48 protein-coding genes, 1 tRNA gene, 1 pseudogene and 1 riboswitch (1 of these 51 only partly in view) are annotated in these 57,671 nt (G+C 71.6%); of the genes and pseudogenes, 36 read left to right on the top strand and 14 right to left on the bottom strand.

The genetic code is table 11. The annotated features are described in order from the left end of the window. The 5 genes from ACQP2P_RS44930 to ACQP2P_RS44910 form a co-directional block, all read left to right on the top strand. Nucleotides 1–633: the end of an immune inhibitor A domain-containing protein gene (locus ACQP2P_RS44930; RefSeq protein WP_433611662.1), read on the top strand. Its footprint begins 1,731 nt before the window's first position; only the last 633 of its 2,364 coding nucleotides appear in the window; the start codon falls outside the window, past its left edge; it ends in the stop codon at nt 631–633. A gap of 194 nt (nt 634–827) precedes the next feature. Next, nucleotides 828–1,052, top strand: coding sequence for a hypothetical protein (locus ACQP2P_RS44925; protein WP_433611660.1), 225 nt, complete (start codon nt 828–830; stop codon nt 1,050–1,052). 34 nt (nt 1,053–1,086) lie between these two features. Next, complete coding sequence (locus ACQP2P_RS44920; protein WP_433611658.1) at nt 1,087–1,677, top strand: DsbA family protein; 591 nt, start codon at nt 1,087–1,089, stop codon at nt 1,675–1,677. Between the two features lie 341 nt (nt 1,678–2,018). After that, a complete protein-coding gene (locus ACQP2P_RS44915) occupies nt 2,019–2,645 on the top strand; it encodes a GOLPH3/VPS74 family protein (protein ID WP_433081515.1) in 627 nt (208 codons plus the stop codon). Between the two features lie 59 nt (nt 2,646–2,704). Further along, complete coding sequence (locus ACQP2P_RS44910) at nt 2,705–4,213, top strand: APC family permease (protein ID WP_433611656.1); 1,509 nt, start codon at nt 2,705–2,707, stop codon at nt 4,211–4,213. Between the two features lie 70 nt (nt 4,214–4,283). On the opposite strand, the gene ACQP2P_RS44905 is transcribed toward ACQP2P_RS44910, so the two are convergent. The 3 genes from ACQP2P_RS44905 to ACQP2P_RS44895 all read right to left on the bottom strand — a co-directional run bounded on the left by ACQP2P_RS44905 (nt 4,284) and on the right by ACQP2P_RS44895 (nt 6,786). Further along, a complete protein-coding gene (locus ACQP2P_RS44905) occupies nt 4,284–4,478 on the bottom strand; it encodes a hypothetical protein (RefSeq protein ID WP_433611654.1) in 195 nt (64 codons plus the stop codon). After that, on the bottom strand, nt 4,475–5,542 hold the full coding sequence (locus tag ACQP2P_RS44900) for a LacI family DNA-binding transcriptional regulator (protein WP_433611652.1): 1,068 nt from the start codon (nt 5,540–5,542) through the stop codon (nt 4,475–4,477). Before ACQP2P_RS44900 ends, ACQP2P_RS44905 begins: the two co-directional genes overlap by 4 nt. Nucleotides 5,543–5,673: 131 nt before the next feature. Next, complete coding sequence (locus ACQP2P_RS44895; protein ID WP_433611650.1) at nt 5,674–6,786, bottom strand: MBL fold metallo-hydrolase; 1,113 nt, start codon at nt 6,784–6,786, stop codon at nt 5,674–5,676. A gap of 269 nt (nt 6,787–7,055) precedes the next feature. Between ACQP2P_RS44895 and ACQP2P_RS44890 the strand changes: the two genes are divergently transcribed. Then, nucleotides 7,056–8,468: a helix-hairpin-helix domain-containing protein gene (locus ACQP2P_RS44890; protein ID WP_433611648.1), complete on the top strand. Its 1,413-nt coding sequence runs from the start codon at nt 7,056–7,058 to the stop codon at nt 8,466–8,468. After that, entirely contained in the window at nt 8,468–9,544 is a 1,077-nt protein-coding gene (locus ACQP2P_RS44885) for an OmpA family protein (RefSeq protein WP_433611646.1), read from the top strand. Before ACQP2P_RS44890 ends, ACQP2P_RS44885 begins: the two co-directional genes overlap by 1 nt. Nucleotides 9,545–9,589: 45 nt before the next feature. Here the strand turns inward: ACQP2P_RS44885 and ACQP2P_RS44880 are convergent, their stop codons facing one another. The 3 genes from ACQP2P_RS44880 to ACQP2P_RS44870 all read right to left on the bottom strand — a co-directional run bounded on the left by ACQP2P_RS44880 (nt 9,590) and on the right by ACQP2P_RS44870 (nt 16,011). Then, a complete protein-coding gene (locus ACQP2P_RS44880) occupies nt 9,590–13,138 on the bottom strand; it encodes a beta strand repeat-containing protein (protein WP_433611644.1) in 3,549 nt (1,182 codons plus the stop codon). A 132-nt stretch (nt 13,139–13,270) separates the two neighbouring features. After that, on the bottom strand, nt 13,271–14,218 hold the full coding sequence (locus tag ACQP2P_RS44875; protein ID WP_433611642.1) for a hypothetical protein: 948 nt from the start codon (nt 14,216–14,218) through the stop codon (nt 13,271–13,273). A gap of 182 nt (nt 14,219–14,400) precedes the next feature. Continuing rightward, nucleotides 14,401–16,011: an alpha/beta hydrolase gene (locus ACQP2P_RS44870; protein ID WP_433611640.1), complete on the bottom strand. Its 1,611-nt coding sequence runs from the start codon at nt 16,009–16,011 to the stop codon at nt 14,401–14,403. 169 nt (nt 16,012–16,180) lie between these two features. Here ACQP2P_RS44870 and ACQP2P_RS44865 point away from each other — a divergent pair, with 169 nt between their 5' ends. Then, on the top strand, nt 16,181–16,942 hold the full coding sequence (locus ACQP2P_RS44865) for an RNA ligase family protein (RefSeq protein ID WP_433611638.1): 762 nt from the start codon (nt 16,181–16,183) through the stop codon (nt 16,940–16,942). Beyond that, complete coding sequence (locus ACQP2P_RS44860) at nt 16,939–17,859, top strand: AAA family ATPase (protein ID WP_433611636.1); 921 nt, start codon at nt 16,939–16,941, stop codon at nt 17,857–17,859. Before ACQP2P_RS44865 ends, ACQP2P_RS44860 begins: the two co-directional genes overlap by 4 nt. Here ACQP2P_RS44860 and ACQP2P_RS44855 read toward each other — a convergent pair. From ACQP2P_RS44855 to ACQP2P_RS44845, 3 genes are all read right to left on the bottom strand, one after another. Continuing rightward, nucleotides 17,856–18,578: a hypothetical protein gene (locus ACQP2P_RS44855; protein WP_433611634.1), complete on the bottom strand. Its 723-nt coding sequence runs from the start codon at nt 18,576–18,578 to the stop codon at nt 17,856–17,858. The two genes, ACQP2P_RS44860 and ACQP2P_RS44855, sit on opposite strands and share 4 nt — an antisense overlap. A gap of 67 nt (nt 18,579–18,645) precedes the next feature. Next, the gene (locus ACQP2P_RS44850) at nt 18,646–18,918 is read right to left on the bottom strand and encodes a hypothetical protein (RefSeq protein WP_433611632.1); all 273 of its coding nucleotides are present in this window, start codon (nt 18,916–18,918) and stop codon (nt 18,646–18,648) included. A gap of 44 nt (nt 18,919–18,962) precedes the next feature. Beyond that, on the bottom strand, nt 18,963–19,268 hold the full coding sequence (locus tag ACQP2P_RS44845; RefSeq protein WP_433611630.1) for a hypothetical protein: 306 nt from the start codon (nt 19,266–19,268) through the stop codon (nt 18,963–18,965). 168 nt (nt 19,269–19,436) lie between these two features. On the opposite strand from ACQP2P_RS44845, the gene ACQP2P_RS44840 reads away from it, so the two are divergent. Continuing rightward, nucleotides 19,437–20,498 carry an App1 family protein gene (locus ACQP2P_RS44840; protein ID WP_433619541.1) on the top strand — a complete coding sequence of 354 codons (1,062 nt, stop codon included), beginning with the start codon at nt 19,437–19,439 and terminating at the stop codon, nt 20,496–20,498. Here ACQP2P_RS44840 and ACQP2P_RS44835 read toward each other — a convergent pair. Both ACQP2P_RS44835 and ACQP2P_RS44830 read right to left on the bottom strand, forming a co-directional pair. After that, the gene (locus tag ACQP2P_RS44835) at nt 20,495–21,457 is read right to left on the bottom strand and encodes an exopolyphosphatase (protein ID WP_433611628.1); all 963 of its coding nucleotides are present in this window, start codon (nt 21,455–21,457) and stop codon (nt 20,495–20,497) included. The genes ACQP2P_RS44840 and ACQP2P_RS44835 overlap by 4 nt on opposite strands. Before the next feature lie 72 nt (nt 21,458–21,529). Further along, a complete protein-coding gene (locus ACQP2P_RS44830; protein WP_433611626.1) occupies nt 21,530–22,552 on the bottom strand; it encodes a coiled-coil domain-containing protein in 1,023 nt (340 codons plus the stop codon). Between the two features lie 9 nt (nt 22,553–22,561). Further along, a riboswitch (cyclic di-AMP (ydaO/yuaA leader) is annotated at nt 22,562–22,710 on the bottom strand. Nucleotides 22,711–22,958: 248 nt separating this feature from the next. Between ACQP2P_RS44830 and ACQP2P_RS44825 the strand changes: the two genes are divergently transcribed. The 22 genes from ACQP2P_RS44825 (at nt 22,959) to ACQP2P_RS44720 (ending at nt 47,720) form a co-directional block, all read left to right on the top strand. After that, complete coding sequence (locus ACQP2P_RS44825; protein WP_433611624.1) at nt 22,959–24,083, top strand: glycoside hydrolase family 19 protein; 1,125 nt, start codon at nt 22,959–22,961, stop codon at nt 24,081–24,083. A 137-nt stretch (nt 24,084–24,220) separates the two neighbouring features. Next, nucleotides 24,221–24,292: transfer RNA gene (locus tag ACQP2P_RS44820), tRNA-Lys, on the top strand. A gap of 173 nt (nt 24,293–24,465) precedes the next feature. Beyond that, a complete protein-coding gene (locus ACQP2P_RS44815; RefSeq protein ID WP_433611622.1) occupies nt 24,466–24,837 on the top strand; it encodes a hypothetical protein in 372 nt (123 codons plus the stop codon). A 365-nt stretch (nt 24,838–25,202) separates the two neighbouring features. After that, nucleotides 25,203–26,606: a GH25 family lysozyme gene (locus tag ACQP2P_RS44810; protein ID WP_433611620.1), complete on the top strand. Its 1,404-nt coding sequence runs from the start codon at nt 25,203–25,205 to the stop codon at nt 26,604–26,606. A 176-nt stretch (nt 26,607–26,782) separates the two neighbouring features. Then, nucleotides 26,783–28,096, top strand: coding sequence for an acyltransferase family protein (locus ACQP2P_RS44805; protein WP_433611618.1), 1,314 nt, complete (start codon nt 26,783–26,785; stop codon nt 28,094–28,096). Between the two features lie 143 nt (nt 28,097–28,239). Then, nucleotides 28,240–28,914: an SGNH/GDSL hydrolase family protein gene (locus ACQP2P_RS44800; RefSeq protein ID WP_433619540.1), complete on the top strand. Its 675-nt coding sequence runs from the start codon at nt 28,240–28,242 to the stop codon at nt 28,912–28,914. A gap of 175 nt (nt 28,915–29,089) precedes the next feature. Beyond that, nucleotides 29,090–30,133, top strand: coding sequence for an SdrD B-like domain-containing protein (locus tag ACQP2P_RS44795; RefSeq protein WP_433611616.1), 1,044 nt, complete (start codon nt 29,090–29,092; stop codon nt 30,131–30,133). Between the two features lie 1,033 nt (nt 30,134–31,166). Continuing rightward, the gene (locus ACQP2P_RS44790) at nt 31,167–32,528 is read left to right on the top strand and encodes a S53 family peptidase (protein WP_433611614.1); all 1,362 of its coding nucleotides are present in this window, start codon (nt 31,167–31,169) and stop codon (nt 32,526–32,528) included. Between the two features lie 140 nt (nt 32,529–32,668). Next, nucleotides 32,669–33,178, top strand: a complete 510-nt coding sequence (locus ACQP2P_RS44785) for a mycothiol transferase (protein WP_433611612.1) — start codon at nt 32,669–32,671, stop codon at nt 33,176–33,178. 93 nt (nt 33,179–33,271) lie between these two features. After that, nucleotides 33,272–34,594: an NAD(P)/FAD-dependent oxidoreductase gene (locus ACQP2P_RS44780; RefSeq protein ID WP_433611610.1), complete on the top strand. Its 1,323-nt coding sequence runs from the start codon at nt 33,272–33,274 to the stop codon at nt 34,592–34,594. A gap of 216 nt (nt 34,595–34,810) precedes the next feature. Continuing rightward, the gene (locus ACQP2P_RS44775) at nt 34,811–35,992 is read left to right on the top strand and encodes a reverse transcriptase family protein (protein WP_433611608.1); all 1,182 of its coding nucleotides are present in this window, start codon (nt 34,811–34,813) and stop codon (nt 35,990–35,992) included. A gap of 21 nt (nt 35,993–36,013) precedes the next feature. Then, the gene (gene cax / locus ACQP2P_RS44770) at nt 36,014–37,081 is read left to right on the top strand and encodes a calcium/proton exchanger (RefSeq protein ID WP_433611606.1); all 1,068 of its coding nucleotides are present in this window, start codon (nt 36,014–36,016) and stop codon (nt 37,079–37,081) included. A gap of 61 nt (nt 37,082–37,142) precedes the next feature. After that, nucleotides 37,143–38,048 carry an expansin EXLX1 family cellulose-binding protein gene (locus tag ACQP2P_RS44765; protein WP_433619538.1) on the top strand — a complete coding sequence of 302 codons (906 nt, stop codon included), beginning with the start codon at nt 37,143–37,145 and terminating at the stop codon, nt 38,046–38,048. A 9-nt stretch (nt 38,049–38,057) separates the two neighbouring features. After that, entirely contained in the window at nt 38,058–38,510 is a 453-nt protein-coding gene (locus ACQP2P_RS44760; protein ID WP_433611604.1) for a MarR family winged helix-turn-helix transcriptional regulator, read from the top strand. A gap of 30 nt (nt 38,511–38,540) precedes the next feature. Next, complete coding sequence (locus ACQP2P_RS44755; RefSeq protein WP_433611602.1) at nt 38,541–40,841, top strand: hypothetical protein; 2,301 nt, start codon at nt 38,541–38,543, stop codon at nt 40,839–40,841. A 510-nt stretch (nt 40,842–41,351) separates the two neighbouring features. Continuing rightward, nucleotides 41,352–42,512, top strand: a complete 1,161-nt coding sequence (locus ACQP2P_RS44750) for a hypothetical protein (RefSeq protein ID WP_433611600.1) — start codon at nt 41,352–41,354, stop codon at nt 42,510–42,512. Continuing rightward, nucleotides 42,509–44,017, top strand: a complete 1,509-nt coding sequence (locus ACQP2P_RS44745; protein ID WP_433611598.1) for an NADH-ubiquinone oxidoreductase-F iron-sulfur binding region domain-containing protein — start codon at nt 42,509–42,511, stop codon at nt 44,015–44,017. The genes ACQP2P_RS44750 and ACQP2P_RS44745 overlap by 4 nt, the downstream gene beginning before the upstream one ends. 4 nt (nt 44,018–44,021) lie before the next feature. Beyond that, complete coding sequence (locus ACQP2P_RS44740) at nt 44,022–44,612, top strand: sigma-70 family RNA polymerase sigma factor (protein ID WP_433611596.1); 591 nt, start codon at nt 44,022–44,024, stop codon at nt 44,610–44,612. A gap of 255 nt (nt 44,613–44,867) precedes the next feature. Beyond that, nucleotides 44,868–45,509 carry a COG4315 family predicted lipoprotein gene (locus tag ACQP2P_RS44735; RefSeq protein WP_433611594.1) on the top strand — a complete coding sequence of 214 codons (642 nt, stop codon included), beginning with the start codon at nt 44,868–44,870 and terminating at the stop codon, nt 45,507–45,509. Continuing rightward, complete coding sequence (locus ACQP2P_RS44730) at nt 45,509–46,420, top strand: DUF4142 domain-containing protein (RefSeq protein WP_433611592.1); 912 nt, start codon at nt 45,509–45,511, stop codon at nt 46,418–46,420. Before ACQP2P_RS44735 ends, ACQP2P_RS44730 begins: the two co-directional genes overlap by 1 nt. 181 nt (nt 46,421–46,601) lie before the next feature. Next, nucleotides 46,602–47,144: a hypothetical protein gene (locus ACQP2P_RS44725; RefSeq protein WP_433611590.1), complete on the top strand. Its 543-nt coding sequence runs from the start codon at nt 46,602–46,604 to the stop codon at nt 47,142–47,144. A gap of 360 nt (nt 47,145–47,504) precedes the next feature. After that, on the top strand, nt 47,505–47,720 hold the full coding sequence (locus ACQP2P_RS44720; protein ID WP_433081438.1) for a hypothetical protein: 216 nt from the start codon (nt 47,505–47,507) through the stop codon (nt 47,718–47,720). A 174-nt stretch (nt 47,721–47,894) separates the two neighbouring features. Here ACQP2P_RS44720 and ACQP2P_RS44715 read toward each other — a convergent pair. The 3 genes and pseudogenes from ACQP2P_RS44715 to ACQP2P_RS44705 form a co-directional block, all read right to left on the bottom strand. Beyond that, a pseudogene (locus ACQP2P_RS44715) lies at nt 47,895–49,132 on the bottom strand (RNA polymerase sigma factor). A gap of 30 nt (nt 49,133–49,162) precedes the next feature. Continuing rightward, nucleotides 49,163–49,807, bottom strand: coding sequence for a LysE family translocator (locus tag ACQP2P_RS44710; RefSeq protein ID WP_433611588.1), 645 nt, complete (start codon nt 49,805–49,807; stop codon nt 49,163–49,165). A 484-nt stretch (nt 49,808–50,291) separates the two neighbouring features. Further along, a complete protein-coding gene (locus ACQP2P_RS44705) occupies nt 50,292–51,734 on the bottom strand; it encodes an MFS transporter (protein WP_433611586.1) in 1,443 nt (480 codons plus the stop codon). A gap of 65 nt (nt 51,735–51,799) precedes the next feature. Between ACQP2P_RS44705 and ACQP2P_RS44700 the strand changes: the two genes are divergently transcribed. The 4 genes from ACQP2P_RS44700 to ACQP2P_RS44685 all read left to right on the top strand — a co-directional run bounded on the left by ACQP2P_RS44700 (nt 51,800) and on the right by ACQP2P_RS44685 (nt 57,505). After that, on the top strand, nt 51,800–53,170 hold the full coding sequence (locus ACQP2P_RS44700; protein WP_433611584.1) for a helix-turn-helix domain-containing protein: 1,371 nt from the start codon (nt 51,800–51,802) through the stop codon (nt 53,168–53,170). Nucleotides 53,171–53,551: 381 nt separating this feature from the next. Continuing rightward, complete coding sequence (locus ACQP2P_RS44695) at nt 53,552–53,965, top strand: VOC family protein (protein WP_433611582.1); 414 nt, start codon at nt 53,552–53,554, stop codon at nt 53,963–53,965. A 14-nt stretch (nt 53,966–53,979) separates the two neighbouring features. Continuing rightward, nucleotides 53,980–55,251, top strand: a complete 1,272-nt coding sequence (locus tag ACQP2P_RS44690; protein ID WP_433611580.1) for an adenosylmethionine--8-amino-7-oxononanoate transaminase — start codon at nt 53,980–53,982, stop codon at nt 55,249–55,251. A 226-nt stretch (nt 55,252–55,477) separates the two neighbouring features. Then, nucleotides 55,478–57,505, top strand: a complete 2,028-nt coding sequence (locus ACQP2P_RS44685; protein WP_433611578.1) for a glycosyl hydrolase family 28-related protein — start codon at nt 55,478–55,480, stop codon at nt 57,503–57,505. Nucleotides 57,506–57,671: the final 166 nt, after the last annotated feature.

Here is a 57,671-nt window from a genome sequence, read left to right as displayed (position 1 = left end):
GCCGACGACATCCGCATCACCAACGGCGCCACCACGGTGTTCGCCGACGGCGCGGAGAACGGGCTCAACGGCTGGACCGCGGTGGGCTTCACGGCGGTGGGCGCGACGCTGACGACGGAGTACGACAACTTCTACATCGCCTCGCACCGCACGTACGAGGCGTTCGACAAGTACATGAAGACCGGCCCGTACAACTTCGGGTTCGCGGACAAGCCGCAGATGGTCGAGCACTTCCCGTACGAGACCGGCCTGCTGGTCACCTACTGGGACACCTCGTACCGCGACAACAACACCAGCCAGCACCACGGTGAGGGCCTGATCCTGCCGATCGACTCGCACCCCGACCTGATGCTCAAGGCCGACGGCAGCCCGTGGCGGCCGCGGGTCCAGGGCTTCGACGCGCCGTTCTCGTTCGCGAAGACGGACTCGTTCACCCTGCACTCGGGCGCGACCAACGCGCCGAGCCGGCTGGGCGGGCAGTGGGGCAACCCGCTGTTCGACGACAGCAAGAGCTACTACCGTGAGGACCCGGCGACCAGCACCTACTACGGCGTGAAGGTTCCGAAGAACGGCGTGAAGATCTTCGCGCTGCTCGAGAACGGCACGTCGATGGCGGTGCTCGTCACCAGCTGAGCGGGAACCGTTCGCACCGGGAGGAGGTCCAAGTGGGCATGAAAGCTCATGTGGGCCTCCTTCTGGCCGTTCTGGTCCTCTCCGGATGCGCGGCCAAAACCGATGAATCCGGACAGACCGCCGCACCGCCTCCCAGCGCCGAGCCCTCGGTCAGCCTTCCGCCGAAGCTGCCCAAGAACACCAGGTCGGAGCCGATGACCGATGACTTCCAGCAGGTCGTGGCCAAGGGCAAAATACGCGTCAGCGGTACTTGCGTCGAGCTGCTCACGGACCAGCTGAACTGGGTGCTCATCGGCCCCGCGGCCGCCCAGGTGCGCGACGGCCAGCAGGTCACGGCGACCGGCGTGCCGGACCCGAACCGCGAGACCGGGTGTACCGGCAGCCCGCTGCTGGTCTCCAGCGTCGCGCCCGCGGGGTGACGTGGCGGGGCCGAGCCTGGCGAACCGTTGAGGAATGACCACCACGCCCTTCCAGGTCACGACCCCCCGGCTGACGATTCCCGTGGGCCCCGATGACCACACCTCCGGTCCGGCGGGCGCCCCCGTGTCCCTGGTCGAGTACGGGGATTTCCAGTGCCCGTACTGCGCCATGGCCCACGCGATCCTGCACGACCTGCTGCGGCTGCGGCGGGAGACCGTGCGGTACACCTTCCGGCACTTCCCGCTGACCAACGTGCACCCCTATGCGGACCTCGCCGCCGAGGTGGCCGAGGCTGCGGCGGTGCGCGGCGCCTTCTGGCCGATGCGCGACTGGCTCTTCGCCAACCAGTCCGGCATCAACCCGCGCCGGCTCATGGTCGGCGTCGAGCGCCTGGGCCTGCCCTCGGCCGAGGTGGGCGACGAGGTCGGCGCCCACCTCTACCTGGACCGGGTCCGCCGCGACCTGGTCGGCGGCGTGCGCAGCGGGGTCGGCGGCACTCCCACGTTCTTCGTCAACGGTGTCCGGCACGACGGCGGCTACTCCGTGGACGACCTGCTCGAGGCGGTCGACCGGGCGGCCGAGGCGACGACTTCGGTGCCGCACCGGGGCGGTCACACGCTGTAGCTCGTCCTCGGTGACGCAGCGCAGCAATTCGGCGGACGGCGAGTTGATCGTCCGCCGATGAGCCTTGCCCCGTGGATTGCACCACAATTCGCTGTGTAATCGGCGGCGGTGAACTCGGAAAATCCGGACATCACCGAGGGTGAAATATTACGTGGGCGACATCCGTCAATTCGGCATTGGTGATCAGCGTTAATCCGATTTTGCGCCTGGACAGTTGCGATCGGTCAATGCGCAGGGCATGCTTTCGCTTCGGGTCGCACGGTCTTTCGGGCCCTAACTGTCCTGATCTCGGGTGTTGGGGGAGCCCGAGGCCGACGATTGGGTGACGGGTACGCGGTCCGATGCTGCTGGCCGATGACTTCTTCCTGATTGCGCACGACGACCGCGACGGCAAGCCTCGGCTGTCCGCCCGCGCGGTGGAGCTCGGGCTGGCCGGAGCCATGCTCGGCGAGCTCGTGCTGGAGCAACGGATCACGGTCGAGGGACCGCGGCTGCGCGTGCTCAGCAGCGAGCCGCCCGCCGATCCGCTCGCGCACACCAACCTGGCGACGATGGTCGCCGAGGTGCAGCACCGCGAGGTGCGCACCTGGCTGCAGTTCTTCGGGTTCTCGGCGGTCGAGGAGGTCGGCACGCGGCTGGCCCGCGTCGGCCTGGTCGAGAAGACCCTCGTGCGGCGCCTCCTGCGGTCGGAGACCCGGTGGCTGCCCACGGACATCAACCTGCCGGCCGGGCGGGTGGTGCGCCTGCGCCGCCTGCTCACCGGATTCGAGCCCATGCGGGTCGCGGACACGACCCTGGCGGGACTCGCGGAGGCGACCGGGCTGACCGGTCACATCCTGTGGGACCGCGACCCCTCGGGCGGCAGAAGGCTTCAACACGCGATCAGCTCCCTGCCGCCGCCGCTGCGCGACCTGATTCTGCAGGTCGAGTCGGCGATCGGCGACGCGGTGCTGTCGCAACGCGGGTGATGGCGCGGCCTCGGACTTTCCTCTTCCCTTCCCCCTCAAAAAAATCCCCTGGAGGACCGATGTCCGCAACGTCGCAGGCGCGACCGAGCGTGGTATCCCAGGCACTGGCCCGCGACCGGCTGGGTGTGCCTTCCGTCATCATGTTCGCCCTGACCGCGGCAGCGCCGCTGATGGTCGTCGGCGCGCTCGTCTCGACCGGCTGGGGCGTGGTCGGCACGACCGGCTTCCCGCTGGCGTTCCTGATCATCGCCGCGATTCTGGCCGTGTTCAGCTTCGGCTACGTCGCGATGTCGCGGCACATCACGAACGCGGGCGCCTTCTACTCCTACATCGCACAGGGGCTGGGCCGGCCGCTGGGCGTCGGCGGGGCCATGGTGGCCCTGCTCGCCTACAACCTGCTGCAGGTGGGGCTGTACGGCGCGTTCGGCGCTTTCCTGTCGCAGTTCCTCGCCGAGAAGGCGAACCTGAACGTCGACTGGTGGATCCTCGCGCTGGTGCTGTGGCTGTTCATCGCGGTCCTCGGCCTGCTGCGCGTCGACGTCAACAGCAAGGTCCTCATGATCCTGCTCGGCGCCGAGCTGATCGTGGTGACGATCTTCGACGTGATCTTCTTCAGCCACCCGGCCGGCGGCTCGCTGAGCGTCGAGCCGTGGACCTGGAGCGCGCTCAAGGACGGCGCGGGCCCGGCGTTCGCGGTCGCGACCACGGCGTTCGTCGGCTTCGAGGCCGCCCCGGTCTTCGCCGAGGAGGCCCGCAGCAAGAACCGGACGGTGGCCCTGGCGACCTTCCTGGGCCTCGGGGTCATGTTCCTGTCGTACTCGCTCACGAGCTGGGCCGCGTCGGCCAGCATGGGCGTGGACCAGACCGTGGCCAAGGCGCAGGAGACGCTCGCGACCGGCGGCCCCTTCTTCCCGACCCTGATCGAGAAGGGCGGCGACTGGGCCGGCGACGTCGGCACGGTCCTGCTCATCACGAGCATCGCGGCGGCGGCGCTGAGCTACCACAACACGACGGCGCGGTACGCCTTCGCGCTGGGCCGTGAGCGGGTGCTCCCGTCGTTCTTCGGCCGCACCCGCGCCCGCTCGGGCGCCCCCATGGCCGGCTCGCTGTTCCAGACGATCATCGCCGCCCTCACCATCGTGCTCTTCGCGGTGGCCGGCTGGGACCCGCTGGTGAACCTGTTCTTCTGGCTGGGCACCTCGGGCGGCGTCGGCGTGCTGCTGCTCGTCGCGGCCACGTCCCTCTCGGTGATCTTCTACTTCGTGCGGGACGGCCGCGGCGAGAGCGCCTGGTCGCGGCTCATCGCCCCGATCCTGGCGACGATCGCGCTCGCCTACGTCATGTGGCAGGTGTTCGACAACTTCGGCCTGCTGCTCGGCATCGCCCCGGACGACCCCAACCCGGCGGTGTGGGCGTTCCCGACGGCCTACGGCGTCGCCGCGGTCATCGGCATCGTCTGGGCGCTCGTCCTGCGCGGGCTCAACCGGCAGGACTACGAGGCGATCGGCCTCGGCGCCCGGGCCAACACCGCGCGCATCGAGTCCGCGGAGTCGGTCGAGGTTCGCTGAAACACCACAGTGGGGAGGCCGGCGGTGGCCGGCCTCCCCACTGTCGTTTCCAAACGCCTACCGCGAGGTGTTACCCGTAGGTGAGCGCCGGCGTGGGCTCGACTCGGTCGGCGGCCGCGCGCAGCTGGCGGGCGGCGAAGCCGCGCACCTTCTTCAGCGTGGCCGACTCGGGCCGGCGGTCGTCGACGACGGGGGCGTTCGGCATCGCCGAGTTTGCCTCCAGGCGGACGGCCTCGAGCGAGACGATCAGGGCGATCGGGGTCATGTGAGCTCCTTGGTGTTCGGGCCGGTGGTCGCCCTGACCACCAGCGATACGGGCAGCGTCAGGCGACGCCGCGCCGGGTCCTCGGGCGGTTCGAGCAGGATCTCGCCCGCGAGCCGCCCGCGCTCGACGCTGGGCTGGCGGATGGTGGTGAGTCCGGCCGGCTCGGCCTCGTCGATGTCGTCGAAGCCGGTGACCGACACGTCCCGGCCGGGGCGCAGGCCCCGGGCGCGCAGCGCGTCGAGCACGCCGAGCGCGAGGACGTCGGAGGTGGTCAGGATCGCCGTGGCCCGGTCGAGCCGGTCCAGCGCGTGCGCCGCGGCCGCCCCGCCCTCGTTGCGGGCGTTGGCCGCCGCGTTGATGAGCAGCACCCGGTCCCACGGCACGCCGGCCGCCACGAGCGCGTCGCGGAAGCCCCGCACCCGCTGCCCGGTGACGTAGTAGCGCAGCCCGTCCGGGTCGGCGTCGACCGGCCCGGTCACGCCGCCGTCGACGATCCAGTGCGCGACGATCGCGATCTGGCGGTGGCCGAGCCGGGCGATGTGCTCGCCCAGCCGGCGCGCGGCCGCCCGCTCGTCGATGCCGACGTAGCCGGCGTCGGGGCCGAACGCGTCCGGGTCCTCGCCGATCACGATCGGCACGCCCCGGGCGCGGATCAGCTCCAGCGCGCCGTGCCAGTCGGGCACGCAGTAGAGGCAGAAGGCGTCGACCGCGGCGTTGCTGACCACCCGCCGGCCGGCCTCCTCGTCCTTGGGCAGGTTCAGCAGCAGCAGCGAGGTCTCCCTGGCCGAGGCCGCCTCGGCCAGGCCGCGCAGGTAGGCCACCGCGTAGGGGTCGGTGAACGCCATCGACAGGTTGTCGGTGAGCAGGACGCCGATCGCGTTGACCTTGCCGCGGCGCAGCGAGCGGGCCGTCGGGTTGGGGCCCGAGTAGCCCAGCCGCTCGGCGGCCGCGAGGATGCGGGACCGCAGTTCGGGGGAGAGCTGATCCGGGCGGCTGTACGCGTTGGAGACGGTGCTCCGCGACACGCCCAGCTCGTCGGCGATCGTCTGCAGCGTGGCCGGCATGCTTCCCCCTTTCTGTATCGATCCAGTCCTTCTATATCGATACAGTACGTCGGTGCGGGCGGCCCGGCCAGGGATTTGTCGGGTCCTGGCATGTGGGCCGTAACACGTGCTCTGAGCTGCTCTTTTAACCGTTACGCAATGGCGCGCCACCAGGGTTCAAGAGCCGGCAACGCGTCGATGTTCACCCGGTCACCCGGCTGCGGCACGACGAGCTCGATGTCCCGGGCCCGGGCCTCCTCGACCAGCCGCTCGACCGGCTCCGACCACGCGTGCAGGGCCAGGTTGAACGTGCACCAGTGCAGCGGGATGAGCACCCGCGCCTGCACGTCGAGGTGCGCGCTCGCCCCGTCCTCGGGCTTCATGTGGATGTCCGGCCAGGCGTCGTTGTACGCACCCACCTGGATCAGCGACGCGTCGAACGGGCCGTGCTGCTCGCCGATCCGCTTGTATCCCTCGAAGTAGCCCGAGTCGCCCGTGTAGAACAGGCTCCGGCGCGCCCCCTTCACGACCCACGACGCCCACAGGGTGCCGTCGCGCGTGAACCGGCGGCCCGAGAAGTGCCGGGCCGCCGTAGCGACGAGGGTGACCCCGCGGACCTCGTGCTGCTCGTCCCAGTCCAGCTCGATCACCCGCTCCGAGGGCACGCCCCAGCGCTCGAGGTGGGCGCCGACGCCGAGCGGCACCAGGAACGGCGCCTGCTGGGTGCGCTGCAGCGCCCGGATCGAGGCGAGGTCGAGGTGGTCGTAGTGATCGTGGGAGATGACCACGGCGTCGATGCGGGGCAGCTCCTCCAGCGGCAGCGGCATCGGGTGCAGGCGCTTCGGGCCCGCGAACGACGTCGGCGAGCAGCGGTCGCTCCACACCGGGTCGAACAGCACCCGCACGCCCTCGATCTCGACCAGCGCGGTCGAGTGCCCCAGCCAGGTCACGTGCAGCCCGTCCGGGTCGAGCCGGCCGCCGAGCTCCGGGCGCGTCACCGGGATCACGCCGAGCGGCTTGCGGCGCTGCTTGCCCACGAGCAGCTCGACGAACGCGTCCCGCATCGCGTGCGGTGGCAGGATGTCGGCCGGCACCGAGTTCTCGAACTTGCCGTCGCCGAACTGCGGCGAGCGCCGCATGCGCTCGGCCCGCGCGCCCGCCGGGACCGCCCCCAGCTGCGCCGGAAGGTCACGCAGCGCCCATGCGACGCCACCGGCGGCGGCCGCCACCGCGGCCCACGCGAGCACCCGAGTCGTTTTGCCCATTGCTCCGTCGCCTCCAGTTGTGGTGAGGTTCAGCACCCGTCCGTTTCGATTTTCTCTCGGCCCTCCGGTCGGCCGGACACCGGCAGAGCCCATTCGAAGGCCCCCGATCTGCGGAAACGTCGATCAGCAGGGGTTCGAGGCGGGATAACGAGCAGATGTACGGCTGGGGCGGGGCCCTGTTGCCGGACATCCAGGTGTGCAAGGCTGCCCGCGAACTCCCCCTTCACGCGCATGCATCGCGTAGGTCACTTTTCTCCCGGAGGCCTGTCGTGGTCTGGTACACCAACCAGTCACTCCTGTTGATCCTGCTCGCGTTCCTGCTCGGTCTGCTGGTCGGCTACCTCTGGTGGGGCCTGCGCCTGCGCCGGGTCCGGTCGTCCGAATCCGCCACCGAGTCCACCACAGCCGCACCGGTCGCGCCCGTCGCGGCTCCCGCGTCGGCGGCCCCCATCGCGGCGGCGGTCGCCGATCCCGAACCTATCGCGGAGCCGGCTCCCGCGCCCGAACCTGTTGCCGTTGTTGAGGACGAGCCCGTCGCCGTTGTTGAGGACGAGCCGGTCGCGGCTGTTGAAGACGAGCCCGTCGCCGTTGTTGAGGACGAGCCGGTCGAGGTTGTCGAGGACGAGCCGGTCGCCGTTGTCGAGGACGAGCCCGTCGACGCCGCTCTCGTGGCCGATGTCGAGTCGGCGTTCGCGGCCGAGCCGGTCGAGGCGGTCGAGCCGGTCGAGGAGCCGGCGCGGGACGAGCTCGAGCGGATCGAGGGCATCGGGCCGAAGATCGCGGCGGCGCTTCGTGCGGCGGGCATCACCACCTACGCGCAGCTGGCCGACGCCGAGCGGTCCACTGTGGAGCTTGCGCTCGAGCGGGCGAATCTGCGGTTCGCGCCCAGTCTCGGGACGTGGTCGCGGCAGGCGCGGCTGCTCGCCGACGGGGACGAGGCCGGCTTCAAGGAGCTGACCGACCGGCTCATCGCGGGCCGAGAGGTGGCGGCCAAGGCGGCGGCCGAACCTTCGCCGCTCGCTGACGTCGAGCCTTCGCCGGTCGCTGACGCCGAGCCCGAGCCGGTCGCTGACGAGCCCGAGCCGGTCGCTGACGAGCCCGAGCCGGTCGCGGTTGAGCCCGAGCCTGAGCCCGTCGTGATCGAGCCTGAGCCGGTCGCGGTCGAGCCGGAGCCTGAGCCCGTCGTGGCCGAGCCCGAGCCGGTCGCGGTTGAGCCGGAGCCTGAGCCGGTCGCGGTTGAGCCGGAGCGTGAGCCGGTCGCGGTCGCGGTTGAGCCCGAGCCTGAGCCGGTCGCGGTTGAGCCCGAGCCTGCGCCCGTCGTGATCGAGCCCGAGCCCGTCGCGGTTGAGCCCGAGCCGGTCGTGGAAGAGCCCGCGCCGGTCGTCGTCCCCGCGCAGGCCGCCCCGGCCGAGGACGTCCAGCCCGACAACCTCCGGCGGATCGAGGGTATCGGCCCGAAGATGTCGGCGGCGTTGATCGCGTCGGGCATCAAGACGTACCAGCAGCTGGCCGACGCCGACCTCGACACGCTCCGCGCGGCGATCGAGGCGGCCGGCCTGCGCTTCGCCCCGAGCATCGTCACCTGGTCCCGGCAGGCGCGGCACCTCGCCGACGGGGACGAGGAGGGCTTCGCGGACCTGACCCGGCGCCTGGTCGCCGGGCGCGACACCGGGCGCGCCTGATGGCGGGCACGACCCGGTCGGCGTCGACGACCAGCTGGGAGATCCGCAAGCGGAACCCCCTGATCCCGCTCGGCGCCGCCGTCGTGGGGCTGGCGGCGCTGGTGATCGCGTTCGAGGTACCGCACCGGCATTCGATCGAGGACAACCTCACCGATCGCACCAAGGTCGCGCTCACCGACGCGGGTATCGACGCCGACGTGAAGTTCGTCGGGCGCGACGGCACCGTGAAGGTCGGCTCGGCGGACGAGAAGGACAAGGCGCGCCAGGTCACGCTCGGCGTCGAGGGCGTGCGCGTCGTGGACGTACAGGCGCCGCCGAAGGTGGAAACCCCCGCCGTCCAGCAGCAGCAGTCCGTGTCGGTGAAGCTGCTGGTCGACAACGGCAGGATCACGCTCACCGGCACCGTGCCGGCCGCGGCCGACCGCGCGAAGATCGTGGACGCGGCCAAGCAGGCGTTCGGCGCCGAGAACGTGCAGGACGAGCTGGTCGTCGACGCGGCGCGGGCCGCCGACGACACCGACCTGGCCGGGCTGGGCGCGGTCGCGGCGGCGCTGGGCAAGGACGCGAAGGCCGGGGTCGTCGACCTCACCGAGCATGTCGTGACGCTGACCGGTACGGTCGCGTCGCAGGACGCCAAGGACAAGGCCGAGGCCGCGGCCAAGGCGGCGGCCAGGTCCGGCACGGTCCGCGACGAGCTCGTGGTCGGCCAGGCGGCCGCGCCCGAGCAGGTGCAGAAGCAGCTCATCGCGCTGCCGACGGTCGAGTTCGAGAACAACAGCGCCACGCTGACCGCGCAGGGCCGGGCCGTGGTGGAGAACGCGGCCTCGATCCTCAAGGCGAACCCGGACGTGAAGGTCAGCATCGAGGGCCACACGGACCTGACCGGCACCGCCGCGAACAACCAGGTCCTGAGCGAGAACCGGGCCCGCACCGTGCTGGACACCCTCGTCTCGCTGGGCATCTCCACGGACCGCCTGAGCTCCAAGGGCTTCGGCGAGAGCCGGCCGAAGGTGCAGGGCAGCGACGCGGCGGCCAACGCCGTGAACCGGCGGGTCGAGTTCATCGTGCAGCCATGACAAGGGGGGCGCGGCCGTCGCCGGCCGCGCCCCCCTTGTGGACGGTCAGGCGATGGGCCGGGAGCGGCCGTACGCCAGCAGGGCCGCGCCGAGCGCGGTGATGATTCCGGCCCAGACGGCCAGGACGAGCGCCTGCGGGCCGGTGACGGGCAGGGTGCCGCCGTCGGCCGCGCTCGCGGCCTGGACCGTGACGGCCATGCGGATCTGATGGATCGTGCCGGTCGGGTCGACGCCGGCGGCGACGACGTCGTGCGCGCCGAGGCCGACGCCGGCGGGGATCGTGATGGGCTGGCTGAAGGCGCCGGCGGCGTCGGTCGTGACGGTGCCGAGCACCACGGGCGTGCTGTAGAGGATGATCGACGCGGTGGAGTACGGGGCGAAGCCGGTGCCGACGACGGTGATCCGCTGCGCGGGCTCGACCTTGGACAGGACGCCCTCGGTGGTGGTGAGGGTCGTCGGCGCGCTGAGCGGCACGCTCGCCGGGACGTCGGGCTGGGCCGCGGTGACGGCGCCGGACGCCGGGGAGGCGGCGGAGTCGCCGCTGGCGGTGTGCGCGACCACGGTGTAGGTGTAGGACACGCCCGCGGTGGCGCCGATGACGCAGGACGTCGCGGTGCGGGCGGTCGTGGTGCAGGTGGCGGGGCCGGGATTCGCGTAGACCGTGTACCCGGTCACCGTGGTCGTCGGGGACGGGGCCCAGCTGACGGTGGCCGAGGCGGTGCCCGCGGCCGCGGTGGGCGCGCTCACCGGGGCCGGAAGCGTCGTCGCGGTCGTGGCGGCGGCGGCCGCTCCGGTGCCCAGGGCGTTCGTGGCGCGCACCGTGACCTGGTAGGCGGTGCCCGGGGTGAGGCCGGTGACGGTTCCGGTGAGCGGGGACCCGGAGGGCGTGAAGGCCGTCCACGTGGTGCCGCCGTCGATGGAGATCTCGTAGCCGGTGACCGTGGAGCCGCCGGTGTCCGCCACCGTGAAGCTCACGGTCATCGAGGTCGCCGCGGGCACCGCGGTGACGGCGCTCGGCGCGGCCGGCGGCCCCGCCGGGGTCACGGCGGCGGTGGCGGCGGACTCGGGAGAGTCGCCGGCGGCGTTGGTGGCGTGGACGGTGAAGGTGTAGGCCGTGCCGTTGGTGAGCCCGGTGATCGTGCACGGGGACGAGACGCAGGTGGCGGTCACCCCGCCCGGGGCCGAGGTCACGGTGTACGAGGTGATGGCGGCGCCGCCCGTGGACGCGGGAGCGGTGAAGGACACCGTCGCCTGCCCGGCGCCGCCCGTGGCCGAGGCGCCGGTGGGAGCGGCCGGAACGGTGGAGGGCGTCACGCTGACGGCCGCGGAGGCCGTGCCGGCGCCGATGCCGTTGAGCGCGTGGAGCCGCACGGAGTACACGGTGCCGTTGGTGAGGCCGGTGATGATCGCGTGCAGGGGCGCCGTGCCGGTCGTCACCAGCGCGTTCCAAGTGGTGCCGCCGTCGGTGCTGTACTCGTACCCCGTGATCGCGTCGCCGCCGGTGTCGGCGGGGGCGGTGAAGGTGAGGGCGGCCGAGCCGTTGCCGCGAGCGGCGCTGACCGCCGTCGGCGCACCGGCGACCGTGGCCGGCGTGACCGGCGACGAGGCGGCCGACTCGGCGGAGTCGCCGGAGGTGTTGGTGGCGTGGACGGTGAACGTGTAGGCGGTGCCGTTGGTCAGGCCGGTGATCGAGCACGGGGACGACGGGCAGCTTGCGGTGGCCCCGCCGGGTGTGGCGGTCACGGTGTAGGAGGTGACGGATGCGCCGCCGTTGTCGGCGGGGGCGGTGAACGTGACCGAGGCGGAGGCGTTGCCGCGGGTGGCCGCGACGGCGCCGGGCGCGCCCGGCACCCTGGCCGGCGTCACGGACCGGGCGGAGGACGCGGCACCGTCGCCCTCGGCGTTGACGGCCCGGACGGTGACGGAGTAGGCGGTGCCGTTGGTCAGGCCGGTGACGGTCCCGGTGAGGACCCCGTTGGACGCGCTGGTGGACAGCGGCGCCCAACTCGCGCCGCCGTCCGTGGAGATCTGGTACCCGGTGATCGGCGACCCCTCGTCCGCCGGGGCGGCGAACGAGACGGACACCCGGCCGTCGCCGGGCGTGACCGTCACGGTGGGCGCCTGCGGCACGTCGACCGGGGTCACGGCGGCCGAGGCCGTGGACTCGGGCGAGTCGCCGACCGCGTTGGTGGCGTGGACGGTGAACGTGTAGGCGGTGCCGTTGGTCAGGCCGGTGACGGTGCACGGGCTAGCCGGGCACGTGGCGGTGGTCCCGCCGGGGCTGGACGTGACGGTGTAGCCGGTGACCGGCGAGCCGCCGTCGTCGGCCGGCGGGGTGAAGGACACGATGGCCTGCCCGGCTCCGGCCGTCGCCGAGGCCCCGGTCGGGGCGCCGGGCGGCAGCGCCGGAGTCACCGGTGCCGAGGCGGTGGACTCCACCGAGTCGCCGTTGGCGTTGGTGGCGTGGACGGTGAACGTGTAGGCGGTGCCGTTGGTCAGGCCGGTGACGGTGCACGGGCTCGCCGGGCACGTGGCGGTGCTCCCGCCGGGGCTGGACGTGACGGTGTAGCCGGTGATCGGCGAGCCGTTGTCGCTGGCCGGAGCCGTGAACGACACGACCGCCTGGGTGTTGCCCGGCTGCGCCGAGACGGCCGTGGGCGCGCCCGGCACCGCGGGGCCGTTGAACGTCAGCGTGACCGAGCCGGTGGCGCCGTCGCCCGCGATCAGGCCGGGCAGCTGGACGCCGCCGGTTCCGCTCTTGACGTCGATCGTCGACGGGCCGAGGTTGCCCGGCCACGCCAGCGAGGAGCCGCCACCTCCGCCGGCGACGTTGGTGTTGAGGATGCCGGCGGTGCTCGCGCCCCCGCCGCCGCCTCCGCCGTAGCCCCCGCCGCCTCCGCCGCCGCGAGCGCTGCTGGGCAGCAGGCCGCCCGACCCGCCCGCCGCGATGGTCAGGGCGGCGGCGTCGTCGTTGCCGCCGGCCGTGCCGGCGGCGTAGTTGCCGGTGCCGCCACTTCCGCCGGTGCCGCCGCTGCCGGCTGCCCCGGGCCCGGAGGTGGCCTGGGCGTTGTCGCTGGTGCCCGCCGAACCGGCATCGCCGCCGTCACCGTTGTAGGCGCCGCCGCCCCCGCCGCCCGCGATGGCCAGCTTGGTCAGCAGGCCGTGCCCGGAGTCGAGGGCGAAGAGGCCGGAGCCGCCGCCCCCGCTGCTCGTGCCGTGGTTGTCGCCGGACCCGGCCGTCCCGACGATCACGTACAGGTAGGTCGTTCCCGGCGGCAGCGTCGTGGTGCCGGCGACCTCGGCGCCGTTGCCCCCGATGTGCGAGCGGGCCGGGTAGCCGGCGCCCCCGCCGGCCCCGATGACGTCCACGTCGACCGACGTGGTGCCGGCCGGCACGCCCAGGGTGAACGCGCCGGCCGAGGTGCACGTCACGGTGCTCAGTGAGGCGGGTGTCGACCCGTCCGAACACGGCGACGAGGTCGCCCAGGCCGGGGCCGCCGACATCAGGCACGCCCCGCCCCCGGCCAGCACCCCGCTGGCGAGCACCGCGGCCGACCGCCGCAATCGTGCTCGCACACGCTGCGCGAGAACCATCCCACCACCACCTTCACCATGGTGGGCGGGCTCACCCGCGCCCACACGAACGACAGATCCGGGCGAATTCGCCGTTCGCGAGTATAGGGCGGATATTACGCAGAGTGCTTAATACCTCACTTATCGTGGCGACTATGCATCCGAGCGCACGACCTCGTATCCGGCGAGCGGGCCGGCGCAGACGGCATACAGGCTGACGGTGCGGGCCGCGGTGCCGCCGTTGCGCAGGGCGGTCAGCCACACCGACCGGCCGTCGGCCACGCCGGGCGCCGTCTCCTGGACGCGGGTGCGGAAGTCGGCGCTGCCCGAGCCGACGACCGCCGCGCCACCGCCGAGGACCACCGCGCCCGCCGGGCACGGCGCGGTGTCGCGCACGAACCCGCCGGCGGCCACGGCGACGTCCTTGTGCGCGACCTGGTAGCCGGCCGGAGCATCGGCGCAGACGGCGAAGACTCGGATCGTGTGGGCGACCGTGTCGTTGTTGCGCAGCGCGGTCAGCCACAGCGACTGGCTGCCGGCCGTGCCGGGCGCGGACTCCTGGACGATGCGGTCGGTCGAGGCCGGCTGGTTGGAGCTGTACGGCGTGTCGGTGGCACCACCGCCGAGCGCCACCGTTCCCGCCGGGCACGCGGCGACGTCGCGCACGAACGCGCCCGCGGCCACGGTGACGTCCTTCGAGGCGATCTGGTAGCCGGTGAGGCCGTCGGCGCAGACGCTGTAGAGCCCGATCTGGTGCGAGGCCCCGCCGGTGTTGCGGATGGTGGTCGCCCACAGGCGGGCCACCGCGTTCGCGGTGTGGTCGAAGTGGGCCCGGACCTCGGCTCCCTCGATGCTCGTGCCGAAGTCGGCGCTGCCCTCGCCGACGACGGCCGCGCCGCCGCCGGTCACCTGCCGGCCCGCGGCGCACATGCGCCCGCCGTTGATGATCCCGCCCGGCGTCATGGCCTGGGCCGCGGGCGCGGGCAGGAGCGCGACGGCGGCGGCCCCACTCGCGAGTGCGGCCGCGACCCGGCCGGCCCGGCGTCCCCCGTGCACGAACTGCGTACGTCCCTCGACGGCGTTGCCCGTTTGCTCAGACACTGAGCCCTCTCCCGTAGGTGTGGTGGACCAGACTCGCGCGAAGCGCGGGCTGGGCGGCGGCGCACAAGGTAGCCACCGGAGGCGGGCGGTTCACGGGAGAGTCAGCCTTCGGTCACTCGGCGCCGAACAAGGAGAGGGGCGCGGCCGCAGTGGCCGCGCCCCTCACTTCGGTGCCTGCGTGCTCAGTGGTGCACGGGGTAGAGCGGTTCGCGGGCGACGGCGCTGTTGTCCGCCCGCAGCGTCTGGACCGAGGCCGCGGAGGCCGCGGTCGGGTCCGGCTGCGGCAGGGAGTCGCAGTTCTTGTCGGCGCGGTCGCCCGACTTGCGCTGCGGCAGCTTGCCGGTGGAGAGGTAGTCCGCGATCGTGTCGTCGATGCACGCGTTGCCGTTCAGCGAGTTGGCGTGCGTGGTCTGACCGACCTCGGCCAGCAGGGCGCTGTGCGGGAAGAGCCGCCGCGCCTCCAGGCTGCCCTCGAACGGGGTGGCCGCGTCGAGGGTGGTGCCGACGAACAGGACGCTCTTGACCTTGGAGCCGTCGACCTTGACCGGCTTCTGGGCCTTGGCCGGCCAGGAGAGGCACGGCGCGTTGAACCAGGTGTTCGACCAGGTCATGAACGGCGCCTTGAGGAACGTCAGCCAGTTGTCGCGCTGCCACTGGTTCCAGCTCTGCGGCCACTGCACGTCGGTGCACTGCACCGCGTTGTAGACCGCGAAGCCGTTGTCGTCGCCGGGCGCGATGTAGTTGTTGTAGGCCTCGACGATGACCTCGGTGTTGTGGTCGTTGGCCCAGCCCGCGAAGGCGTCGGCCAGCTCCAGCCACGTCGACTGGTAGTAGCCGGCGTAGAGGAAGATGTCCGTCCACTCGCTCGCGCCCACGACGCCGCCGGCCGGGGCCGAGCGCAGCTTCTGCTGCTCGGCGTACCAGCGCAGCTCGACCTGCTTCTCGGTCTTGCCGAGGTGGTACACGCTGTCGTACTTGGCCAGCCAGCCGAACCAGATCTCGACGTTGCGCTGGAAGTTGGTGTCCTGGTCCAGGTTGGCCTGGTACCACACCTTGCGCACGTCGACGTTGCCGTCGAGCACCATGCGCCGGACCTTGTCCGGGTGCAGCGTGCCGTAGACCTGGCCGAGGTACGTGCCGTACGAGAAGCCGTAGTAGTTGATCTGCTGCGCGCCGAGCGCCTTGCGGATCGACTCCATGTCGTTGACCGAGTCGACGGTGCTCATGTGGTTGAGCAGCTCACCGCCGGCCTTGCCGCACGCCTTGGCGTAGCCCTTGGACTTGTCGAGCCAGAGGTTCTCGAGGTTCTTGTTCCAGGGGACGTACTCGGGGCGCGGGCCGGCGAAGTAGTCGTCGTCGCAGTGCAGCGCGGGAACGCTCGAGCCGACGCCGCGGGGGTCGAAGCCGATCCAGTCGTAGGCCTCGCCGGCGCCGTTCGGCACGTATTCGCCCAGGACCGACAGCGTCAGCCCGGACCCGCCGGGGCCGCCCGGGTTGACCAGCATGACGCCCTGGTAGTCCTTGTCCGCCACCTTGTGCTTGATGCGCGAGACGGCGATCTGGATCTTCTTGCCGTTGGGCTTGCTGTAGTCGAGGGGCACGTCGAGCAGGCCGCACTCGGCCCCGCGGCGCTGCATGCCGGCGCTCGCGCACTGGCCCCACGGGATCGAGGCCGAGTAACCCTCGGCGCTCGGCGAGCCGGGCGCCGCCAGGGCACTCGAGGCCGGGGCGACGGCCGCGAGCAGGCCCGCGGCGGTGAAGAGGACCAGCCCCTTCACGGTTTTCTTCGTCAAGACAACCCTCCCAATTTGCCCAAATCTGTGCAGTGGCCAGCTGATTCGGGTCAAACAATGTCACGCCGATGCTTTCGGCCCGGCCCGCCGCGCGGAAGCCGCAACACCCTTTCCAACACCCGACGAAAACCGATGTCGGGCAACCGGCGGGCTCCGGTACAACGGTGTGATGCTGCGCAAGTACCCTCGGACGCCGCACCTGCAGGGTTCGCGGCTGCAGCCCGGGGACCACGACCTCGCCCAGGTGCCGTTTGCGGAGCTGGCCGGGCGGGCGCTGGTGGTGGAGGAGAAGCTCGACGGGGCGAACGCCGCGATCAGCTTCGATGCCGACGGCACGCTGCGGCTGCAGTCGCGCGGCCACTATCTGTCGGGCGGCCCGCGCGAGCAGCAGTTCGCCCCGTTCAAGGCCTGGGCGGCCGGCGTCCGATACGGACTGTGGCCCGTGTTGCGGGCGCGCTTCATCCTGTACGGCGAGTGGCTGTACGCGAAGCACACCGTGTTCTATGACGCGCTACCGCATCACTTCTGCGAGTTCGACGTCTACGACCGTCAATCCGAAACGTTTCTGTCCACGCCCCGCCGGCGGGAACTGCTCGACGGGCTCGGCATCGCCTCCGTGCCGGTCCTGGGCGAGGACGTGTTCCCCGACCTCGCGGCGCTGACCAAGCTCGTCGGCCCGTCGACCTGCCGCACCGGCGGCTGGCGGGACGCGCTGCGCGAGGCGGCCGTGACCGGGGGCGCCGACCCGGACCAGGTCGTGCGCGAGACCGACATGTCCGAGGAGATGGAGGGGCTGTACCTCAAGCTCGAGGACGCCGACACGGTGCTGGGCCGCTACAAGTGGGTGCGGCCGAGCTTCCACACGGCGATCCTGGACTCGGGCAGCCACTGGCAGGACCGCCCGATCGTGGCCAACCGGGTCCGGGCATGAAGCTCCTGGAGCGCCTGGAACCGACCCCGGTCACCGAGGCGCTCGAGCGCCTGGAGGAGTTTCGCGGCCGGCCGCGAGAGCAACAGCAGCGGTTGTACTGTGCGGCCGCGCTCCTGCATCGCGGCGAGCACGCCGCCCGGAAGCTGCTGTGGGAGCTCGGGGCGCCGATCGCCTGGCGGGAGCATGTCGCGGCGCTCGTGCGCTTCCGACGCCTGCCGTTCGACGCGCTGGAGCATCCCGACCTCGACCGCGCGGCCTTCCGGGTGAGTCTGCTGGCCCGCAACGACGAGCTGGCGCTGCTGGCGAGGGCCGCGGCGGACGGAGATCCGGCGCGGCTCGCGGCGATCGCGCTCTTCAGCGAGTACACCTGCGGCTTGGGGTGTTTCGCAGCGCAGCGCGGCTTCTCCTCCGACCACGCGCGGTTCGCGTATTTCCGGACCCCGGGGCGGGACCCGGACTACGCCGCCTTCGACGACACCCGGTGCACCGTGACCGTGATGTCCGGACTGCCCGGCTCCGGCAAGGACCACTGGGTCGCGGCCAACCGGCCCGGCGTGCCGGTCGTGAGCCTCGACGACCTGCGCGACGAGCTGGGCGTGGGCCCCACGCAGGACCAGGGTCCGGTGGTGGCCGCGGCGTACGCGCGCGCGAAGGAGCACCTGCGCGCCGGCTCCCCGTACGTCTGGAACGCCACGAACGTGACCCGCGCGCTGCGGTCGCGGGCCATCGGGGTGGCCGCCGACTACGGCGCGCGGGTCGAGGTGATCAGCGTCGAGGCCCCGCCGGACGTCGTGCACCGGCGCAACCGGGCGCGGGCGCGGGTCGTGCCGCCGGCCGTGATCGACCGGATGGCCGGGCGCTGGGAGCCGCCCGACCCGACCGAGGCGCACTCGGTCCGCTGGGTCAGCAATCCCTAGCCGCGGGTGGCCGACCGCTGGCGCTGCATCGCGAGGGCCTGCAGGGCCGACGAGCGGATCAGCAGGAGCGGGCTGAGCGGCTCGTTGGCGGCGATGGCGCGCGCGTAGGGGCGGTTGTTCGTGGCCCAGCCGTCGTGGATGTCGTACTCGATCGACAGCGACCCGTTGTTCGACATCTGGTAGTCCAGCAGCACGCCGGGGCCGAGCGAGCGGGTCGCGATCTCGCCGGCCATGTGCGGGATCGGCGAGAAGAAGAAGGCGACCTTCGGGATCGGCTGGAACAGGTCCACGTCGATCAGGTCGAAGACGCCCATCGGCTGGTACATCCCGTGCGAGTCGTGGATGCAGAGCCCGGCGCCGAGCTCGGTCCGGCCCGTGTTGTCGATCTCCATGTGCCCGGCCGGGCCGCCCGGGGTCACGATGCCGGCGCCGTCGTTGCCCGAGACGGTCAGCACGCTGCCCAGCGGGGCCGGGTAGTTGTGGGTGGCGACGATCTTGGTGCTGGGCGCGTGCGGGGTGTGGCGGGTGGTGTACATCGAGTACGTTTCGGTCCACGTGATCTCGAGGTGCCGCTCGAGGTAGTGGGCGGAGAGCCAGATCGTCGGCGCGCCGCTCGCCGAGGTGGCGATCGCGTGGAGCCCGAAGAGCGCGAAGTGGTGGTCGCGCAGCTGGTCGATCGTGGCCTCGTTCATGTCGATCGTGAGTTTGTGCTGCTCCACGCTGTCCTCCTGGGTTGGTGCGGCTCTGCAGACAGTGTGGAGCGGACAGGTTGCACGATCGGGGCAATCAGTGAAAATCCCTCACGATCGACTGGGCGGCCCGGCGCAGCTCGTGCTCGTCGGGCAGCCAGGCGTCGGCGATGTCGGGGTGCAGGCTCGCGCGGGTGATCTCGAGGAGCCGGTGGCTCACCTCGTCCACGGACTCGCCGTGGTAGTCGTGCTCGATGACCCCGGCGGCGCGCTGCAGCGCCGATGTCAGCTGCGCCTCCAGCGGCTCCTGCAGCCGCTGGACGGCGGGGTCGGCGTGGGCCGGGTCGATGGTGACGTGCAGTTCCTGCATGGCCGTGGTACTGCCCTTTCGCGGCACATTTCATGCAGGGCAGTTCAGGCGGCCACCCTGCGGATGACCGCGCCCGGCCGGCGCAGGGTGCGGATCGCGCGCAGCGTCTTGGATTCCTCGGCCGGGTAGGTCGCCCGGACCTGCGCCAGCGCCCACGCCATGCGGGCGACGGCGGTCTCCGGGTGGTCCCCGAACTCGCTCGCGACCCGGGCCGCGCAACCCTGCACGCCCACGCGGCGCAGCGTCGCCGCGATCGCCATCCGGATCTCGCTACGCGCCGGGGTCTGCGAGCCCTGCAGATCCGAGGCGAACAGCGCCTCGGCCCGAACGGCCTCGAATGTGGTAGCCATCTCGCACCTCCTGTGCGCTGTCAGTGTGTTCCTGATGACACTCACGCTAGAAGTGCCGCGGCGGTTCTGGTTCACGGATTCATGCCACCGTCGCCTACTGGTCACGTTGGGTTGATCGGCTAGCCGGGTGCAGGGGTGGCGGGCGTGTGGCAGGGTGGGACAGTGTCCCTGACCCCCAGCTCTCCGACCAGCGCGCCACTGCCGCTGCACCGGGCGGCGCGCATCGAGGACGCGTTCCACGGCCTCCTGGAGCGGCGGCTGCGCCGGCGGGGCTGGAAGGTTGCCGTCACCGCCTACACGGGCTACGGCTCGTCCGCGACCGAGACCAGGCCGGGCTGGGTGCGGGTCCTCGGCCGGGTGCTGCTGGCCCGCATCGACCCGAGGCCCGGCAAGCGCCTGAAGAAGCTGCGCGGCTGGCGCTCGTTCACCGCCGTGTCGGTCAGCAACGCGCTCGTGCGCATCGAGGTCGGCGGGCGCGCCAGCGAGGTGCGCTGCGACCGGGGCGGGTTCATCGACTTCGTGGTCGAGGCCGACCTGCCCCCCGGGTGGGGCACGGTGACGCTGCAGTGTGAGGACAGCGCCCCCGTCGAGGCGCCGATCCGGATCATCGACCCCGTCGCCACCCGCTTCGGGATCGTCTCCGACGTGGACGACACGGTCATGATCACCACGCTGCCGCGGCCGCTGCTGGCCGCGTGGAACACCTTCGTGCTCGATGAGCACGCCCGGGCATCGGTACCGGGGATGGCGGTGCTGTACGAGCGGCTGGTCAACGCCAACCCGGGCGCGCCCGTCTTCTACCTGTCCACCGGCGCCTGGAACGTGGCGGCGACCCTCACGCGGTTCCTGTCCCGGCACCTCTACCCGGCCGGGCCGCTGCTGCTCACCGACTGGGGGCCCCAGCCGGACCGGTTCTTCCGCAGCGGCCAGGCGCACAAGCGGGCCTCGCTGTCGCGGCTCGCCCAGGAGTTCCCCGACATCCGATGGCTGCTCGTCGGCGACGACGGCCAGCACGACCCGGAGATCTACGCCGAGTTCGCCGCGGAGCACCCGGACAGCATCGCCGCGGTCGCGATCCGGCACCTGTCGCCGACGCAGGCGGTGCTGGCCGGCGGGTTCCCGGGCGTGGCCGGCAGCCCGCGGCGCTTCCCGCCCAACGACCGGCGCTGGCTGGGCGCCCCGGACGGCGCCGGCCTGTGGCGCCTGCTGCGGGACACCGAGATCCTCTAGTGCTTGGTCGCCGCCGTTGAGCTCATCGGCGCGCCGACCTTCTCGATCAGGTCGTGCAGCACCTGCTCGGACTGGTCGTGCGGGACCTGGCAGGTGCCCGCGGCGAGGTGGCCGCCGCCGCCGTACTGCAGCATGACCGACCCGATGTCCGTCGGGGACGTGCGGTCCAGGATCGACTTGCCGACCGCGAAGACCGTGTTGAGCTTCTGCTTGCCCCAGATGACGTGGATCGAGACGCGGGCCTCGGGGAAGAGTGCGTAGACCATGAAGCGGTTCCCGGCGTAGATCGTCTCCTCGTCGCGCAGGTCGACCACGACCACGTCGCCGTGCATGTGCGACACCCGGCGCAGCTGGTCCACGAAGAGGTCCTGCTGCTCCCGGAACAGCTCGGCCCGCTCGGCCACGTCCGGCAGGGCCAGGATCTCCTCGACGTCCTGGTGGTCGATGCACGCGTCGATGAGCTGCATCATGAGCTGGTAGTTGGAGATGCGGAACTGGCGGAAGCGGCCCAGCCCGGTGCGGCTGTCCATCAGGAAGTTCAGCAGCGTCCAGCCGGTCGGCTGCAGGATCTCGGTGATGTCGTACTGCGCGGAGTCGGCCCGGTCCACGGCGACCATGAGCTCGTCGGAGACCTGCGGGAAGCGCTCGGCGCCGCCGTAGTGGTCGTAGATCACCCGGGCCGCCGACGGGGCCTCCGCGTCGATGACGTGATTGGTCGCCTGCCCGTGTTGGAGCTTGGCCGCTCTGAGCGTCTCCGAGTGATGGTGATCGAAGACCAGGTGGGCGCCGGGGGCGTACGGCAGGTTGGTGAGGATGTCCGTCGGCCCGACCTCGACCGCGCCGTCCTGCACGTCCTTCGGGTGCACGAACGTGATGTCGCCGATGAGGTCGAGGTGCCGCAGCAGGACCGCGCAGACCAGTCCGTCGAAGTCGCTGCGGGTCACGAGACGGTACTTCACTGCTATTCCCCCTGCGACGGAAACGGCCGGTCGATGGTTGCCCCATCGGCCGGCCGGTCGCGCGTTTGAGGATTACAGGATCGACAGGTGCACGTGATTCGTGTGGTCACTGGAGGGATCGCCGGCGACGCCGCTGTAATGGTGCCAGCCCACCGCCGGGGTCCAGATCTCCTTGAACCAGATGACGTACATGACGCCGAGCTGGTTCGCGTTCTTCACGAAGTACGCGGCCAGCGTGCTGCCGTAGACGTAGTCGTCACCGGAGGCCACGCCACCGAATCCGTTCTTCGTCTGGACCGAGAAGTCGCACGCCCGGCCCTTGGGGTGCTCGTAGGGCCCGCTCGGCCGGAAGCACGCGACGAACCGCTTGAAGCCGTCCTTCTGCGCCTCCTGCATCGCGTGGAGCATGCGCGGGGTGATGCAGCCGGTGGTCGTGGGGTCCTTGACGCTGCACGACTCCTTCGGCAGCCCGCCGCTGGACGTGCGCGGCACCGGGTCGGCGGTCGGCAGGTTCGCGGTGACGAAGCCCTTGCTCGGCCCGCCGGCCAGCTTCAGGGCGGTCTCCGCGTCCTTCTTCTTCTGCTCCATCGTCTGGACCTGCTGCTGCTGCGCGGCGACCTCGTCCTCGAGCGCCTTCTTCTGCGCGGCCTGGCTCTCCTTGAGCCCCTTGAGCTCGTGCAGCAGGTTGTCGTTGTGGTGGGCGATCTGGTTGATGGTGTCGGCCCGCTCGGCGAAGCTGTCCGGGGTGCCGGCGTCCATCAGCGCGGCGAACGTCGTCAGCGGGCCGGTGCGGTAGGCCGCGACGGCGACCGCCGCCACCTGCTCCTGGACCGTGGCCAGCTGGGCCTCGGTCGCCTGCAGCTGCGCGGTGAGCTCGCCCTGGCGCTTGACCGAGGCGTCGAACTTCTCCTTCGCCTCGGACCAGGCGCGGGTGCTGTCCTCGAGCACGGAGCCCAGGGTCGGGTTCGCGCTGGACCCCTCGTCGCCGGTGTCGCCGCCGGGCTCGGCCGCGGCGGGCGTGGCGGCGAGCCCCCCGACTACCAGAGCCGCCAGCAGCGCGACGATCATGCGCCGGTAGGGATGTCGCGATGACATCTGGTTCGTTGTTCCTTCCGTCGGCCGCCGACCGAGTTAGCTGACGGGTTCGGGACGGAACGATCCCTACCGCCCCTCCGATCGGGAAGGGCGGACTCACCCCAACGTAACGGTGGGTCCCCGGCTCGCCACGTGCGGCGATTGGGCGGCAGCCCCGCCCGGCACCGGGGGCGGCGCCTGCTGGACGTGACCGTGGGTCACTGTACCCAGGGCGCTTCTTTTGCGCACCGCACCGTTTGTGCGGAGATCTTTTCGACCTGGACTAAGTGATGCAGATCACTCGCCGCGCCCGGGCCTCAAGGCAACCGTAAATATTCTTCATAAAAAGATGACGTTCGCTCCTTCGACCCGCGGTGCCTGGTCATATGGGCTGGTCAATCGGCTGGTTCAGAAGGAGTGATCAACGGTGTCGAGAGTCCGCCTGCTGGCGATGCTCGCCGCGGTGACCATCGCGGGAGGGGTGGTCGCGGTGTTCAACATGCTGCCCGCCTCGGCCGCGTCGTGCAGCCCCGCGTGGCAGGCCTCCGCGGTCTACACCGGAGGCGCGACGGTCTCCCGCAACGGCCACAACTACCTCGCCAAGTGGTGGACGCAGAACGAGGCGCCGCCCGGGACCACCGGGGTGTGGCAGGACCAGGGCTCCTGCGGCGGTGGCGGCGGTTCGCCGGCGACCCAGCCGCCCCAGACCGGCTCGGCCGGCGGCTGCGACTTCCCGGCGTGGGTGCAGGGCCGCAACTACGTGACCGGCGACATCGTGAAGTTCACGGACGGCAAGTTCTACATCGCCGAGCACGACAACCCCGGCTACAGCCCCGTGATCAGCACCTGGTTCTGGGACCCGTACACCTGCTCGGGCACCGGCACCGGCACCGGCACCGGCGGCGGCACGACTCCGCCCCCCTCCAACGGCTCCTTCGTGGTCAGCGAGGCGCAGTTCAACCAGATGTTCCCGGGCCGGAACTCCTTCTACACCTACTCGGGCCTGGTGGCGGCGCTGTCGGCGTACCCCGGCTTCGCGAGGACCGGCTCGGACGACGTGCGCAAGCAGGAGGCGGCCGCGTTCCTGGCCAACGTGAACCACGAGACCGGCGGCCTGGTGTACGTCGTGGAGCAGAACACCGCGAACTACCCGCACTACTGCGACACGAGCCAGTCCTACGGCTGCCCGGCCGGCCAGTCGGCGTACTACGGCCGCGGCCCGATCCAGCTGTCGTGGAACTTCAACTACAAGGCCGCGGGCGACGCGCTCGGCATCGACCTGCTGCACAACCCGAACCTCGTGCAGACCGACTCGGCCGTCGCCTGGAAGACCGCCCTCTGGTACTGGAACACCCAGAGCGGCCCCGGCACCATGACCCCGCACAACGCGATCGTGAACGGCGCCGGCTTCGGCGAGACGATCCGGAGCATCAACGGCAGCCTGGAGTGCGGCGGGCGCAACCCGGCGCAGGTCCAGAGCCGCGTGGCGGCGTACCAGCGCTTCGTGTCCATCCTGGGCACGGGCACGGGGGCCGGCTCGCTGTCCTGCTGATCTTTCTCCCTCCGAACCCGGCGGCGGCCCTCCCATGGGGTGTGGGGGGCCGCCGCCGGGCGTTTTCGGGTCTGGTCGGCGGGGCTCGGGAAACGCGCGCGATGTCGAGGGGGCGGGCAGGGTACCCTGTTGGGCGCGGGCTGCTAGCTCAATGGCAGAGCTGCGGACTTTTAATCCGTAGGTTCAGGGTTCGAGTCCCTGGCGGCCCACTCGTTGACCTGCGCTTTTGCGTGCCTGGTCCGTCCGGTGTGGACGGTGGTTGCTCGGCGTGCGCTTCTTGCCGCTTCTGCTCTTGCGTGGCCCGTTCGGGTGCGGTGCAGCGGCTTGACCTGCGGGTTGACGGTTGGCTGGCCGGTCGGAAGGCCAAGGCGCTGCCGGCGGGGTGTTCGCGCAGGACCTGAACGGTGTGCCGGTCCAGGGCGATGACCCGGCGGCTGGCGGCGCTCTTCGGCGGTCCGACGAAGAGCGGCCGACCGGCGCAGGTGATTTGCTGGACGATCGTGGCGGTGCCGTGCTGGAGGTCGACGTCGCACCAGCGCAGCCCGACCGCTTCGCCGCGCCGCAGGCCCCGCGGGGCGACGAGCCACCACAGGGCGTAAAGCCGGTCGGCGGCGACCAGGAATGCGATTCGCCGGACTCGCACCCGTTTGACGTCAATGCTGCTCTTGAGGGCGCCGCCGCTGTCGCTTGGTCGGCGACGGAGCCTGACCACAATGTCGAAACTGGCTCACCAAGGCCGTTGCGGGTGTCCTGATGTGCTGATCCTGCTGTCGTTCTTTCGGCCATTTCTGCCTCGTGTGTCCCGGTGGTCGGTGTGCGACATCGACGATGCCGGGGTGCCCGGGGCGACGAAAGTTCACGTTCGTGCGTACATTCTCGGGCATGTCGTTACGGTTCCCGGTGTCCAGGCTGGCCGCCGCCACGTTTCTCGTCGCCTGTGGCTTGCTGCCGCTGGGGTTGGTGGGCGCGTCGGCGCAGTCGCCGGATGACGGTGGTGGATACGCTCACGCCGGCATGCCGCCGGGTGTGCATGCGAGCGCCGTCACTGGCGCGGCCGCGGTCACGCTGCCGGCGGGCTATTCGCAGGTGGGTATCGACGTTTCGAGCCACGACCATTCCGTGCATCAGATCGACTGGCCCGGTGTGGCGGCGGGCGGTGTCCGGTTCGCCTATGTCAAGGCGACCGAGGGCACGTATTACACGAATCCGTACTTTCATGCCGATTACACCTCCGCGAAGGGGGCCGGCATCCTGACCGGCGCCTACGCGTTCGCCCGTCCGGATCTGGGCGATCCGGTGGGGCAGGCGAACTACTTCCTCGACCGTGCGGAGTGGGTCAACAACTCCCAGACGCTGGTGCCGTTCCTGGACCTGGAGTGGCCGTATCCCTCGCTCAAGCTCCCGGACTGCTGGAACCTGACGCCGGAGGCGATGGTCGCGTGGATCCGCGGCTTCACCGACCGGGTGAAGGCGCGCATCGGCCGGGACATGATGATCTACACGAACCCGAACTGGTGGAACCCGTGCACGGGCAACTCCACCGCGTTCGGCGCCAACCCCCTCGACGTGGCCGACTTCGGGTCCACGACGGGGCCGCGGGTGATGCCCAGCGGCTGGACGTCGTACGCGATCTGGCAGTACGCGGGCGGGAACAACGCGCAGGGCACCTACGACCGCAACGTGGTCAACGGCGACTATGCCGCGCTGACCCGGCTGGCCGGGGACATCCCGGCCGAAGGGCCGCCGGTTGAGCTGCGGGCGAACGCGAACGGCCGGTACGTCAGCACCGACCTCACCCGCTCGGCCACGCTGGCCGCCAGCCGTGACGCGATCGGGCTGTGGGAACGGTACGACGTGCTGAGCGTCGGCAACGGCGACATCGCGCTGCGCTCGCGCTCCAACGGGCTGTACGTGACCGCGGACCTCAACAACGGGGGCCGCCTGGTGGCCAACCGCAGCGCGGTGGGCGCCTGGGAGAAGTTCACGGTCGGCGACAACGCCGACGGCACGATCAGTCTGTTCGCGGGGGCCAACGGCAGGTACGTGACCGCCGACCTGAACAACGGCGGCCAGCTCGTAGCCAACCGGGCCGCGGTCGGTGCCTGGGAGAAGTTCACCAAGGTGCCGCTGCCGACGTTGCTGAGCCTCCGCGCGAACGTCAACAGCAAGATCGTCACCGCGGACCTCAACAACGGCGCCACGCTCACCGCGAACCGGGACGCGGTCGGCCCCTGGGAGCAGTACGACGTCATCGACCTCGGCGGCGGCGACGTGGCGCTGCGCGCGCACGCGAACTCGGCGTACGTGACGGCCGAGCTGACCAAGGGCGGGTTGCTGGTCGCGAACCGTGCGGTGGTCGGCGCGTGGGAGCGGTTCAAGCTGCTCACCAACCCCGACGGCAGCACGAGCATCCTGGCCGGGGCCAACGGCACCTACGTCACCGCGGACATGAACAACGCCGGCAAGCTCACCGCGAACCGCACCGCGATCGGCGACTGGGAGAAGTTCACCAAGATCGGCTGATGTCCCGCTCGGCGAAAGGGGGCTTCGCGGCCCCCTTTCGCCGCCTGCGCTTCCGCGTGTCCGGCGTGCGGAGCCGAGGATCGTGAGCGCCTGAATATCGACGCCGACATTCGTACGTTCCGTTCCGGGTCGATGGTCCGGTACAGTCCCCGCCTGTGCGCATGGGGGGCGAACCGGTGATTGACCAGCGGCCGGCCGGCACGGCGCAGCCCAGGGGCCGGCTCGCGGCGCTTGACGGGCTCCGGCTGTTCGCGGCGGCGATCGTGGTGGCCTACCACCTCATCGGCCTGCCCAACTCGCATCTGTACGAGCATCACAACCACGACGAGTTCGGCAAACTGTACGGGTTCGCGACATACGGGTACCTCGGCGTGCAGTTGTTCTTCATGATCAGCGGTTTCGTGATCTGCATGAGCTCGTGGGGCCGGTCGCTGCAGGACTTCGCCGTCTCGCGCGTCGTGCGGCTGTTTCCGATGTACTGGGTCGCCGTGCTCATTTCGGCGCTGGTCGTGCATTTCAACGCCCCGCTGGCGCGGTCGAGCAACTTCATCGTCCCGGTGCCCAAGTCCGACTTCCTGCTCAACTTGACCATGGTCCAGAACGCGTACGGCGTGTCGGACGTCGATGGTGTCTACTGGACGCTCTGGTCGGAGCTGCGCTTCTATCTGCTGTTCGCGCTGGTGATCCGCGGCGGGCTGACGTACAAGCGGACCCTCGGCTTCTGCCTGGTGTGGATCGTCGCCGGCACCCTCGCCGCGGGGGCGAACATGCCCGTGCTGAACCTCATCCTCCAGCCCAGCTCCATGCCGTACTTCGTGGCCGGCATCCTGCTCTACCTCGTGCACCGCTTCGGCCCGTCACTGCCGCTCTTCGGCCTCCTCGGCGTCTGCTTCCTGCTGGCCCAGCACCACGAGTACGCCGCCATCACCGCTCGCAACCACGTGTTCGGCACGTCCAACCGCTGGCTGATCGTCACCATCGTGCTCACCGTCTTCTTCGCCCTGCTGAGCGCGGTCGCGCTCGGCTGGGCCTCCTGGGCCCGCTGGCGTTGGCTGACGTTCGCCGGCGCGTTGACCTATCCGCTGTACCTGCTGCACCAGGACACCGGCATCATCGTCATCCTCTCCATGAAGGGCCGGGTCGCCCCCTGGCTGGCGCTCCTGGCCACCCTGACCGGCGTGCTCCTGGCCGCGTACCTCGGTCACCGGTTCGTGGAGAAGCCGATGGCGCCGTGGCTGAAGCGGCACCTGAAGTCGGGCCTCGAACGCGGCCTACGCGCCGGACCAGAGCCCGACCCCACGCCGGAACCGCAGCCGACTCCCGCTCCGGCTTCTGCCCTGGCTCCTGAGCCCACCCAGACCGCACCGCCGCTCACTAAACTCGAGCCGGCCCGCGGACGGGTGTACATGGGCGCTTCCGAAAGCTATGCAGGCACCCCATGGAGCGACCGCTACGCCGACCAGGACGGTGGCGTGGCGCGAACACTCTGAGCCCTCGGCAGCGAATGCAGAAGATCGGCGGCTGCCACGCCGGCATCGTTGTGACCGCGGATACCTACCGTCGCGGCTGGGCGTCCTGGGTCGCATGACCCGGCACAATCTGGATCGTGAACCGACGGGTGTCCGGGTTGCTGGTGGCCGTGTCTCTGGTTGCCGGCTGTGCCGGTCCGACGGTCGCGGGTCCGGTGCCCAGCCCGTCGCCGGCGCCGATCGTGCGGATCATGCCGCTCGGTGACTCGATCACCGATGGATTGACGGTGCCCGGGGGGTACCGCGGGCCGCTGTGGCAGGAGCTCACCGAGCTGGGCGCGCGGATCGACTTCGTCGGGTCGATGGACAGCGGTCCGCCCGACCTGCCCGATCATGATCACGAGGGTCACTCCGGCGCCCGGATCGACGAGATCGACGCGAAGGTCGAGGCCTGGGTCCGGGCGGTCGCCCCCGATGTCGTGCTGCTGCAGGCCGGTACCAACGACGTCCTGCAGAACCTCGCGATGCCCGAGGCGCCTGACCGCCTCGGCTTGCTCATCGACCACGTACTCGCCGCGGCCCCCCAAGCGATCGTGTTCGTCGCGTCGATCACGCCGCTGGTCGATCCGGGCCGGGAGGAGCAGGTGGAGGCGTTCAACGCGCGGCTGCCCGCGGTGGTGGCGGCGCGGGGGCCGCGCGTGCGCTTCGTGGACATGCACGCCGGGCTTGGCGTCGAGGACCTGCAGGACGGGATCCACCCCAATACCGGCGGTTACGCGAAGATGGCCGGCGTCTGGGTCGGCGCGCTGCGTCCGGTGCTGCAGGGTGGGCGGCGTTGAGCGGCCGGGGTACTGCCGACCGGGCGGGTCGGGTCCGCCGTGAGGGTCATGGCTGGGCGCCGGGCCGGGCCGGGACGTCGGGGTCGCCCGGGCCGGCACGGTCGGTTCGTCGGATCCGCTGAATCCAGCCGGCTGCGGGCCGTACGCCGGCGCGGGCGGCTCGGCGTGAACCGGCATGGACGGCGCGACTCCGGCCGACCCGGCGGGCACCACCGTCCTCAAGTTCGTCGCTGACCGCGCCCGCGTCGACACCTTCCTCGGCGGCATCGACGCCAAGAAGGCCAACGAGCTGCGTGCACTCGCTGTGGCCGCCCTCGCCGGCGCGGTCATCTCCCTCATCCCTGGTCCCGCGGCCTTCGCCGCCGACACCAAGGCCACGATCACGGCCTCGGCCACCGCCGACAAGACGGCGTACGCCGAGACCGACACGTTCACCGTCACCGTGAAGGTGACGAACACCAGCTCGGTAGACGCCAAACACGTGCACTACATCGGCGGCGACAACGAATCGGTCAAGAACGTCGTCTGGGGCGCCATTTCAACCGGCTTCGACCTGGCCGCACACGAGACGAAGAGCCTGCCGATCACCGGGAAGTTCGAGCACTCGGCCTGGACGCACGGGTACGGCGGCATCGCATTCTCCCTGGGCGCCGACAACATCGACGGCGAGGGCGCCTTCACCGGTGTGCAGCTCAACGTGCCGGGCGCGTTCGCGCAGTTCTCCGGCGTCATCTTCCAGGGCGAGTCGGTGAGCAGCCCGTACGAGCCGGGCAAAACCCCGGGCGTGCCGGGCGTCGTGGTGACCGCGAAGACCAACGACGGCAAGACCGTGCTCGGCCAGGCCACCACCGGCGCCGACGGCACCTTCAAGTTCGCCCACCTGCCGGCCGGCATCGCGCGGCTGACCTTCGAGGCGCCCCGCGGCTGGAAGGTCCTGTCGGGTGAGAACGGCAACGGGACGCCCGAGCAGGTCCAGGTGATCGCCGAGCAGGCCGACCTTCCGAGCGTCTTCATCGTGGCCAAGCAGGTGCCGGTGCCGAGCGACTCGCCGTCCTCGTCCCCGTCGGTCTCGGTCTCACCGTCGGCCTCGGCCGGCCCAGCGCTGCCGGTCACCGGCTCGAACACCACCTTGCTGGCCGTCGCCGGTGTCGTTGCGGTCGCGGTCGGGGCCGGACTGGTACTGATCGCCCGGCGGCGCCGGGTCCGGCTGGAGATCTGAGGACGCTCACGCTCATTGAACGGCAGGCCGGCCGGGCTCGACACCAATTCGAGCCCGGCCGGCCTGCCGTTTGAGCGCCGGACTTTCTACCCGGAGGTTCGGGGTTCGAGTCCTTGGCGGCCCACTGTATTGCTGCGCCTTCGGCGCGGCGGGGTTCCCACCCGCACCCCCATGGCCGCTGCGCGGCCAATGGCGAGCGCGTTCGCGCCGCCAGATCACCCAGCCCGTGGGGCCGCGAAAGGCCAAAGGCTCGCAGCTGCCTCCAGGCGAGCGGGTCGTGCCCGTCCTCGTCGCTCATCCGGCGCAGCCGCGCCAGGGGCCGCGCGTCTCCCCGCACGGCCAGCCTGGTCGCCGCCTGAATCCGCGCCTCCCTGTCGTCGCCGTCGAGCCGGGCGGCGAGCGTCGCGGGTGTCCTGACCGGACTGGGCGTACCCGCTGTCCAGCGGCCGCCGGGGTCCGCGGCGATCCGCGCCTCGGTCAAGGTCGCCGCCTTCTCGGCCGCGGTGCGCTCGCCGGGCCGGAAGTAGATGTCCCGGACGGTCGCGCTCGGACCAGTACAGGCGGACTCCACGCGCTCGAGCAGCCATTCGCGGGCCGTCAGGCCCTCGGCGGCCTCGTCCCAGCCGTCCGGGGACTCCTCGCCGTCCCAGAACCAGCCGGTGAAGATCTCCGCCGGGTTCTCGATCGCGGCTTCACCCGGAATGGGCAGTTCCAGTCGGCGGTCGAACGACTCGCGGCTCATGGGCAGGCGGGCCGCCACCAGGAAGCTGTCAGACCGACGTCTCCCTCGCCGCCTGGGCGTCGGCCGAGGGACGGCACGCCCGTCCAGCGTGCGCCGACTGGTAGCTGGAAGTTGACTGGGAGCGACCAGACATCGTTACGTGATGGTGGCGGGATTATTCCGGGAAGATGTCCCATTTGGAAGGGGATCTAGGTTGAGAAAGGGTAACGAATAGGGTTCGGCCGATGGCGCGGCAGCCTCGTGGCGGGGTCCGATGGGCGGGTCCAATTTGGCCTTGCTCGAGAGGTGTCGATGAAGCTCATCTCGATCGTGTCCCGGGCCGCCGTCGCGACGGTCGTGACGACCACCGTGGCCGGCTTCGCCGCGGTGGCCCTGCCTGCGGCGGCCTCGGCCGCGGCGCCCGCGTTCAAGCTCCGTCCGGCGGTCACCGGGCATGTCGAAAAGGTCTCCCGGACCGCCCCGCTGTCCACGTCCGACTGCCTCGCGCAGATCGGCATCCACTGCTACTCGCCGCTGCAGTACCGCACGGCGTACAACCTCAACCCGCTGTACTCCCGCGGTATCACGGGCAAGGGCCGCACCATCGTCATCGTCGACTCGTTCGGGTCGCCGACGATCCAGCACGACCTCGAGGTCTTCGACGCGCAGTTCGGCCTGCCGAACACGAACGTCCAGATCGTCAAGGCCGGCAACGTGCCCCCGTTCGACCCGGCCAACGCCGATCACGTCGGCTGGGCCCAGGAGACCACGCTCGACGTCGAGTACGCGCACGCCATCGCGCCCGACGCCAAGATCGTGCTCGTGGAGACGCCGGTCGCCGAGACCGAGGGCGTCACCGGCCTGCCCGAGATGATGGACGCCGAGAAGGCGCTCATCGACAAGGGCGTCGGCGACGTGATCTCGCAGAGCTTCGGCGCGACCGAGAACACGTTCCCCGGCTTCGACAAGGGCGACTTCAGCAGCATCCAGAAGCTGCGGTACGCCTACACCGACGCGGCGCTGCACGGCGTCACGGTGCTGGCCGCCTCGGGCGATGCCGGGGCCACCGACTACCAGGCGAACGGTGAGGACCTCTACACCTACCCGGTCAACTCCTGGCCGTCGTCGGACCCGCTGGTGACCTCGATCGGCGGCACGCAGCTCAACCTCGACAACACCGGCAAGCGCGTCTCGGCCGACGTCGTGTGGAACGACGGCTACGGGGCCGGCGGCGGCGGGCTCTCGCACGTCTTCCCGCGCCCGCTCTTCCAGGCCGGCGTGCAGAACGTGGTGGGCAACCACCGCGGGACGCCGGACATCTCGATGAGCGCCGCGGTCGACGGCGGGGCGTGGGTGTACTACACCTTCGTCGGCGCCGCCTCGCCGTGGCACATCTTCGGCGGTACCAGCGAGGCCACCCCGATCTTCTCGGGCATCGTGGCCCTCGCCGACCAGCAGGCGGGCCGCCGCCTGGGCGACATCAACGCGGCCCTGTACCTGCTGGGCGCGGGCAGCACCCACACCCACCTGCCGACCGGCCTGGTGGACGTGACCTCGGGCGACAACAGCTTCGAGGGCGTGACCGGCTTCCCCGCGACGCCCGGCTACGACCTGAGCTCGGGCTGGGGCACCATCGACGCGAACAAGTTCGTGCCGGCGCTGGCCTTCCTGTAGTGCGGTTTCTCCAGTGGCCCCCGGTTCGCCGGGGGCCACTGGCACGTCGCCGGAGGCCGCTGGCCTGTCCGGCGAGGCATCTCCGGGGCCGGGATGGGTAAGGATGCGAGGTGACCAAGCGCGGAAAGGAGTGCTGAGCGATGCGCGCGAACGAACTGCTGGCCGAGGGCTACGGGCGCCTGCCCGACCTGGTGCGCGGGGCCGTGGAGGGGTTGAGCGCCGAGCAGCTGCACTGGGCGCCGCGGCCCGGGGCGAACTCGATCGGCTGGCTCGTCTGGCATCTCACCAGGGTGCAGGACGACCACATCACGGACCTGCTGGACGGGGTCGAGCAGCTCTGGGTCACCGGGGATTACGCGAAGCGGTTCGGGCTCGAGGCGCACGCGCGCGACACCGGCTACGGGCACACGCCGGACGAGGTCGAGACGGTGCGGCCGGAGTCGCCGGAGGTGCTGCTGGAGTACTTCGACGCGGTCTACGCCCGCACCCGCGCCTTCGTGACGCGGCTCGGCGAGGACGATCTCGACAAGATCGTCGACGAGCGCTGGGACCCGCCCGTGTCGCTCGGGGTGCGGCTCGTGAGCGTCCTCGACGACGCCGTCCAGCACGCCGGGCAGGCCGCCTACGTGCGCGGACTCCTGCCGCAATAGGGCCGCTGCGAGGTAGTGCAGGACACACCGCTGCGCGGCGGGAACGGTGGTGTACTTGAATGGCAGGGTCCACTGACCCATCGGGAGATGCACATGGACGAGCGTTCGCAGCGGCATCGGGTGGTCGTCATCGGGGCCGGATTCGGGGGGCTCTTCGCCACCAAGGCACTCAAGAGCGCCCCGGTCGACATCACCCTGATCAACGGCACCGCCTACCACCTGTTCCAGCCGCTGCTCTACCAGGTGGCGACCGGCATCCTGTCCGAGGGCGAGATCGCGCCGCCGATCCGCGAGATCCTCAAGCGGCAGGACAACGTCAAGACGCTGCTCGGCACCGCGACCCGCGTCGATCCCGCGGCCCGGCGGGTCGACGTGGTCGCGCCCGGGGTCGCCTACAGCGTCGACTACGACTCGCTCATCGTGGCCGCCGGCGCCTCGCAGTCGTACTTCGGCAACAACCAGTTCGCCGAGTTCGCGCCCGGCATGAAGAGCATCGACGACGCGCTGGAGCTGCGCGGGCGGATCTTCGGCGCGTTCGAGCTGGCCGAGATCGAGACCGACCCGGCCGTGATCGAGCGGCTGCTCACGTTCGTGGTCGTCGGGGCCGGCCCGACCGGCGTGGAGATGGCCGGGCAGATCGCCGAGCTCGCGCACCGGCACCTGCCGGGGCAGTACCACAACATCGACCCGCGGCAGGCGCGCATCATCCTCGTCGACGCGCTGCCGACCGTCCTGTCCACGTTCGGCGACCACCTGTCGACCCAGGCGCTGCGGCAGCTGCACAAGCTCGGCGTCGAGGTGGAGCTGAGCACCAAGGTCGTCGACGTGGACGAGACCGGCATCGAGGTCGAGACCGCCAACGGGCGGCGGCGCATCGAGTCGTCGACGAAGATCTGGGCCGCCGGGGTGTCCGCGCCGGCGCTGTCGACGCAGATCGCCGAGGCGACCGGGGCGGAGACCGACCGGGCCGGCCGGCTCAAGGTCAACCCCGACACCACGGTGCCCGGGCACCCGGAGATCTATGCGGTCGGCGACATGATGTCGCTCGAGCAGCTGCCCGGGGTGGCGCAGGTGGCCATCCAGAGCGGCCGGCACGCGGCGGGGCAGATCCGCAAGCGCCTCGCGGGCGAGCCGACCGGGCAGCCGTTCAAGTACTTCGACAAGGGCAGCCTCGCCACCATCTCGCGCTTCTCGGCCGTGGCCAGCGTCGGCAAGTTCCACTTCGCGGGGCTCCTCGGCTGGCTGCTCTGGCTCCTGGTGCACCTGCTCTACCTGGTCGGGTTCAAGAACCGGGTGACCGCGGTGCTGCACTGGTTCGTGAGCTTCATCGGTCGCGGCCGCTCCGAGCGGGTGGCCACGTATCAGCAGGTCTTCGCGCGGCAGGCGCTGCGGGAGTACCAGGACCGGTTGCCGTAGGGTTGTCCGCGTGGCAGCGCGTCCCGAGCTGATCGCGGCTCGCCGTGATCGCTCCGGGGCAACCCCGGGGGCGCACCCTTGAGCACCGCAGCACACCGCCGGCCCGCTGCCGCGCTTCGCGCGAGTCTGGGCAGGCACGACCGGGCTACGTCGGGGCGCGCTGCCGCGCACGCCCTCGCGCACGCCTTCCTGGCCGCGGCCGACTGGTCGCGGCCAGTGCTGCTCGAGGCCGGGTTCGAGGCCGTCGGGCGCCGGCCGCGCTGGATGGGGCCCCTGGTCTCGGCGATGCTGCGGGGGTACCGCGAAGGCCCCGCCGACCGCCCGCGGGAGCTCGCCGGGTTCCTCGCGGCCCACCTGCCCGCCCGGGTGCCGGCTCGGATCGTGGTGCGCCGGGCGGTGCCGACGTGGGTCGTGCGCATGCGGTGGGACACGCCGCCGCTCGGCGACCTCGCCGCCCTGGCCGGGTTCCTGGAGCTGGACGGCGACCGGCTCGACTGGTTCGCGGACCGGCGGGAGCTGAATCGCCGCAGCACGGTGGAATCGCTCAGACACTACCGGTACACCTGGATGGGTCTGCGTCTGATCGAGGCCCCCAAGCCGCGCCTGCGCGCCCTGCAGCGGCGGCTGCTGGACGAGGTGCTCGGGCGCGTGCCGGTGCACCCCGCCGCGCACGGCTTCGTGCCGGGCCGCAGTGTGCACACCTTCGCCGCGCCGCACGCCGGCCGGGCGGTGGTCGTCCGGCTCGATCTCGTCGCGTTCTTCTCGAGCGTCTCGGTGCGGCGGGTGTACGGCCTGTTCCGCGCGATCGGCTACCCGGAGCCGGTCGCCCACACGCTGGCCGCGCTGTGCACGACGAGCACGCCGTTCGCGGTCCTGCGCGGGCACGGCCCGCTGACGTCGCTGCTGCGCGCCCCGCACCTGCCGCAGGGCGCGCCGACCTCGCCGGCGCTGGCGAACCTGTGCGCCTACCGGCTCGACCGGCGGCTGAGCGGGCTCGCCGCGGCGTTCGGGGCCGAATACACCCGATACGCCGACGACCTCGCGTTCTCGGGCGCGTTCCCGCCGTCGTCGCTGGTCGACGCGGTGTCGCAGGTGGTGGCGGACGAGGGCTTCCGCGTGCACCCGGCCAAGACGCGGGTGCGCGGGCGCGGCGACCGGCAGCGGCTGGCCGGGCTCGTGGTGAACGACTCGCCGGCGGCGGCGCGGGACGAGTACGACCGGCTGCGCGCGATCCTGCACGCCGCCGCCCGCGACGGCCTCGACGCCGCCAACCGCGACGGTCACCCCGACTTCGCGGCGCACCTCGCGGGCCGGATCGCCTGGGTCGCCGCCGGCCGCCCGGCCCGGGCCGCGAAACTGCGGGAACTGTACAGGGCGGCCACCGCGACAGACTTGTGATCGAGTGCCATATTCAACGGCGTGACCGTGGAACGGGTTTTCGTTCGCTCCGACTTCACCATCTTCGGCATCTGCGCCGTGGCCGTGGGGCTCGCGGCGGTGACCCGCTACGCCGGCGTCTCCTCGGTGCTCGCCTTCGTCGTCGCGGGCGCCGCCGTGGCCGCCCTGGCCTCGCTCGTCGGCCGCAGCGTCGAGCAGCTCGGCGACCGCTTCGGCCCGGGCGCGACGGGCGTGCTGCAGGGCGCGCTGGGCAACCTGCCAGAGCTGTTCATCGGCTTCTTCGCGCTCAAGGCCGGCCTGGTCTCGGTGGTCCAGTCGGCCATCATCGGCTCGATCCTGTCGAACATCCTGCTGGTCCTGGGCCTGTCGTTCGTGGCCGGCGGCCTGCGGCACGGCACGCAGAAGTTCAACTCCGAGCGCGCGCGGACCACGATGGTGCTCATGGTGCTGGCGACGGGCGCCCTGGTCCTGCCGAGCCTCGCCTCCTACGTGCACACCCCGGCCGAGCCGCACGAGCGGTCGCTGTCGATCTTCGTCGCGATCATCCTGCTGCTCGTCTTCGCCCTGTCGCTGCCGGCGAGCCTGAAGCGCGGCGCGGCGGCGGGCGCGGACGTGCACATGGAGCCGCCGCGCTGGCCGGTCTGGCTCGCCGTGGCCCTGCTGGCGGTCGCGAGCGGGTGCGCGGCGCTCGTGTCGGACTGGTTCGTCTACGCCCTGGAGCCGGCGATCGACGCGCTGGGCATCTCGCAGGCGTTCGCGGGCCTGGTGATCGTGGCCATCGCCGGCAACGCGATCGAGAACGTGATCGGCATCAAGCTGGCGTACAAGAACCAGTCGGACTACGCGCTGAGCGTGATCATCAACAGCCCGCTGCAGATCGCCCTGGTCCTGGCCCCGGCCCTGGTGCTGCTCAGCCTGCTCACGGCGACGACCCTGACGCTGGTCTTCGCGCCGATGCTCGTCATGGCCGTGGCGATCACGGTGATCGCCGTGGCCTTCATCGTCTTCGACGGCGAGTCGACCTGGCTGGAGGGGGCGACCCTGATCGCCCTCTACTGCATCATCGGCGCCGTCTTCTGGTGGGGCTGAGTTTTAAGCTTCGCTTTCGTCGGCGGTTTCGGCCCCGACCGCTCGGTACGCTGCGGCCGTGATGGAGCTGGACGGACCGCGCGGGCATCGGGCCGCACCCTGGTGGCGCGGCCGCCGCGCGCTCATCGTGGCCGGGGCCGGCGTCGTCGTGGCCGGGGTCGCCACCGCGGCGCTCGTGGCCCAGGCGTCCGGCGCCGCCTGCGCGGCCACGGTCGGCAACGGCAACGGGCAGGCCACCTACTACGCGGCCGACGGCGGCGGGAACTGCTCGTTCGACAAGGTCGCGGAGCCGCTCGTCGTCGCGCTCGGCAACGCGGAGTACCAGAACGGGGCGGCCTGCGGCGGGTACCTCGACGTCAAGGGGCCCAAGGGCAGCGTCCGCGTGAAGATCACGGATCGCTGCCCCGAGTGCGCCGCGGGGCACATCGACCTCAGCCGGCAGGCGTTCGCCAGGATCGGGGCGATCGACGACGGGATCATCAAGGTCTCCTACAGCCAGGTGAGCAATCCCGGCGTGCCCGGCGGGATGACGGTCCGCGTCAAGGAGGGCTCGTCGCGGTACTGGCTCGCCCTGCGCTTCGACAACACCGGGAACCCCCTGGCCGGCGCCGAGATCCAGTCGGGCGGTTCGTTCCAGGCGCTCGCCCGCACCGACTACAACTACTGGATCGCCGAGAGCGGCGCCGGCAACGGGCCGTTCACGGTGCGGGTCACCGACACGGCGGGCCGGCGCACCACGCTCAACGGGGTCACGCTCAGCGTCGGCACCGTGCAGAAGCCCGGCGCGCAGGCCGCCACCACCTCGCCGTCCGCGCCGAAGCCGAGCCGCCCCTCGGTCACCGGGTCCGCGGCCCCCACCGAGCTCGCCGTCGTCGCGCCGTCGGCCGTCTCGAGCGAGCCGTCGCCGGACGCGAGCCCGGGCAAGGTCCTGAGCAGCCCCGGTGACCTCCATCCCTGCCGCATATAGTCATCTTCAGTGACTACTACACCCACCGATCTCGGCGTCCTCTCCGCGCAGGTGCTCTTCGCGCTGCAGAAGGAGCTGTTCGGGCGCCTGGCCGAGCAGGGGCACCCGCGGCTGCGCCCGCGCCACGGGGCCGTGCTGGCCTACCTCGACCCCGAGGGGAGCCGCGCCACCGAGCTCGCGGCCCAGTCGGGCCAGCACAAGCAGGTCATCGGGACGCTGGTGGACGAGCTGGAGGAGCTGGGCTACGTCCAGCGCCGCCCCGACCCCCAGGACCGCCGCGCGAAGCTGGTCGTCCCCACCGAGCTGGGCCTGGACCAGGGGCGCAAATCGCGAGCCATCCTCGCCGACATCGAGGCCCGGCACGCCGCGGACGTCGGCGCGGACGCGTACGCCGCGTTCAAGGCCGTCCTGATCCGCATCGCGGCCCGCCAGCGGGTGAATTCGCCGCCGTTTCCCGGCTGAGCGCCGCGCGCTGCGGTAGGAAAGCGGGTCATGGCCCTGCTCGCTGAGCGCGACACGTCGGAAACGCACGTCAGGCGGACCTCCCGGGTGTCGTGGCGGTCGGGGTGGTGGCCGGCCGGGCTGGTCTTCGTCGCGACCGGGGCCGTGCTGCACGCGTACGGCGTCTCGCTCCCGGCGTACCTCACGTTCGCCGCGTACGTCGGCCTCGCCGTGACGCTGCCCGGGATGCTGCTGTGGCGGCTCGTCCACCGCGGCTCCCGCGGGCTCGGCGAGGACCTCGCGGTGGGCACGGCCGTCGGCTACGGCGTCGAGGTGCTCGCCTACGTGCCCGCCCGGGCGCTCGGCGCCCCGCTCGCCGCGCTTCTGGTGCCGGCCGGTGTCCTCGGGGCCTTCGCCGGGATCAAACGGCTGCGGCGGTACTGGCGCGGCAGTGGTCCGGCCGGCCGCGCCCCGGTCGCGCACTCGTGGACCCTCGCCGTGATCGCCCTGGTCCTGCTGTTCTGGAGCACGCTCTACTACCGCCACCACGGCTTCGGGTGGCCGAGCTACGGCAAGCCCGACATCGACCTGACGTTCCACCTGGCGCTGGTCGGCGAGCTCAAGCACCACATGGACCTGGTCACGCCGTGGGTGACCAGTGAGCCGATCTACTACCACTGGTTCGCCTACGCCGACATGGCCGCGGCGAGCTGGGCGACCGGCATCGAGCCGTACGTGCTGGTGACCCGCCTGTCCATGCTCCCGGTGATCTTCGCGCTCGTGGTCGCGGTCGCGGCCGTCGGCCGGCGCGTCGGCGGCTCGTGGACGGCGGGGGCCGGCACGGCCCTGGCCGCGTTCTTCGCGCTCTCCCCGGACCCCTACGGCTGGGTGCAGGACCTGTTCTACCGCGACTACGGCTTCAACGCGACGGACGACGGCTCCAACATCCGGCTCACCCTGTGGACGAGCCCGACCCAGACGTTCGGGGCGCTGCTGTTCGTACCGCTGATGCTGATCCTGCTCGACCTCCTGCGCGAACACGGCGCGGACCGACGGCGCCGGCTCGCGTTCCTGCTGCTCCCGGCCGCGGTGATGGGCGCCAAGGCCAGCTTCCTGCCGACCCTCTTCTCCGGCCTGCTGCTGGTGCTGGCCGTCCACCTGCTCGTGCACCGCCGCATCCACCGGGTCGCGGCCGCCGCCCTGGCCGTGATCCTCGGCTGGCTCATCTTCGCCCAGCTGGTCCTCTTCGGCGGCGAGAGCCAGGGCCTGGGGCTGGGCCCGCTGGACGCCCTGCGCCGCAACCCGGCCGGCGTGACCACGCACTACACCGAGGATCCGCGCTCGTACCGCCTGATCGTCCTGCTGGCCCTGACGGCGCTCGGCTGGCTGGCGATCTGGGGCGGCGCGCTGGGCCTGCGCCGGCGGCTCCTGGGCCCGGATGCCGTGCTGCTGCTCGGCCTGGGCCTGGCCGGCTTCTCGATCCTGATCCTGTTCGGCCACTCGGGCGGCCAGGCGGAGGGCTTCTTCCTGCAGGGCGCCCGGCCCTACCTCGCGGCGCTGGCGACCTGGGGCCTGCTGTCCCTGGTCACCTCGGGCCGCGCGATCTTCGCGTTCGGGGCCGGCGTCGTGCTCGTCTACGTCCTGCGCCTCCTCGACGGCTCGACCGTCCCCGTGATCGGCCCCGAGCGCCGCGCCGCCGCCGTGACCGTGGACCTCGTCTGGCCGTGGGCCGTGATCGCCGTGCTCGCGGTGGCCGGGCTGCTGGCGGCCCGCCGGCGCCCGGCCGTCTACGGTCTCGTGGCGGTCTTCCTGCTCGGCTGCACCGCCCCGACCGCCGTCCGCCAGCTCACCTACGCGGTCCAGGACGGCCGCGAGAACGGCTGGTCCGAGCGCGCCGACCTCTGGCCGATCGTCACCCAGGGCACCCTCGAGGCGGGCCGCTGGCTCCGCGATCATTCGTCGCCGAACGACCTCGTGGCCACCAACATGCACTGCGCCTACGAGGGTCGCCGGGGCCGCTCCGCGTGCGACCGCCGGCACTTCGGCATCGCCGCCTACAGCGAGCGCCGGGTCCTGGTCGAGTCGTGGGCCTACACCGCCGAGGCCCACGACCAGGAGGTGATCCAGGGTGTACCGCAGGAGCACACCGCCTACTGGTATCCGCGGATCCTGGCCGACAACGACGCCGCCTTCGCCCGCCCGTCCCCGGACACGATCGGCGTGCTGCGCGACCGGTACCACGTCCGCTGGCTCTTCACCGAGGACGACATCATGCCGCCGTCGCCGGAGCTGTCACGCTACGCGACGCTGATGTTCCGCTCCGGAGCGTGTGCCGTCTACCGGCTCGACTGAATCTCACGGGTTGTGCGGGTCCGAACGGTGTGATCATCGCCCGGCTCAAGAGTTTCCGAAAGAAGCCCTAACGGTCACTTAAGCAACGGTTCACGGAGGCCGCCCGATTACGGCTCGAAGTGGATCGATGACGGATTTCCTCGCCGTGTGCACCATGTGCGGGAGATAGCCGACAAATCGGGCAAATAACCCCGACCTCCGCCCTGAAAGCGCTCCATACCGATGCCTGACGATCCTTAGGCGAACAATAAAGAGGATTAACAGAGCTTCAAATTGGGTCTGTGGATCATGTTCCGCAGGCGTGGAAGTGCACGATGAAACTTAAATTGACCCCCTCCTCAGCCCCTGCCTAGGTTGGTTTCGCCGGTTGGTGGAAACCGCCGGAAACCAGCTCGACAGGATAGAGGAACTGCAATGGTTCAGCCGCACCCGCCGGACTCCGGCGGGGCCCAGCCACCACGCGGTCGATCCACACGGGGCGGTCCGCCGTCCGCGGTCAACGTCGGGCTCGTGGCCCTCGCCGGGCTGCTGCTGCTCGGCGTGGCGACCGGCGGCGGACGCGAGACGATGACCCAGCTCTTCGCGTTCCTGGTCTTCTACTGCGGCGTCTTCACGCTGGTGTCGCTGACGCTGACGGTCATCGTCGGCCTTGTCGCCACCGACCGCATCATGCTCGTGGCCCGGCACCGCGTCTGGGTCCAGTCGGTCCATCGCACCCTCGGCATCGTCGCGATCGCCATGCTCGGCCTGCACATCGGCACCGAGCTGATGAGCGCGCGGGTCAGCGTGTTCGGCGCGCTGGTCCCGTTCACCACGGCGCCGTTCACCATCGGGGCGGGCACCATCGCGGCGTACCTGATGGTGCTGGTGATGTGGACCGGCATGGTCCGCGCCCGCTTCGCGCAGACCGGCAAGCCGTGGATGTGGCGGCCGCTGCACGCCACGGCGTACCTCTGCTGGCCCGTCGCCCTCTGGCACGGCCTCAACGCCGGGCGCCCGCCGGCCGTCTGGGTGACCGCGAGCTACCTGCTGCTGGCCTTCCTCACCTTCGTCGCGCTCGGCCTGCGGCTGTCCGTCGAGCGCAACCGGCGCCGCCAGCAGCTCGCCGCCGACCGCACCACCACCCTCATCGCGCCCGTGGGGCGGCCGGAGCCGGTCTCGTACGACCGCCGCGCCACCCGGTCCCGCCCGGCCGGCCGCTTCCAGTGGGACGCGCCGCCGGCCGACCAGCTGTGGTCCACGCAGGACAGTGACGCCGACCTGCGCGCCGACTACCGCCGCGAGCCCGTCGTCGAGCCGGTCACCGCCATCCCCTCCTACGACGACAGCTTCGTCGAGCCGGTCTTCGAGCCGACCTACCGTGGGGTCGCCAAGCCGGTCCACGACGACTACGACCCCTACGCCGCCTACACGCCCGAGCCGTCGTCCACAGTGGACGACACGGCCGGCATGACGCTGCGGGACCGGTTCGCCGCGCGGCGCTCGGCCGCGGCCGTCGCGGAGGCCGAGCAGGACCGCTACGCCGACGACGACACGCCCACGCTGGTCAACCTCGACACCCGGCGCGAGCTGCGCCGCCAGGAGCGCGAGGCGAGCCGCGGCCGGCGGTACCGCGCCGACGGCGACGACGATCTGGACTTCTGGAACCGGATTCGGGGCGAGGCCCGATGAGCTCGCGCAGCCGCGGCTCCACCGCCACCGCCGCACCGCAGGTGCCGACGGTGCTGTCGATCGGCCCGGCCCGGCTCACCGCCGGGCTCGACCGGGCCGAGCGGCTGGACCTGCGCGCGCACCAGCAGGTGCACGGCCCGATCGGCCCGCTGTCGATGCGCGGCCTGCTCGAGCTCGCCGAGGACATCCAGCTCACCGGCCGCGGCGGCGCCGGCTTCCCGTTCCACAAGAAGGTCAAGGCCGTCGTCGACGTCGTCGAGCGGCGCATGCTCGCGCCCTTCGTGGTGGTCAACGCGACCGAGGGCGAGCCGGCCGCGTGGAAGGACAAGGTCCTGCTGACCCGCGCGCCGCACCTCATCCTCGACGGCGCCGCGCTCGTCGCGTGGGCGCTGCGGGCGGTGGAGATCGTGCTGTGCGTGGCCGACGACGGGGTGGGGGAGCGCTCGCTGCTCAACGCCCTGGCCGAGCGGGACATGCCGGTGCCGTCGCGCGTCGTGCGGGTGCCGCACCGGTTCATCTCCGGCGAGGGCGGCGCCCTGGTGCAGGGCATCAACGGCTTCCCGCACATCCCGCCGGGCATCAAGCGCCGCGCGGCCGAGGCCGGCGTGGAGGGGCAGCCGACGCTGCTGTCCAACGCGGAGACGTTCGCGCAGCTGGCGATCGCGGCCCGGATCGGGCCCCGGCGCTACTGCGAGGTCGGCGACGCGGAGAACAAGGAGCCGGGCACCGTCCTGCTCAGCGTCACCGGCAGCGCGCGACACCCGGCCGTGGTGGAGTGCCCGACCGGCACGCCGCTGGAGGAGGTGCTCGACCTGTGCGCCGTCCCGGCCGGGCCGGCCGTGCTCACCGGCGGCTTCCACGGCCGCTGGCTGGACATGGCGCTGGCGTCCCGCGCCGCCGTCTCGCGCCGCGGCTTCAAGGCCGTCGGTGGGGCGCTCGGCGCCGGGATCATCCTGCCCATCGGGCCGGAGACGTGCCCGGTCGGCGAGGTGGCGCGGGTGGTGCGGTATCTGGCGGCCGAGTCGGCGGGCCAGTGCGGTCCGTGCCGGCTGGGCCTGCCCGACCTGGCCCGGGCCGTGGACGGGCTCGCGTCCGGGGCCGGGGATCCGGCCGTCGTGCGTGCGGCCGCGGCCGCGGTCAAGGGGCGGGGGGCTTGCAGCCATCCGGACGGTACGGCGGGATTCGCCACGTCCGCCCTGGAAGTCTTCGCCGACGATCTGGCCCGCCACGCCCGAGCCGGCGACTGTGGACGGCCGGTCGCCGGGGTGCTGCCGGTGCCCACCGCCCGCGACGAGGGCGGCTCGCGGCGGCTGCACGTCGACTGGTCCCGCTGCGACGGCCACGGGCTGTGCGCGGACGTGGCTCCCGACCTGATCCGGCTGGACGGCAACGGCTATCCGGCCTTCATGGACGCACCCGTGCCGGTGCGGCTCGAACCCGTCGCCGCGCAGGCGGTGGCGATGTGCCCGGCACTCGCGCTGCGTATGGCTGCCCCGAAACGGTGACGCGATGATCGAGGCCTACGGCAACCGAACCCACCGGCCCGCGCCCGGCGCCCGGGACGCGGACGACGAGCTGCTCGTCGCCCTGTACCGCGAGCACGCCGACGCCCTGCTGCGCTTCGTCGCCCGCCTGACCGGCGGCGACCGGCAGCGGGCCGAGGACATCGTGCAGGAGACCCTGCTGCGCGCCTGGCGCAACGCGGACCGTTTCGACCACAACGCGGTCGGCTCGCTGCGCCCGTGGCTGTTCACGGTCGCGCGGCGCATCGCCATCGACGAGCACCGCAGCGCGAGCGCCCGGGCCGGGGAGACCTACGGCCAGGACCTCGACGAGCTGTGGCTGGCCGACCTCGCACAGTCCGACGAGACCGAGCGCGTGCTGGCCAACATGGTCGTGATGGACGCGCTGCGCAGCCTCAGCCGGGCGCATCGCGAGATCCTCGTGGAGACCTACCTGCGGGACCGGACGGTCAACGAGGTCGCCGAGCGGCTGGGGCTCCCGCTGGGCACGGCGAAGTCGCGGGTGTACTACGCGCTGCGCTCCCTGCGCGCCGCGCTCGACGCCCGCAACAGCTCCGCGGACCGCGGCCCGCGCTAGTTCGCTGCGCGGTGTTTCGCGCCGCGCTCGACGCGCGCAATGGTTCTACGGGCCGCGGCCCGCGCTAGTTGGCTGCGCGGTGTTTCGCGCCGCGCTCGACGCGCGCAATGGTTCTACGGGCCGCGGCCCGCGAGAGTTCGAGGAAGCTCCCAGCAATCTTTGTGAATTTGTCCACTGTGGAACCTTCAGTCTCGGTCCTCCCCGCCGCCCGTACCACTTGGCGGAACGCGAGATACGCCAACCGAGGAGGATCCAGTGGCAGCAACCAGGCTCACCGCCACCGTGGCGGGATGCGCCGCGGCGGCGGCCGCGCTGGCCGCCCTGACCGCGTGTGCGCCCCCCGGGGCCAACGTCGACAACACTGTCGACGCCGCTCAGGCCCAGGCCCAGGTGCCCGCGCTCAACGACGTCGCCGGCGAGAGCGCGGTGCCGGTCGTCGCGCCCGTCGGCTCGCAGACCACCGCGCTCAAGGCGGCGTCGATTCCCAAGATGGGCAAGGTCGTCACCGACCAGGACGGCTTCGTCCTGTACCGATTCGACAAGGACACCGCCAAGCCGCCGAAGTCCAACTGCGTCGACAAGTGCGCGCAGGTGTGGCCGCCCGCGATCACCGACGGCAACCCGGACCTCTCCGGCGTCGACCCGTCCGTCGTCGGCACCGTGACCCGCGCCGACGGCGCCCGCCAGATCACGCTGGCCGGCTGGCCCGTGTACCGCTACATCGGCGACCCCAAGCCGGGCGCCTGGAAGGGGCAGAACGTCGGCGGCGTCTGGTTCGTCGTGGCGCCCGACGGCAAGAAGAACCTCACCTGCCTCCCCACGCCCGCGCCCACCGCGGTGGAGCCTCCGGCCGCCTCGGCCGCGCCGACCGGTGACGGCGGGACCGGCGGCTACTGATGTACCCCGTCGAGCCCGACGGCGCCGGCTCCCGGCCGTGGCCGCGCCGCCGAACCTGGCCCTGGTGGGTGCTGATCGCCGCGGCCGTGGGCGTCATCCTGGGCGTGCCCTCGTGGCGCGCCGCCCTGACCGGTGGTCAGGCGGGCTCGGCGAACCCGCAGCAGACGGCGCCGGCGGCGGGCTACCCGGCCGGCGCCTCCCAGGCCGGCCAGAACCCGGTGCAGGTCGCCGCCACCGGCACACTGGCGGCCGGAGCCCTGCCCGCGGGCTACACGATGACCAGCTCCGGCCCGCTCGGCCCGGTGGACCGTGAGTTCCTGACCAAGGTGCGCCAGGCCGGGCTCTGGGAGGGTCCGGCCGGCAACATGGCGCAGACCAAGGCCGGTGACGAGCGCGTCAAGGAGGTCGGCAAGCAGCTCGCCATCGACCACAAGGGCCTCGACCAGCAGGTTCGGCAGGTGTCCGCGCAGCTCGGGGTACCGCTGCCGGACAAGCCGAGCGACGAGCAGCAGGGCTGGCTCAACGAGATGACCGCGGCCCAGACGGGATCGCAGTTCGACGACGTCTTCGCCAACCGCCTGCGGGCCGCGCACGGCAAGGTCTTCGCGCTCGTCTCCCAGATCCGCTCGGGCACGCGCAACGAGCTCGTGCGGACCTTCGCCCAGACCGCGGTCAACGTCGTGATGAAGCACATGACGCTGCTGGAGAGCATCGGCAACGTCAACTTCGGGGCGCTGCCCGAGCCGGTCAGCGGGGCGGCGCCCGCGAACAAGAGCAACACCACGCCCGCCGTGGCCTTCCAGCCGAATGCCGTCTGGGCGGTCGCGGGCCTTGCCGTCGCGATCGGGGCCTTCGCCGCGTTCCGAATCTTCCGCGGTTCCCGGCGTTCCCGGCATCGAACCGCGTACTGACCCCGTCCACTGTGGACGCATAGTCCTCGGCGCCGTCGAGTGCAAGGAAGGCCTCGGCGGCGCCGAGTCGGTTGCCGCATTTTTGCCGCACGTCATCGACTGTTATCGTGCGCTAGGCCTCGTGAGCGGGGCGGTTGCCGACGCGCACGGGGAGGACGCGGTGACCTACGGGGGTAGTGTCATGCCCGCCGGCGAGGTGCCGGTGGAGGTGGGCGAGGCCGCTCAGGCTCGCGGGTTCGGCCCGCTGTTGAGCGAGCGGCGGCTGGCCCGGGCCCGGAACCGGTTCCTGCTGTGGCTGGTGATCGCGGCCGGGTGTCTCGGCCTGCTGATCGGGACCGGCGCGCTGGGCAGCCGGCTGAGCGTCTTCGACGCCATGTACTCGGTTGTCCGGTTCATCGGCCTGTTCCTCTGCTTCGGCATGGTGTTCGCGATCGTGAGCGCCATCCGGACGCTGGTCGTGGGGAATCGCGCGTACTTTGCCTACAGCGAGGGCTTCGTCTACCGACACAACGGGAAGGTCCAGGCGTTTTCGTGGCCTGAGACCACCGGACTGCAGTCGGTGCTCGGCAAGCGCGGCGATGCGGCCGGCAAGCTCAGTCACTACAACCTGCTCGTGCACGGGAGCGAGCCCATCATGATCCCGATCAACATCGTCAACGGGCGGGACGAGTTTCTCGACCACCTGATGGCGGCGCTGACCCGCCACGGCCGACCGATCACCTGACAGGAACCGTCTCTCATGCAACCTGGTTACCCGCCGCCCTCTGATCCGCAGCAGCCTTCGCAGTACGGGCCGCCTCCCCCGCAGTACGGGGCGCCGCCGCAGTATGGGCAGCCTCAGGCGCCTCAGCCGCCGTACTCGGCTCCTCCGGCTTATGGGCAGCCGCCCGCCAATGGACAGCCTGTTTCGGGGCAGCCCGCCTATGGTCAGCCTGGTTATGGTGAACCTGGTTATGGTCAGCCTGTTTCCGGGCAGCCTGCTTATGGACAGCCTGTGTCCGGGCAACCGGCTTTTGGGCAGCCTCAGGCGCCCTATGGGCAGCCGCCTCCGCCGCCGCCCTATGGGCAGCAGCAGCCGCACTACATGCAGGTGCAGCAGTCGCCGGCCGCTCAGAGCGCGGTGTCCTCGAAGGGGAAGCGGGAGATCATCTTCGGGCTGATCCTGATCGCGGCCGGCGTCGGGATCACGGTGTGCACCTACATGTCCGGGTCGTCGGTGTATCTGGTCGCCTGGGGCCCCGTCATCTGGGGTGTCGTCCAGCTCGTCCGGGGCATCGTCAACGTGGCCCGCGGCCGCTAGCTTTTCTCGCTCGCCCGCCGGGGTTTTGCGGACCGCCAGGGTTTTGTGGATCGCCAGGGTTGTGGTTCGTCGGGGTTGTGATTCGCCGGGGTGTGGTTCGTCCGCTCCCCGGCGGTTCGCTGTTCGGGAAAGTGTCGTACCCCGCGGCTAGCCTCGACCCCAGAACGCGTTGCTTCACAACTCCAGAGGGAGAGCGGCGGCCTTCTGCTCGAGGTATCGCTGCTCGGGAGACTGGTGGTGCGCTTGGCGGCGAGGGTGTACCACTCGCGTGCCTCGACGGGAGAGCCGGCCATCTCCAGCAGGTGCGCGCGCACGGCGGCGAGGCGGTGGTGGGAGGCCATCCGCTCGTCCGCGTCCAGGGTCGCCAGCAGCTCCAGCCCGGCCTGCGGGCCCCTCACCATGGCCAGCGCGACGGCGTGGCTCAGGGTGACCATCGGGTTCGGGGCGACGCGGGTCAGGAGCTGGTAGAGGGCGACGATCTGCGGCCAGTCGGTCGCCGTGGCGTCGGTGGCCTCGTCGTGGACCGCGGCGATGGCGGCCTGCAGCTGGTAGGGGCCGGTCGGCCCCTGCGGCAGCGTGCGCGTGATGAGCTCGGTGCCCTCGTCGATCATCGGGCGCAGCCAGCGCGAGCGGTCCTGCTCGGCCAGGGGCACCAGGGTGCCGTCGGGCAGCGTGCGGGCCGGGCGGCGGGCGTCGGTGAGCAGCATCAGGGCCAGCAGCCCGGCGACCTCGCCGTCGGCCGGGAGCAGCCGGTGGACTTCACGCGTGAGGCGGATGGCCTCGGTGGTCAGGTCGCCGCGGTGCAGGTCGGCGCCGGAGCTGGCGGTGTAGCCCTCGTTGAAGATGAGGTACAGGACCTGGAGCACGACCTCCAGGCGGGCCGGGCGCTCCTCGGGCGGCGGCGGGGCGAACCGGGCGCCCGCCGACTTGATCTTCGCCTTGGCGCGGCTGATGCGCTGGGCCATGGTGGCCTCGGGGACGAAGAAGGCGCTGGCGATCTCGGCGGTGGTGAGGCCGCCGACCGCGCGCAGGGTCAGCGCGAGCTGCGACGCCGGCGACAGAGCCGGGTGGCAGCACAGGAACAGCAGGGTGAGGGTGTCGTCGCGATCGGGGACGGCGTCGGAGGGCTCGGGCTCGAGGGCGGCGACGGCCTGCTCACGCCGGCGGCGGGCGTCGTCGGCGCGGAACTGGTCGGTCAGGCGGCGCACGGCGACCGTGATGAGCCAGCCGCGCGGGTTGGCCGGGGTGCCCTCGGCGGGCCACTGCAGGGCCGCCGCGAGCAGGGCCTCCTGCACGGCGTCCTCGCAGGCGTCGAACTGACCGTATCGCCGGATCAGGATGCCCAGCACCTGCGGGGCGAGCGTGCGCAGCTCCTCCTCGACCGTCACAGCATCATCTCTACACCACGGCAGGCCTGGCTCCGCACCGCGACAGGCCTGGCTCTACACCACCACAGGCCTGGCCTTGTCGGTCGCCAGCTTCACCGCGATGAGCCCGAGGAGGGTGCCGGTGACGTATCGCTGGACGCGCAGCCACGCCGGGCGCCGCCCGAGGAATGCCGCGATGGCGCCGGCGGCGCACACGATCCCGGTGTTGACCAGCATGCTGACGGTGATCTGCACGCCGCCGAGCAGGAAGGCCTGCGCGACGAGATGGCCGGCGTGCACGTCGACGAACTGGGGGATCAGCGAGGCGTACATGATCGCAGCCTTCGGGTTGAGCAGGTTGGTCATCAGGCCCATCGTGAACAGCCGCCGGTTCGAGTCCGGGGGCAGCTCGACCGGGGCGAACACCGAGGTGCCGCCGGGGCGGACCGCCTGCCACGCGAGGTAGGCCAAGTAGGCGGCGCCGGCGAGCTTGACCGTCGTGTAGAGGGCGGGGACGGCCGCGAAGACCACCGAGAGCCCGGTCGCCGCGAGGGCCAGGTAGGCGAGGAAGCCGACCGCGACGCCGCCGAGCGAGGTCAGACCGGCCCGGCGGCCCTGGGTGATGCTGCGCGAGACGAGGTACATCATGTTCGGGCCCGGCGTGAGCACCATCCCGAGCGCCACGAGCGCGACGCCCGCCACCGCACCGACAGAGATCATGGAGCCCACGATGCCCGCGCGCCCGACTCCGGAGAACGGCCAATTCGCGGAGACTGGCGTACGCCACCGGGCGTAGGCGCGGCTACGCCCCACGGGCCACGACCGGAGCCCGCGATTTTGCCAGGCTGAAGGCGTGCGATTCACACCCAGAGGGCGCAAGGCGATCCTGACGCTGCACGTGGCCACCGCGGTCGGGTGGCTCGGCACCGACGTGGTGCTGCTCACGCTCGGCATCGCCGGGCTGAGCGGGGCCGCCGAGCGGGCGGTCGTCTACCCGGCGATGGGGCTGATCGGCACCGTCCTGTTCGTGCCGCTGACGTTCCTGGTCTGGCTGGTCGGCGTGGTCAACGCGGTCGGCACCCCGTGGGGACTGGTCACGTGGTGGTGGGTCGCGGTGAAGCTCGGGATCGTGACGGTGATGCTGGGGCTGGTCACGTTCGCGCTGTACCCGAACCTGGCCGACGCCGCCGACCTCGGCGCCGCGCTACCGGCGCAGGAGCGCCTCAACCTCGTCATCGCGCCCGCCGTGTCCAGCTCGCTGCTGCTGTTCTCGACGATCCTGTCGACGTACAAGCCCTGGGGCCGCACCCGCCGCGGTGAGCAGCGTCGCCGCGCCCAGCAGGCCGACGACCAGGCCGGGGCGCAGCGCCTCGGCGAGCAGGCCGGCCAGCGCCGGTAGCAGCCCCTGCGCGGTCATCAAACCGGTGCTGAGCAGCCCGAACGCCTGCCCGCGGCCGTTGGCGGGCAGCGCGTCGCGGAACGCGGTCTGCACGCCGAGCCCGAACGCGGCGCCGACCCCGACGACCACGAGCGCCGCGGCGAGCAGCGGCCAGGTCGGGTGGCCGCCCGCGGCGCCGGACGGGATGGCGAAGGCCAGGCAGGGTAGGCCCATGAGCGCGATGAGCGCCGGGACGAGCCGCTCGCGCCGGGCGGGGGCGAGCAGCCGTCCGACGAGCAGGTTCCCGGCGACCATGCCGACCGGGATCGCGGCCAGCAGCCAACCGGCGACGCCGGCGGGGAAGCCTCGGCCGGCCGCGTACGGGACCATCAGCGCCTCGGCGCCGGTGATGAACGCGGGCGGGAGCCACTGCATGAGCAGCAGCCGGCGAATCGTGCGGTCGCGGAGCAGGGCCGCGTTGCCGTGCCAGCTGGCCGCGGCGAGACCGTGCGCCTTGCCGACCCTCGCCGTTGCATCCCTCGCCGTTCCTTTCCTCGTCGGCTCGTCACTCGCCGTTCCTTTCTTCGCCGCCCCTCTTCTCGTCGGCTCGTCACTCGCCGGCCCGGTCGTGCTCGGCCGGTCGCTCGTCCGCCCGGTCTTCGTCGGCCCGCTGCTCGCGGCCGCGCTGGCCGGGGCGGGGCGGTCGGCCAGGGCCAGGCGGGTCCAGACGGCGGCGATGACGTGGCCGACGGCGGCCAGCAGCATCGCGTTGCGCCCGCCCACGGTCGCGACCGCGACGCCCGCACCGGCCATGCCGACGAGCTGCGCCAGCGACGAGGCGACATTGGACAGGGAGCGGCCCAGCACGTACGCGTCGCCGGTCAGGGCCTCGGCGATCAGCGCGCTCTGGGCACCCATGAACACCGGGGTGAGCAGGGCCGCCGCGGCGACCAGGACGAGCGAGGCCCAGACCGGCAGCGCGACGGCGGCCAGCACGGCGGCGACGGCGGCCTCGGCGAGGTACCCGAGCACGATGAGCCGCCGCGGGCGGATGCGGTCGGCGAGGGCGCCGAGGACGCTCGCCCCGACCAGCTGCGGCAGGAAGCCGATGCCGTAGGCGAGCGCGGCCAGCGCCGGGGAGTCGGTCGCGGCGTAGACGAGCAGCGAGAACGCGACGATGCGCAGGGTGTCCGCGAGGATGCTCAGCGTCCGTGTGCCGAACAGCACGCGGAATGTCCCATCGCGCAGCACGGCCGTGTACGTGGTCATGCACTCAGCCTCGCTAGGCGCGCCGTGTATCCGGACTCATTCGTCCCTGGACGTAAGGTCGAGGCATGCTCCGCCTGGAGGTCGTCGCCGAGGACCTGCTGCACACCCGGTTCGCGGTGTCGCCGTTGTTCGAGCTAGGCGGGCTGCTGCGGCGCCTGAGCGGGCTGGCGCCGCTCGGGCCGTTCGCGCGGCTGCGGCCGGCGTTCGAGCGGCTGCGTGCCGAGACCGACCTCGACGCGGTGGTGGCGCTGCACACCGCGGAATATGGAGCGGACTTCGTGGGGCCGCCGCCCGCCGGGATGCAGCAGACCTGGCAGGACGACCTCGCCGCGGTGCGCGCGACGCCGCTGCCGGTGGCGCGCCGGGAGATCGCGCGGGCGCTGGGCGAGGGGCCGCGGATCGGCGACGCGGCTCTGGCGGTGCTGCGCTCCGACGATGTGGTGCCGCGCCTGGCCGCGGCGCTGGAGGCGGCCTGGCTGACGCTGCTGGCGCCGGACTGGCCGCAGCTGCGGGCGATCTGCGAGAACGATGTGGTGCACCGGGCCGGGCGGCTGGGCGAGGGGGGATGGGCGGCGGCGTTCGCGGGGCTGCATCGGCGGGTGCGGTGGCACGAGGGGGCCGTGGAGATTTCGGGCAAGACCACCCCGCCCACCTCCCGTCGTAGCCGCCGCTCTGAGCGTGGGCGGCCGCTTCCGCCCGGGTCGCCGCTCTCGCCACTGCCTGGGCAGCCGCTTCCGCCTGGGTCGCCGCTCTCGCCACTGCCTGGGCAGCCGCTTCCGCCTGGGTCGCCGCTCTCGCCACTCCTTGCGCTGTCGCCCTCACCTGGGCAGCCGCTCTCGCCCGGGGAGTTGCTCGCGCCTACGCCGCCGCTCTCGCCACTGCCTGCACAGTCGCTCTCGCCTGGGCAGCCGCTCTCGCCTGGACAGCCGCTCTCGCCTGGGGAATTGCTCGCGCCTACGGTTCCGTCCGAGCTTGCGGCGGCGGCCGGGTCCGGTGGGCCGGCTTCGCCCGGGTTGCTCGATGGGCGCGGCGCGGCCGTTCGCACCGTGGCCTCGGACGGGACCGGGCTGCTGCTGGTGCCGTCGGTGCTGATCTGGCCCGGCGTGGGGGCGTACATGGATCCGCCGTGGCGGCGCGCGCTCGTGTACCCGGCGCGGGGAGTCGCCGCGCTGTGGGAGGGCGCGCCGGAGGGCGGCGGAGCGCTCGGGGAGCTCGTCGGACAGTCGCGGGCCCGGGTGCTGCTGGCGCTGGAGGAGCCCGCGAGCACGACACAGCTCGCCGCGCGGCTGGGGCTCGCGGTCGGCGCGGTCGGGGACCACCTCGCGATCCTGCGGCGCAGCGGGCTGGTGCGCTCGGCTCGGGCCGGGCGGTCGGTGCTCTACCGGCGCACACCGCTCGGCGACGCCCTCGCGGCCCAGGGCGCCGGCGGTTCGTGACGGGCCGCTGGGCGACGGGCTCGCGCACCAAGGGGCCAGCGATTCGTGACGTGGTGGGCGGCTTCGGGCGCTCGCGGCTCACGGGTGCCGGTGATTTGGGACGCGCCGCTTGATGACGCCCTCTTGGGCCCGGGTGCCGGCGGTTCGTGGCGGGCCGCTGGGCGACGCGTTCGCGGACCAGGGTGCCGGCGGTTCGTGACGGGCCGCTGGGCGACGCGCACCAAGGGGCCGGCGATTCGTGACGTGGCGGCGGCTCCAGGCGGTGGCGGTGCGAAGGGGCGGCGGTCGGGGCGTGAACCTTCGCCGCATCGGGGTGCCGGGCGGGTCGGCGGAACTAGGCTGCGGGTAATCGCGCACGTCACACGACCAAAGGAGTTTGCTGTGGCATCGAGGCTCAACCCGTACATCAACTTCCGGGGCAACGCCCGACAGGCGATGGAGTTCTACCAGAGCGTGTTCGGCGGCGAGCTGCGCATGAACACGTTCGGCGAGTTCGGCTCGGACGACGCGGACATCGCCGACCAGATCATGCACGCGCAGCTCGAGAGCCCGAGCGGGTACACCATCATGGCGTCGGACACGCCGCCGAACATGACGCTCAGCCCCGGCGACCACATCACGATCAGCCTCAGCGGCGACGACGCCGCCGAGCTGCGTGGCTACTGGGAGAAGCTCGCCGCCAGCGGCAAGGTGTCCATGCCGCTGGAGAAGCAGATGTGGGGCGACGAGTTCGGCTCCTGCGTCGACCAGTTCGGCATCCAGTGGATGGTCAACATCGGCCAGGCCCAGGGCTGACTATCGTCTGGGGCATGCCCATCGAGCACGACCTGACCGCACTCGATCGCGAACACGTCTGGCACCCGTACGCGCCGATGCCGGCGACCCAGCCGCCGCTGGTGGTCTCGTCGGCATCGGGCGTGCGGCTCACCCTCGCCGACGGCCGGGAGCTGATCGACGGGATGTCGTCGTGGTGGGCGGCGATCCACGGGTATCGCCACCCCGCCCTGGACGCCGCGGTGCGCGACCAGCTCGGCCGGATGAGCCACGTGATGTTCGGCGGCCTGACCCACGAGCCCGCGATCCGGCTGGCCAAGACGCTGGTGGACATCACGCCCGACCCGCTGCGGCACGTGTTCCTGTGCGACTCCGGTTCGGTGGCCGTCGAGGTCGCGGTGAAGATGTGCCTGCAGTACCACCGCTCGCTCGGCCGTGGCGGGAAGCGCCGGATGCTCACGTGGCGGGGCGGCTACCACGGCGACACGTTCCACCCCATGTCGGTCACCGACCCCGACGGCGGCATGCACAGCCTGTGGCGCGGCGTGCTACCCGAGCAGGTCTTCGTGCCGATGCCGCCGGTCGAGTACGACCCGGGCTACGTCGACCTCGTCGGCGCGACGCTGCGGGAGCACCGCGACGAGATCGCCGGCATCATCGTCGAGCCCGTGGTGCAGGGGGCCGGCGGGATGCGCTTCCACAGCCCGCGCTACCTGCAGGACCTGCGCGAGCTCGCCGACGAGCACGACGTCCTGCTCGTGTTCGACGAGATCGCGACCGGCTTCGGCCGCACCGGCGCGCTGTTCGCGGCCGACCTGGCCGGTGTCGCGCCCGACGTGATGTGCGTGGGCAAGGCGATGACCGGCGGGTACCTCTCGATGGGGGCCACGCTCTGCGTCCCGCGCGTCGCCGAGGGCATCAGCCGCGGCGAGACCCCGGTCCTCGCCCACGGCCCGACGTTCATGGGCAACCCGCTCGCCTCGGCCGTGGCCAACGCCTCGATCGACCTGCTGCTCGCCGGCGACTGGGCCGCGAACGTGCGCCGCATCGAGGCCGGCCTGCGCGCCGGGCTGGAGCCGGCCCGCGGCCGGCCCGGCGTGCGTGAGGTGCGCGTGCTCGGCGCGATCGGGGTCGTGCAGCTCGACCACGACGTGGACATGGCCGCCGCCACCGCCGCCGCGGTCGGGCACGGGGTCTGGCTGCGGCCGTTCCGCGATCTGATCTACACGATGCCGCCGTACGTCACCGGCGACACCGACCTCGAAAGCATCTGCGCGGCCGTCGTCGCCGCGGCGGAAGTCGCCTAGTTCGTCCATTTGGGACAACGCGCCGTGCAAGAAGGCGGCAGTGTTACGCAATTATGTCGCAAGACCTTGTGCAAGGGCGTGCGGCCGCCCTAATGTCACCTCACTCACGGCGTCCGCTCCCACAACGCCTCGAGCGTCCGAGGTGCACACCCCATCACCCCGCTCGACGTCCCGCCATCTCGATGCATCTGGGTGCGCCGCCTACCCAAGAGAAACGAGTCAATTGATGTCACGGAGCACCACTGGAGCACCACCGCGGTGGTCTGCGGCGGCGACCGCGGCCGCCGTCGGCCTCGGGCTCATCGTCGCCGGTGGCACCACCGCCTACGCCGCCTCGGACGCGCCGGCGGTGACGCGGGCGGGCCTGAACCCCGCGCTCGTCGCGGGCCGGGGCGCCAACGTCGGCTTCGCCGAGCAGGAGGCGGAGAACGCCAAGACCAACGGGGTGGTCATCGGACCCGACCGCACGGCGTACACGCTGCCGGCGGAGGCGTCGGGCCGGTCGGCGGTCAAGCTCACCCCCGGGCAGTACGTCGAGTTCACGCTGCCCGGCGCGGCCAACGCGATCAACGTCCGTTACAGCATTCCGGACGCCCCGAACGGCGGCGGCATCACCGCGCCGCTGGACGTGACGGTCAACGGCAAGTCCAAGCAGACGATGACGCTGACCTCGCAGTACTCCTACCTGTACAACCAGTACCCGTTCACCAACGACCCCAACGCGGACCTGCTGCACAACGACTGGTGGATCACCGAGTGCGCGTGCGTGCCGGCCGCCACCACGCCGGCGCCGCAGATCACGAAGCCGTTCCGGCCGTTCCACTTCTACGACGAGCAGCGGCTGCTGCTCGGCAAGACGTACAAGGCGGGGGACAAGGTCCGGCTCACCGTCCCGGCCGGCAGCAACGCCGCCTGGACCGCCATCGACCTGCTCGACTCGCAGCTCGTGGCCGCCCCGAAGCTCAACCTGATCGCGTCGAACGTGCTGTTCTTCGGCGCGGACCCGACCGGCAAGCGCGACTCCGCGGACGCGTTCGACATGGCGATCGCGTTCGCCAAGTGGACGCACCTGAAGGTGTACGTGCCGCCGGGCACGTACCAGGTGAACCGGCACATCATCGTCGACAACGTGACGATCGAGGGCGCCGGCTCGTGGTACACGATCATCAAGGGTCACGAGGTCGCGCTCAGCGTGCCCGCGCCGGACAAGTCGACGCACACGGGGGTCGGCTTCTACGGCAAGTACGCGCAGGACGGTGGCAGCCGCAACGTGCACCTGTCGGGCTTCTCGATCATCGGTGACGTGCGCGAGCGCATCGACACCGACCAGGTCAACGGCATCGGCGGCGCCATGTCGGACTCGACCATCGACGGGCTCTACATCCAGCACACCAAGGTCGGGCTCTGGTTCGACGGCCCGATGAACAACACCAAGGTCACCAACACCACGGTCGTCGACCAGATCGCCGACGGCCTCAACTTCCACACCGGCGTCACCAACTCGACGGTGTCGAACAGCTTCTTCCGCAACACCGGCGACGACGCGCTGGCGATGTGGGCGGAGACGACCACGAACGCGAACAACACGTTCGACCACAACACCGTCCAGACCCCGACGCTGGCCAACGGCATCGCGATCTACGGCGGCAAGGACATCACCGTCTCCGGCAACCTGGTCGCGGACCCGATCCGTGAGGGCAGCGCGTTGCACCTGGGCAGCCGCTTCGGCGCCCAGCCGTTCGCCGGCACGATCAACGTCAAGGACAACACCACGGTCCGGGCCGGGACCTACGAGCTCAACTGGAACATCGGCCTGGGCGCGATCTGGCTGTACGCGCTCGAGCGCAACATCGACGCGAACGTCCAGGTCACCGGCGACAACTTCCTCGACAGCACCTACAACGCGATCATGCTGGTCGTCGACTTCCCGGTGAAAGACCAGTACTCGATCACGAACGTCCACTTCAAGGACATCAAGGTGGACGGCACCGGCACCTCGGTCGTCTCGGCCCGCGTGGCCGGCTCCGCGACCTTCGAGAACGTCGACGCCCGCAACGTGGGCGCGGTCGGCGTGAACAACTGCGGCTCGTTCCACTTCACCCCGGCCGGCTCGGAGTTCTCCCTGACCGACCTGGGCGGCAACGACGGCGGCGGCACCACGGGCCCGTGGCTGGCGTCGTGGGAGCTGCCGAACACCATCACGTGCGACGACCGCCCGCCGGTCGTGGTTCCGCCGGCTCCGCAGCCCTGGTAACCACCGCGTGACCGAGTGCCCCCGTCGATCTTCCGGATCGGCGGGGGCACTTGCCTTTTGGAAGTGGCCGGGCGGCCACTTCCTCAACCGGCAAGGCGTTGGCGAACGGCCTCGTTGCTGCCGCTCGACGTCCGCACACGGCGCCGTCCGCGTCGAGGCGGATGCC

This window comes from Dactylosporangium sp. CA-139114, assembly GCF_050955725.1.
GTDB lineage: Bacteria > Actinomycetota > Actinomycetes > Mycobacteriales > Micromonosporaceae > Dactylosporangium.
Note: the sequence above shows the minus strand (reverse complement) of the source record. Positions and strands in the feature narration are given on the sequence as shown.

Excerpts from the sequence above, each read along its gene's own strand:
- ACQP2P_RS44925 (WP_433611660.1), top strand. The coding sequence starts at position 828 with ATGACCGATGACTTCCAGCAGGTCGTGGCCAAGGGCAAAATACGCGTC.
- ACQP2P_RS44920 (WP_433611658.1), top strand. The coding sequence starts at position 1,087 with ATGACCACCACGCCCTTCCAGGTCACGACCCCCCGGCTGACGATTCCC.
- ACQP2P_RS44915 (WP_433081515.1), top strand. The coding sequence starts at position 2,019 with ATGCTGCTGGCCGATGACTTCTTCCTGATTGCGCACGACGACCGCGAC.
- ACQP2P_RS44910 (WP_433611656.1), top strand. The coding sequence starts at position 2,705 with ATGTCCGCAACGTCGCAGGCGCGACCGAGCGTGGTATCCCAGGCACTG.
- ACQP2P_RS44905 (WP_433611654.1), bottom strand. The coding sequence starts at position 4,478 with ATGACCCCGATCGCCCTGATCGTCTCGCTCGAGGCCGTCCGCCTGGAG.
- ACQP2P_RS44900 (WP_433611652.1), bottom strand. The coding sequence starts at position 5,542 with ATGCCGGCCACGCTGCAGACGATCGCCGACGAGCTGGGCGTGTCGCGG.
- ACQP2P_RS44895 (WP_433611650.1), bottom strand. The coding sequence starts at position 6,786 with ATGGGCAAAACGACTCGGGTGCTCGCGTGGGCCGCGGTGGCGGCCGCC.
- ACQP2P_RS44885 (WP_433611646.1), top strand. The coding sequence starts at position 8,468 with ATGGCGGGCACGACCCGGTCGGCGTCGACGACCAGCTGGGAGATCCGC.
- ACQP2P_RS44880 (WP_433611644.1), bottom strand. The coding sequence starts at position 13,138 with ATGGTTCTCGCGCAGCGTGTGCGAGCACGATTGCGGCGGTCGGCCGCG.
- ACQP2P_RS44865 (WP_433611638.1), top strand. The coding sequence starts at position 16,181 with ATGCTGCGCAAGTACCCTCGGACGCCGCACCTGCAGGGTTCGCGGCTG.
- ACQP2P_RS44860 (WP_433611636.1), top strand. The coding sequence starts at position 16,939 with ATGAAGCTCCTGGAGCGCCTGGAACCGACCCCGGTCACCGAGGCGCTC.
- ACQP2P_RS44850 (WP_433611632.1), bottom strand. The coding sequence starts at position 18,918 with ATGCAGGAACTGCACGTCACCATCGACCCGGCCCACGCCGACCCCGCC.
- ACQP2P_RS44845 (WP_433611630.1), bottom strand. The coding sequence starts at position 19,268 with ATGGCTACCACATTCGAGGCCGTTCGGGCCGAGGCGCTGTTCGCCTCG.
- ACQP2P_RS44830 (WP_433611626.1), bottom strand. The coding sequence starts at position 22,552 with ATGTCATCGCGACATCCCTACCGGCGCATGATCGTCGCGCTGCTGGCG.
- ACQP2P_RS44795 (WP_433611616.1), top strand. The coding sequence starts at position 29,090 with ATGGACGGCGCGACTCCGGCCGACCCGGCGGGCACCACCGTCCTCAAG.
- ACQP2P_RS44790 (WP_433611614.1), top strand. The coding sequence starts at position 31,167 with ATGAAGCTCATCTCGATCGTGTCCCGGGCCGCCGTCGCGACGGTCGTG.
- ACQP2P_RS44785 (WP_433611612.1), top strand. The coding sequence starts at position 32,669 with ATGCGCGCGAACGAACTGCTGGCCGAGGGCTACGGGCGCCTGCCCGAC.
- ACQP2P_RS44780 (WP_433611610.1), top strand. The coding sequence starts at position 33,272 with ATGGACGAGCGTTCGCAGCGGCATCGGGTGGTCGTCATCGGGGCCGGA.
- ACQP2P_RS44765 (WP_433619538.1), top strand. The coding sequence starts at position 37,143 with ATGGAGCTGGACGGACCGCGCGGGCATCGGGCCGCACCCTGGTGGCGC.
- ACQP2P_RS44755 (WP_433611602.1), top strand. The coding sequence starts at position 38,541 with ATGGCCCTGCTCGCTGAGCGCGACACGTCGGAAACGCACGTCAGGCGG.
- ACQP2P_RS44745 (WP_433611598.1), top strand. The coding sequence starts at position 42,509 with ATGAGCTCGCGCAGCCGCGGCTCCACCGCCACCGCCGCACCGCAGGTG.
- ACQP2P_RS44740 (WP_433611596.1), top strand. The coding sequence starts at position 44,022 with ATGATCGAGGCCTACGGCAACCGAACCCACCGGCCCGCGCCCGGCGCC.
- ACQP2P_RS44730 (WP_433611592.1), top strand. The coding sequence starts at position 45,509 with ATGTACCCCGTCGAGCCCGACGGCGCCGGCTCCCGGCCGTGGCCGCGC.
- ACQP2P_RS44725 (WP_433611590.1), top strand. The coding sequence starts at position 46,602 with ATGCCCGCCGGCGAGGTGCCGGTGGAGGTGGGCGAGGCCGCTCAGGCT.
- ACQP2P_RS44720 (WP_433081438.1), top strand. The coding sequence starts at position 47,505 with ATGCAGGTGCAGCAGTCGCCGGCCGCTCAGAGCGCGGTGTCCTCGAAG.
- ACQP2P_RS44710 (WP_433611588.1), bottom strand. The coding sequence starts at position 49,807 with ATGATCTCTGTCGGTGCGGTGGCGGGCGTCGCGCTCGTGGCGCTCGGG.
- ACQP2P_RS44705 (WP_433611586.1), bottom strand. The coding sequence starts at position 51,734 with ATGACCACGTACACGGCCGTGCTGCGCGATGGGACATTCCGCGTGCTG.
- ACQP2P_RS44700 (WP_433611584.1), top strand. The coding sequence starts at position 51,800 with ATGCTCCGCCTGGAGGTCGTCGCCGAGGACCTGCTGCACACCCGGTTC.
- ACQP2P_RS44690 (WP_433611580.1), top strand. The coding sequence starts at position 53,980 with ATGCCCATCGAGCACGACCTGACCGCACTCGATCGCGAACACGTCTGG.
- ACQP2P_RS44685 (WP_433611578.1), top strand. The coding sequence starts at position 55,478 with ATGTCACGGAGCACCACTGGAGCACCACCGCGGTGGTCTGCGGCGGCG.